The organism is Bacillus sp. FSL R12-0074 (genome assembly GCF_038005725.1).
GTDB lineage: Bacteria > Bacillota > Bacilli > Bacillales > Bacillaceae_G > Bacillus_A > Bacillus_A mycoides.
The window spans coordinates 1-57,671 of sequence record NZ_JBBOTR010000004.1; the positions used below are offsets into that span (position 1 = coordinate 1).

A 57,671-nucleotide genomic window follows, 5' to 3' on the forward strand; every position below is an offset into this window, starting at 1 on the left:
CACACGTGGCTTTGAAACATGAAAAGACCGCAAATCTTTCTTGAAAAAGCGCTTTGCAGCCTGATATGATCCCCCTATAGTAGACAGAAAAAAGAAAGCGCATTAATCTGTTTACTATGGAGGTGATTTTTCTATAGGAAAAATTAGAGTAACTTACAATGTAGAATTTAAGAAAAAGCTGTAGATTTACACTTAAAAGAAGGAATGAGCTATAAAACCGTTGCGAAAGAATTAGGTATTCATCACTCGGTTGTAAGCCGTTGGGTGAAGCACTTTGAAGCTGAAGGTATCAAGGGTCTAGAAGAAAAACGTGGGAAAGCGAAAGGGCCAGGTCTAGGTAGACCAAGAACAACACCAGAAGATCCAGAAGCTAAGATTAGACGATTAGAAGCCGAGAATGAAATGTTAAAAAAGCTCTTAGGGATGTAAAAGGAGGCATGCAAGCTATATCCAAAACGAGAAAGTTTGAAGTTATACTTGAGATGTTAGAAAAAGGGTATACGGTTCCCCTATTATGTGCCATTGCTGGTGTAACTAGAAGTGGGTATTACAAGTGGATAAAGCGGCACTTAGTGTCTTCTGAAAAACAACTGGAGGACGCCAAAATCAAGAAAAAGATATTGGAGTGTCATAAAAAACTAAGAGGAATTTATGAATATAGGAGAGTGCAAGTGTGGCTGAAAGTCACATATAACCTTCATTTTAATCATAAGCGCATACAAAGATTGATGAATGAACTAGGCATCAAAGCCGTAATTAGGAAAAAATGACCTTATTACGGAAAAAAAGAGGCATATGTGATTTCAGATAACGATCTAAATAGGGACTTTCAAGCTTCAAAACCGAATGAGAAATGGGTAACGGATATAACCTATTTGATTTTCAATGGACAACGCTTGTACTTATCAGCTATTAAGGATTTGTACAACAATGAAATTGTTGCCTATGAAACCAGTCGTAGAAACGACTTAAAACTTGTGTTAGATACCCTTAAAAAGGCAAAGAAAAAACGAAATGTGAAAGGAATCCTTTTACATAGTGATCAAGGGTCCCAGTATACATCTCGTCAATATAATCAATTACTAAAAAAATATCAGATGAAGGCAAGTATGTCTCGAAAGGGAAACTGTTGGGATAATGCTTGTATGGAAAACTTCTTCAGCCATTTTAAAGCGGAGTGTTTTCATTTAACCTCTTTCCGTAAAGCGAATGAGGTTAAACTTGCCGTACGCAAATATATATTTTTTTATAATCATCAAAGATTTCAAAAGAAATTAAATAACCTGAGTCCATATAAATATAGAACTCAGGTTGCTTAGTTGCGCTTTTTAAATACTGTCTACTCGACAGGGGTCACTGCATTCTAGCTTAAATATAGGCTTTATATTCTGTCATGATATTGTTGATGATCGTTTTGACTGGCAGGATTTCTTTGATTTCATGCACTCTTGCACCGGCAAAAACAAGACCATTCTCACAATCACCTTCCATTGATGTTATCAAAGAATCTAGCGTACAAAAACGATAAGAGCAATTTTTTAGGCAATTAATGCACTTCTTTATTTTCACCTTTTTATCATCAGCTATCAGTTCAGTGAAGTTAGTCCTAATCGCACGACCGTGGAGACCTACAGTTGTTTTGACCAGCATAGTATCTTCCAGCCGAGCATGTACATATTTTTCTTTAAATGATAAAGGTGCGTCACACTCATCACTTGCAACGAACCTCGTCCCCATCTGTACTCCAGAAGCCCCCATACTTAAGGCACGAGCGAGATCTTCTCCGGTCATAATTCCTCCAGCAGCAATTACGGGAATCTTAACCGCTGCAACTACTTCAGGCAATATATCGAATAAAGGTCTTTCGGTACCAAGGTGTCCCCCGGCTTCATGACCTTCTACAACAACTGCAGCTGCACCAAGACGTTCAGATAATTTAGCAAGCTTCGCTGAAGACACAATCGAAATAACGGGTATGTCGGACCCTTTGCCCCAAGTATACATATCTCTTGAAATTCCAGCACCTGATATGATGAAATCAACCTTCTCTTCAATGGCTGCCTTCATTTCTTCAGCAAAATCATTCATGGCGAAAAGAAGGTTCTGGTGCAAACCTCGAATGCTGTCAAAATATACACAAAAATATGAGAGTAATTACGAACATTCAATCTTTACAAAGTATAAAAATACGGATTTTTATATTGATTTCCGAACAACTCATTCTCATGAGAATATAACATTCATGTTGGATTATCTACGTAATCATTTTTGCACCAGAACCGCTTGTACAATATTCCATAAAACTAAACCTTTGTTCATAAATATGGAATTATGTTTTAAAACAAGGCATAGAATAATATAGAGAAAATCAAAAAATATGGAATAATTTTGAGGAATCTAGCATTCATAGTAATAGCTACAAGATGCGGATACGCTGAAATATAATTGCATCTTGTTGCAAAGGATATGATTAAAAAATTAAAAGCTGAAACCTCTTCTGTGAGAAGGGATTCAGCTTTTTTATTTTTATTTGAATAAACGTCGAGAAAATTAGAAAGATGAGCAGGAGAAGGATAAGAGTCGAAATATGAAATGTTATATATCAAGCAGTAGGTATCTCAAATAGGTTTCAATTCACGCACCAACAAGAGGTGCGATCTCTAGTGTTCAAAAAACGTATGGAGCGTTATCTATTTCAATCCCCGCACCTATAAGAGGTGCGACTACTACATTACCAACTAGTTGTGCCTTGCTGTGCATTTCAATCCACGCACCAACAAGAGGTGCGACAGGAATATCAAGAACAATTAGCGCATAAGTATTATATTTCAATCCACGCACCTACAAGAGGTGCGACGTATTGCCGGTGTCTTTTGCGTCCTCTGTTGTTATATTTCAATCCACGTACCTACAAGAGGTGCGACTTGTTTTGGCCCAAGATGTTGAGTTGGTACTAACAATTTCAATCCACGCACCTATAAGAGGTGCGACAAAAGTACAGCAGTACAATTTCAAAAGTGATGTTATTTCAATCCACGCACCTATAAGAGGTGCGACTCGCATCCCAAGAAACAGCAGAATCAGCTTTAGCATTTCAATCCCCGCACCAATAAGAGGTGCGACGAGAGCGGTAATCCTGTACAGCCTTTACCTACATGATTTCAATCCCCGCACCTATAAGAGGTACGACTTACGTTAATGAAAAATGGTATTGGAACACAAATATTTCAATCCCCGCACCCACAAGAGGTGCGACTAAATGTTGGGGCTTCATCGACAACGATCGGATATTTCAATCCCCGCACCAATAAGAGGTGCGACGCCCATTGAGGCGTGCAAAATTGAAAGTGTTGAATACCAGATAACATTAGATAACTATTTTCTTCATTATAGCCCATCAATAATCGCAACTTTTAAGCCATCTAATTCATGTACTAAGATGGTATAGTCATCAATTGTTTTTGGTTCGTCAATGTTCCGCTTAATATCCAGTAAACGGTGTACTTTTGCAGAAGAGTACTGACCAAGTTTTGAATTATGCTCCCACCAACAAACTTTATGTACTTCTATACTTCCTTCAGGACGTGCTGCTGACGCATCATTTTCAAACAATGTAACCAGTGCATTTTTAATTTTTTCCGCATCCTCGTTAGTAAAACCTGTCTTTTCTGCTAATTGTGTATTAATACTGCCATAAAAAACATAGACTCCAAAATCAACACGATGCTTCATCCCCATCGTATCTGAACCTTTATCTTTCCCAGGCTCAGAATTTACACTTTTCGTAATCTGCATACTAGTAATGTCAATCCGATCAACACTAGTTGCCGTATGAATTGAAACAGGTCCTCTTACTCCAACAGAGACACCTTTTCCAGCTCCCCCTTTAAATGCAAAAACTTGTCCAAAGCTCCTTACATCAATCCACTCCTGACATGCGATTGCAGCAAATTGTTCATGAGGATTTTCTTTTGATTTTAACGCTTTGACTAAATCTACATTTGTTTCTGCTCTTTCCCTTAAACTATTAAAATGGTCTACCTTCTTATCATTCGATTGAACAAAAATTGATTCTTCCATATCCTGAAGACGATTTCTAATCTTTCTTTTAATGGCTACATCAGAGATTTCACCATGTCCATCATAATTTTGCCTTGGGCGATTCCCGTTCAAAGGATCTCCATTTGGATTAGCCTTTGTAACTGATAGAACAACTGCAAAATCGACTTTGTGATCTAAAGTTTTCATTTTCAATTCTCCTCTCCATTATTTACTGCATCATTTAGTGAAACATTCTTTTCTTTTTTTTGATACAATTCATGCCGTTGACTATAAAAGCCTAACAAGTATTTTCCAGACAGTGGTTTATTATTGAAATCTTCGATTTTTATTTTTGAGCCAACCTCATCAATTAATTTGTTATAATACCAAACTTTCTCCCCTAAACGTGCTTGATATGGTTGTAGAGCCCCTTGAATTGTCCTCCATGTTCTTTCCGGATGTTGAGAAAAGGAATTCATATATCTTCTAGCATTTGTAGCACGTTGATCACCTGTATTTAAAGAATTTCTTTCCAAAACATCCGCAATTGCAAGAAGACGACCGAATAGATAATCACGATCATTATTTTCCTTATCTAGTACCAATTGATATCCCTCCATTGTATTGATTAATGCACATGTAATGCTTAGTGTTTTTTCCCATTCCCATTTTTCCATTGATAGAGGGTTTGATGCACGCTGCAAGGCACTTCTGACGATGTCGAATGGAATTTTTTTCTCGTCTATAATACAAGGTAGTATACGCTCCATCAAACCTTTAACTACTTTCTCGTTTACTTTTGGCCCATAAGCAGCAAATGCAATATCTTTCGTTGATGGTGCGCCATAAAATGTTACAAATTCATTATCTGTATTTTTACGATAGCGATGTTCCCATACACAAGTAGAATGCCAGTTCTTTAATCTGTCTAAATAAAGATTTTTATCTATATTACGGTAGTAGAGAACTGCTAATCTACCTGTCGTCGCTGAATCAAGCAAGAGAATATTTACATTGCCACTGGACGATAAATTATTTTTATAGCCATCAATCGCCTTAGCAACTTCATTGGCAAATTGCTCATGTGTATAAGACATAATTTCTCGCTTTTTCGTTACTCTTACATCCATTGAAAAAATGTTGTAACTGTCTTCTACAAGATCTGGAATATCTTCCGCATCATTGCCCCAGACAAGAAATACACGTTGATCAACGATTTTTCCTTGCTTGTTAATAAGCCATTTCAATGCATTATGCGCTTTTTGAGATACATGGTAACTGATATTAGCGACATCATTAGCCTTGTGAAATCTACCTCTAAATGTAAATCCACTTGTATCATTTGCAGAAATCAATTTTGCCTTGTCCCCTGCATTTCTGATTTTATTGGCATGTTTGTCTGTACTTGGCATTATTTTTCCTGTCACATAGCAATAATCATCTTTACCCAAAAAATCATTATAAAATTTGATAAAAGAATCGTACATTAAGGGATCTTTCCAGACGTTTGTCAGCATCTCATTCGGAGAATACACATTAAACCTAATAAAAGCACTTTCTTGCTTACCTGTAACCGTTGAAAAAATGGGGGGTTTTTCACCCAAGAATGCCTCAGCCTCTTCATCCCATGCTTCAATCAATTGTCCATTTGCATCAACATACAAAACTTTTTGTTCGACTAAATCTTTTATTAACTGTCTCTTGCTTAAATAATTATAGATACTTTTTACTTTATCTGTAGCGTAGGGAGATTCTGCCCATTTTTTTAATTGTCTTATGTAGGCTGAGAAAGGTTCTTCTTTTTTGATTTTCCCCCCATAGGTAACAAAGTCACCTGCCACATAACTCAATTTATCATGTAATGGATAAGGAGCTACTTTTGAACCGGCTCTGTTTGCGGAGTCTTCAGTACATGGAATTAATGTATTGGCATCAATTTTATCAATAATTTCTGCGGTGTGAAATTCACCATCTTCTGTAATTGAAACTTCGATATGAGCTGTTTGAGTGGTATGAGAAATAGGTAGTAATGTATATTCTTGCCCATTATATTTTTTTTCAATTTTACCGACTCGATCTATGTTAGATTGATACGTCTCGTACAAATTTAATAGCCAACTCATTTATTCACCGCCTACTTCTAATTGTTTTATAAGCTCCTCAACTGATTCAACGTTTGAACGGTCAAAAACCTTTGGCTCCATCTTTGATATTTTACGAACTTGTGTACATTCTTCCGGTCGAATGAATTGAATGATTCCATCTTTTATTACAGGATTCCATAATCGAACTTCCAGTTCATTTCTACCTGTTTCATCTGGATAATTGAGCCCATGAACCATTGTGCCTAAATGAATATCTCCACCATAATTATCATAAAAGCCTTTTCCTTCACCAAAAACACAAGGCTCCACATATCCTTGACATTCTCTCGTTCCTAAAAAAATGTCTCTCCGTCCTCCAACTTTAAGTGAACGCTTTAGGATGTTATGATGCTTAAATTCGTTACGGTCAAAAGCTAAATCTGGTCGATGAGGATTAAAGATAAAATGAGCCTGGACTTGATATCGTACATTCTTTAAATATGTGTAATTTGCGAGTGTATTTCCACCACCATACTCAATTGGACGAATACCTTTTGATTCCATTTTAATCGCATTCATAATTCTTATTTTGTCTACAATCATTAGGAGAGTTGGCTTCCAGTAGATTGATTCCACAATCCCTTTAATAGCTTGATAAGTCGGTACTTGATAAGTTAACTTTTCCCCGCCCAATTTCATTAAGGGATCTGTGAAAAGAGCGTAATCACCAAATACTTCAAATTCAATAGAATTTCTCAAAGATTCTCTCTCCCCTTTGTATTTTCTATATTTTTCTAATAAATTAATGATACCTTTCCTATGTAACGATATCAATAATTTTAAATAATATATTATACTAAAATTATGAATTCTATTAGAGATATTATAATAAATCTTCGCTATTATTAGTGTGGACTGAAAGATATAGTATATGATTTAAAAACCTATCTCAAACAAAGATAGGTTTTTAAAATATTGCTGTCTTAAAATCGCTCTCATTATGAACATTCAAACCATATTCATTATTATAAGCACTTTCCTTCAAAGCTAAAATCTTTCCATCAAGATAGTATACAAGTCCATCGTTTTTAATTAATTGTTCTTTTTCATAGTTGAATAAATTAACTGTATACTGCTGTGCCTTTCGTAATAATCGACTTAGATCCTCAATGGAATTACTGCCATTTAATTCGGCGATAATATCCTTTCCTTCTTCATATGGAACAATAACTGAAGTGGTTAGATTATCAATGACGTTGAAATGTTCGGCTGCTGTTCGGTAGCTATTTACAATAAATAATGGAATTTCCTTTTTGGCGTGTTTATGAAGATATGCTTGACGATAGCTATTTTCTATTCTTGGCGCAGATAATAGCTCTGTCATGTTCCTTTTAAGTTTCGGAATAAAGTATTTTAGATCAGATTCAAATTCTGTATAATATTCTTTAAAATATCTTTTCATAGCCTCTCTTGATAAAATATGACCACCGTGACTTTTGTTGTTACGCTTCAAATCCGTAAGAATTTTTTTCGTAATTTTCTTTCCTATTTTAATCTCCTTTAAACGACTTAGGTTTTCCTCTTCATAATCAATCACGTAAACATCCTGTATGCCCTTTTCTCCATGACGATTACACCTTCCCGCAGCTTGTGCTATAGAGTCTAACCCAGATAAGGATCGAATAACACACTCAAAACTCACATCTACACCAGCTTCGATTAACTGTGTGCTGATGCAAATGATTTTTTTTCCATCATTGAGGCGCTTCCTAATCTCTTCTAAAATTTTATGCCGATGGGCTGCACACATTGTTGTGCTTAAGTGGTAAATCGGAATATTTAATTCTTGACTATGTAATCGTGTATATAAATCTCTCACAACTGATTTTGTATTTAAGATAATTAGGATACTTTGTACTTCCTCAATTTTGGTCTGTATAAATGCTGAGAGTTTATTATTATTAAACGTTTCATTAGTTGCTTTATCAATGATTTCGACTCTTTTAAATGATTCAATTACATAATCGAGATTATTAATCATTTCAGAATCTGTATTTATATCTAACTTCTGTTCTACAAAGTCCAAAGCGGGTTGAGTGGCAGTACAGAGAACCAGACTGGAACAACTATATATTTTTAAAAAATTCAATGCTTGATTAAATAATGAAACGCATGAAATGGGAACTTTTTGTACTTCATCAAAAATAATAATTGCATCACTTAGATTATGAAGCCTTCTAGTGTTTCGACTGCCTTTTGCGTAAAACACATTTAGAAACTGGACCATGGTTGTAAAAATAATGGGCGAATCCCAATTATCTTTAGCTAGTTTTAATTTTTGTTGTACGTTAATAATACCGTCTTCACTTTCATCATTATCATTCACTTCTTCAACTATATTGGAATGATGTTCTAAAATATTTGCTTCATCTTCTAAGATTTTTCGAACTTCTTCCGCATTTTGCTCAATAATTGTTGTGTAAGGTACAACATAAATAATTCGTTTTTTATTATGGATTTTGGCGTGTTTTAGTGCATATCTTAAACTTGCTAATGTTTTACCACCACCAGTTGGAATAGATAATGTATATATTCCTGAGGGCCTCTCAGCAAATTGATCACACTGATCTGACATCTCTGCTCTTAGAATATTAATGGGGTTATTTGCATTCTGCTGTTTCTTAAATGAATTGATTTTTATCATGAGCCTTTCGTAGTATTTATTGAATAATTCGTCAGAATTTATTACGGATTCTATACTTTTTTCTTCTTCAAATAGTCGGGTGTTTGTTCTATCGGCATCTATTAATGTACTAAAGATAAATTTAGTTAAAAACATTAATTGTTTTTCAGCATTTTCGGGGGATTCTTTAAGTAAAAAACTGTCTAGTTCTACAGTGGCTTTGTCAACATACTCATGAAAATCTATTTCGCTCATAACATATTTAAAAAAGAATTGCTTTGTCATATCAAATTCACTCAATTCTTTATCTCGCACTCGATTTAAATAGGCAGATTCTAAATCAGGGTTTAAAAAATCTTGAAGGTACCCATGGTGAGAAATAATGGCATTTCCTACGATTTCAGCTATTATCCCTTTATAAGGAATAATATTTTCCGTATGGAAGAATTGATATAAAAGTTTTCCACCTGCAGTTGAATGATCAACACTTCCTCTTTTGGATGGAGATTCAGGGTTATTTACTGCTTCTAATATGTATGTTCTAAATCCATTGGTGTATTTACCCAAATCATGGAGCATACCTGCTAAACCAGCTAAGTGTTTTATCCCGATTTTTTCTCCATAGGTTTCAGCTAGTTCTTTTACACCTAACAAATGCTCTTCGACAGTTTGTACCTGCTTGTCACTTTCGCGGATGTGAGCAATGTAGTTCATTCTTTTCCCTCCAATATATAGCTTTAAAAAGTCGCCCATTTTACCATTTTATCATGTAAAGAGATAAACAGGACTTAAGCATGAGATGTTGATCTTCGTTATTAAGCCACGCCTTAATAATTTCACGTACCAAAATTTTTAATTAAAAAATGTTTGTATAAACCAAAACAAAAGGCTTATAATAAGAACAAACGTTCTGTTTTTGGGGGTAAAATGATGTTTGATTACTCAAAATGCATGAATCGAATGATTTTTTGCATAGACCTTTGTTCATTTTTTGCGAGTTGTGCATGTGTTATGAGAGGTTTAGATCCACTGAAAGTAAAATTAGCTGTCGTTGGGGATGTGAATAGAAATGGATCTATTGTGTTGGCTGCGACTCCTGAACTTAAAAAATTAGGTATTTCTACAGCAACCAGATTATACGAAATACCAAGAGATCCAAATATAATTGTCGTAAATGCAACAATGAGAAGATATGTTGAAATTTCAAATCAAATTACGGAAATTTATACAAAATATGTAGCGCTTGAAGATCTACACGTTTATTCAATAGATGAGTGCTTTCTAGACATTCAACAAACAGCGCATCTTTTCGGGCGTGATCCAATTGTAATTGCTAAAAGAATTCAAAAAGAGATATATGATACAACGGGTATAACTGCATCTATCGGAATTGCACCTAACCTATTTCTCTCCAAAGTTGCTTTAGATGTGGAAAGTAAACATTCAGACTCTAGGATTGCTATATGGACATACGAAGATGTTTCAAAGAAATTATGGGAAATCAAACCCCTTCAAAAAGTATGGGGAATTGGTACGGCGACTCAGGAAGCTTTACACAGTATGGGACTATATTCCTTAAAGAATGTTGCAAAAACGCCTAAAGAACATCTAATAAAGCGATTTGGTAAAGTAAAAGGTGAAGAGTTAAATCGCTTCTCATATGGTATTGATGAGAGCCGGATCGCTAATAAATACATTCCGAAAAGTACTTCTATTACAAAAGGACAAATCTTGTTAGAGGACTGTTTCAGCCCAACTAAATTAAAGTTACTCCTTCTAGAACAAATTGAGGAGACTTGTTTTCGATTACGATCTATAGATAAATGTTGTCGTACGGTTGAGCTTTCTATAGGCTATAGCAAATACATTGGTGGAGGATTTAAACGAGCAATTACCTTGGATCAACCAACTTGCTTAACGGAAGATGTCTATGCCGCTTGTTTAGACTTACTGAAAAAATTTCATTCGGGTCATCCAGTGCGCCAAATACACATTACACTAAAGAATTTGACCAGGGATGATGCAATTCAAATGTCATTGTTCGAAGATACTTCCCAAAAAGATACTAAAAGGAAATTAGCAAAAACAATGGATAGTATACGGCATAAACATGGTAAGAATTCAATCATGAGAGGTATTAGCTACATTAAAGGGGCTACACAAAGGGATAGAAACGGAAAAATAGGTGGACATAAATCATAAGGAGGAATAAAGATCATGGTTGATAGAGGTATGATGCGATGGGTCCCGTTTTCAGCAATAAAAGAACAGTTTGAAGGATTAAATGAATTGTATGAAAAACAAAATGAAGTACCGATGCCTATTTTAGATGAACAAAAATTAGAACTTATAAATGAAATTGTTTGTTGTGCACTTGCTGAAAATAAGCAAGTAAGTATTTCATACCAAAAACAGAACAAGATATATTCCGAAGTGGGTTATATTCATTACTACGACATGATTTGTAATGAATTAAGAATTAGGAACCAATATGATAATGTACGATATATAAAAGTTAATCATGTAACAGATATAAAATATACATAATACTGAAAAATATTAAAAAAGCCCTATCAGGACAGAGCTTTTCCTTTTTAAATTACATTATGTAAAAACTTTCGACTCTTTTAACTGGTTGTATGCTGTTATAAACCTTTGCAAAGCTAATTCGGGCTTGTGTTCACGATAATTTACCACGATGTAACTGCAACCCATTTCTTTAGCAAATACCTCTTTGCGTAAATCATTACGTTTCTCATCTTCAAATGTTTTATGGCTACGATGATGGAATATTTTTACTTCTTCGTAATGTTGTTGTCCATGTACCTCTACAATAGTTTTTTCAACTGGTAAATAGAAATCATACGCTTTGTTGTTGTTTGGAAACTTATATTGATGTATATACTCTATTCCGTTAGCATCTAGATATTCCCGTATTGCTCTCTCACCTTTGGATTCCCTACATATTGGACAGCGTTGTCCTTGTTTATACGAAGAAGGTTGCATCCAATGTGGATCATGCCCACATTTAAAGTCTATTAGAGCTTTTGTATCCGTATTTATATACTCGCTTAACAGTTCGTGCCCATTTTCTTTCATCAATTTTCTTAATTCTTCTTCTGCTTGTTTTTTGTCTTTCCCTGAGCATGTCATACACCTTGTTTTGGCGGAAGTAAAAGCATTAGGTTTTGTATAAAAAATATGCCCTTTATCACATTCCAGTTTAACCTTAATAAGCGCATTTTTATAGCTATCTAACAATGTATAGCCTGCTTCTTCAACTTCTTTATAAAAATTCTCTCTAGCTTGGTCAGAAGAGTTACCACTACATTTAGGACAGCGAAACCCCGTTTTATAGTTAAAAGGCTTTATCCAATGCGGTTCATGCTCACAATTAAAGTCAATTAATACATGAATTTGGGCTGTTTTATATTCGCTTAAAAGTGTGTGACCATTACCTTCTAATAGTCGTTTTAACTCTTCCTCTGCTTGTACTGAAGATGTCCCACCGCACCTTGCACCTCCGTACCCATTCTTGTAGTCGTTCGGTGTTATCCAATGGGGGACATGACCGCAATCAAAGTCAATTAAAATTTTGGTCGAATTATTCACATACTCACTTAAAAGCTTATGCCCATCTTCTTTTAATTTGGTAACCAAACTATCTAAAGCGCTTTGAATTTGTAAATTGTAACTACCATCTTTTTTGTATAGCCAAACCGAATCAGCTACCTTAATCTCTTTATAGGGGTCACCATATCATTTTAAGAAAATTGTACGCTAAGGAATTTATAAAGGTTGTTGAGGATTAATAAACGTTTACAAATGTTTTATGACATGTTTATAAACGTTACAAACCTTGATTTTATAAGGTTCAAGGTTATGTCCGTAAAGGTATACCTTTATAAACGATCGTTTACTTTCTCTATTTTTGAATGGGGATCTTCTTTTTTGATAGGGTTAGGCTCTCTACATTGGGAACACATCAATTTCTTTGGGTAATATAGTTTTGAGGGATTACATTTAACCAATTTACAATCCTTACGTCCTTTGTATATAAAAGAGGTGACTTATTCTTAACAGAGTAAAATCTGGCTGTTTCTTGTCTACATTTGCTTAGCTTGTTTTTTTCGAAATGCTGGGGTACTCCTAGTATGGCAAAAGTTTAATTTATTAAACATTAAGAATAATTAGTATAAAATCTATCAATTTACTATATATGTAATTTATGTAAGTATTGTTATAAAGACATTTTTTAAAACTTTCCCCTAATAAAGTTTTGAAAGAGTTGTCTCATGTAAATATTCTCCATGTTGTAAATATGCAAAGAAAAGAGAATCCAAATGGATTCTCTTTTCTTTGTAACAAATATAATTAAAATCAATATTAATATAATTGAATTTTAAAATACCAGTAATCTTTCCTCCCTATTATTAGAGTAGGGGGTGAAGAGTATGTTCAATTGGACAACACCGGGTGAAGTAATAGTTGGCATATTACTTTTAGGAGAAATAGCAATTGCAACTAGATACACAATTAATCAGATACAATAAAGTATCTATAAAATTAGGTGCTTTTTTCTTTGTTGTATAAAAATTACACATTAAACGTGAATTTGAACTAAATGGACATTCGGTTAGACAACACTCCTTAAAATAACCTTAATTTAACTATAGATTTAATAATATCTGAAAACTGAATGGTATAATTTTCTAAAAAGATTTAAATAAAGTTTATATTAGAAAAAGGGGGAGAGAGAAAATTTTTCAGAAACTCAAGTTTTATTCAATGAGCGTTTTAATTAGTTCAATATTAGGATTCAAGTCTTATGAAACGGCCACTTTTATATTGAGTGGCGTTGAAGCCATGCATATGATGAAAAAAGGACAACTTCACCCGCAGGTGAAGTCTGCTCAAAATGAAGTTGGATTCATACATAAGTTGTTTGGAATTGCTGCTTAAGACTAGATTCCACTAGGAAACTTTTCGCCTCTTTATATCTTTCCTAAGTATTTGCACCAGAACCATTCAACTTATATCCATATTAGATCTTCTGGGGAAAGCTTTTTAACAATTAAGCCCCTTCTTCCCTTATTTATAATTTTTAAATTAAACCGTCCTCTATAGTATACTGAAGGTGTGGTGTTTTCTGATGGGGTATGCCGTAAAATCAAAAGGGATTTAACCTCTTCTATCTTCTTTTCAGAATAACTTTCACCATTAGGGAATTCTATTATTCCTAATCTAATCTTTATTTCGCTTGCATCAAACAGCCACTCCTTATGGAGTTCCCTTATCTTTTGTATAAAGTGTCCTTGGGCTTTTCCTATATAGAGAAATGTTTCTTTTCCAGCACATACTCTAAAGATTGCAAATATTCCTTTCTTAAAAGCTTCTTCTCTATTATAAAAATCATTAAAACTATACGATCCATACCATTTAATATGTACTGTTTCTATTAATTCCACCTCATTTTTCGGCAACTATATTACTTCGGAATATTTTATTTATTCGAAATTCATAGTCCTATTTACATGCATTAGAAGTTGCGCTTTTTTATAATACATTTTAATATTAAGAACTTCAATAATGAATATGTACATATCTTCAAGCATGTAAAGATTTATAGCCTGCACTAAGTTGTCAGAACTGTACAGAACGAAATCATCTATATGGGGTCACCATACATGCCCATCAACTTATAAAAAATTAATAGAAGTTGCATCTATATTGAGAAATTTATTACAAAATTAGCTATAAATGATTCAAAACCCGAAAGTAAACTTTTATCTAAAAGTTTACTTTCATATTTATAATAAATAAAAAGCACTTTTTAATGTTTTAAAAGTGCTTTAACTTGATGTTGTTGTGACGGAACCTCAAGTATGTAGAAATTAAAAAAAGTCCCTTCATAATGCTAAAGGAACTTTGCTCACACAAATGATAATTTTTATAAATAATTGCGGGATAATGAACTTACATTACTGCTTTTAAAAGTTCTTGTACAAATGGAATGATTCCACCTACAAATTTTAAAACTGCCATTGCGATTGCCATAGTATTTCCTCCTCTTTTGTTGTTGCTAAGATGTTATTTATCTTTATGCTTTTATTATAGTAAGCACTTATAATTATATCAATATATTTTCATATGCAATATTGCATATAGGGCAATGTTATACATTTAGACAAAAATTAGACCTCTATTAGTCATTCTTTAATGGTACCATAGCGAGGTGAGAGTCTTTAAGGGTTCTCCTTAATAGGAGGAAACGAATATGGAAAGAGTGCAAGCGATTATTGACAGTAATCTGAAATTCAAGAGCTGGGTTAAACAGGTACTAGCTATAGGCGGAATATTAGGTTTCTTCTACTTGGTGTTATATGTTTTATGTTTCTTATTTGTTATGTAAATATATACAACTATACTAGTGAAGCCTTACCTACAGAGGTAAGGCTCTTTTGTTGTATCTAAGGTGAATTTTTTGGAGGTACTCCAAAATATTAGGTTGATGGGCATGTTGTGCTATTCCTATCACTGAAAGTAAACTTCTATTCAAAAGTTTGTATTCGAGAAAAGTAAAAAAAGAGTCCTATTAATTTAGGACTCTTTTTGGTTTTAGGGTAGTTTTTAAGTCGATGGGGATGTGGTGCTACCTCTAATATACAATTTTATTTCAATTAAGCCTCCCATCCCCAAACAATGTGCAGAGGAGCTAAGAACAACACATTATAGCCTTGTTAAAGGCATCTTCAGGGATATATACTTTGTTGTTTTTAACTTTATATGGAATATTATTTCTTTCAAGTATATTTGTATCAACAGACTTTACTGTATCACCCCATTGTATGTATTTGTCGCTGTATCCTTTTGAATACCAAAATACAACAAAAAGAATTAAAAAGCCTAAAAATAAAAATACTATTCTCTTCTTTCCCATTTTTACACCTCTTTATTAATAATACATATATACATGATTTATAAAAGTAAAATTAACTTGATGAACATTGGTGCTATTCCTTTAAGTGAATACAAACAAATATTAGTTCTGGTGCAAAAACTTTGAAGTATATGAAAAAGGTCTATCAAACTTGGACATACTGATACTAGTACTTTAAAAAAGGATGTGATTGGTATGGAAAAGCAAAATCTATTCAAGTGGAAACATTATCAGCCTGAACTGATCTTATTAACAGTAAGATGGTACCTGCGGTACAATTTGAGCTTTCGTAACCTGGTGGAAATGATGGAAGAACGAGGAGTATCAATCGCTCACACAACCATTATGCGTTGGGTTCATCAATATGGGCCCCAATTAGAAGAGAAAGTACGATATCATCTTAAATCAACAAATGACTCATGGAGAGTTGATGAAACCTATATCAAAGTAAAGGGTCAATGGATGTATTTATATCGTGCTGTAGATTCCGAAGGGAACACCATTGATTTTTATCTAAGTAAATCAAGAGATAAACAAGCAGCCAAGCGCTTTTTCAAGAAAGCTTTGGCTTTTTCGTACGTGTCTAACCCCCGTGTGATAACAGTAGATAAGAACCCTGCCTACCCTGTAGCGATTCAAGAGTTAAAAGAAGAGAAACATATGCCTGAAGGCATACAACTAAGGCAAGTTAGATATCTCAATAATATAGTGGAACAAGATCATCGTTTTATTAAGAAACGCGTGCGTTCTATGTTGGGATTCAAGTCATTTAAAACGGCAACTTCTATATTGAGAGGTGTTGAAGCCATACATATGATGAAAAAAGGACAAACCTTTCAAGGGGGGAAGTCTGTCCAAAATCAGGTGAACCTCATTCATCAACTATTCGGTATTCCAGTATAAAAGCGGATTCCGTTAGGAATCCCTTCACTTCTTTATATCTTCAAAAAATGTTTGCACCAGAACCCCTTTAGGTACATGTTTGCTTCTTTCTTAAAGTTGTTCTTTAGGTTTATAGACTTTCTTATAATTAAGCGACTTCTACAAACCTTTTTAACTAGTACCATAAAATATACACTAAAACTCTAAAAACATATTATTGATAGCAGGAGTAAATTCAAATGAACCCGAAACAATACAAGAATATGAAGTCCAAAAGGAGAGAATAATCCATATGCCAAAAATTAATTATGAAAATAAAATAAACAAAGCTGGGAGTCCTGTTTTTACTAATCCGCAAAACAAGATTAGTTTGAAAGAACAATTGAAGAGGATGTCTTACGAAAATATTTTTAAAATTTCAGATCCAAAGGAAGATAAAGAAAAATAAATAAGAGCTTTGTGAATCTTTTTATCTATATTTTTGGTAATACGTCATCAACACTATAAAAAAGGAGGATCCTTTAATGGGTTCCTTTTTTGGGTTTATAACATATAACGGTTCTGGATTCTTTAACACTAATTAATTGTAATTTTATATTGTTTTCTAATTAAGTTTAAATGAGTATTTATAGAAAATAGATAATAAGCATAGAAAAACGCCCAGTTTCTGTTAAAGTATCCTTATCATAAAGAATTTTTGAATTTATCAAAAACGATGGTTTTTGATAAATGTAAAATGAACAAAATTTAATCTTTATAAATCGCTTAACTGTGTTATCAAAACTATTGTCAAAATCAAATTAACTTTAACTACCCTTTATGATAAAATTATCTTGTAAAGGTTAGGTGATTTCATGAATTCATACATTTATGGCTACGCAAGGGTAAGTACTCAACAACAAGATTTGATTCGTCAACTAGACATGCTTCAAAATTATAACTGTACTGAAATTTTAACTGAAAAAGTAACAGGTACGAAAAGTGATCGTCCAGAGCTTGCTCGATTAAAAGATAAAATTAGACCAGGTGATACATTAGTTGTTGAAAGCTTTTCTAGATTAGGAAGAAGTACCAAAGATTTAATTGAACTTGTTGATTTTTTTGAGAATAAGGGAGTTAAGCTAATTAGTATCAAAGAGCAATTTGATACTAATACACCTCAAGGAAAATTGATGTTAACAGTATTTCAAGCATTCAGCCAGTTTGAAAGAGACTTAATTTCTCAACGTACTCAAGAGGGACTTGAAAGTGCAAGAGCAAGGGGGAGAGTCGGTGGACGTCCTCGTGTTAAGGATAGCTTCATTCAAAGGGCATTAAAGTTATATGATTCTAAAGAATATAGCATACAAGAAATTGTAAACATGACAGGTATTAGTCAGGCTACGCTTTACCGATACATACGAAAAAATAAATAAACTGAAAAAGATGAATTTGCTTATATAAAGAATTACATTATAAAATAGTAAGAAGAATAGAAAGACAGGGAGAGGAAACCCATGTCCACAAAATTAGTAAATTTACGTATTGATTTCGCTTTTAAACAGTTATTCGGAACGAAGAGATTTTAACTGGATTTCTAAACGCTATCCTAGAAGAATCTTTAGATGTACCTATTGTATCTCTACAACTAGAAGATCCACATCTTCATAAATCTTATGAAGATGATAAGTTATCCATATTAGACTTATTAGCAACATTAGACAATGGCACGCAAGTGAATATAGAGATACAGGCGCGACAAGAAGTCGCTTCATAATAGTGCGTATCCATAGGGATACGCTATTCTAGTTGTCAAGAATATTTCCACCCGAAACAGCGTTGCTAGTAATGGCAGGGTTGGTTGCATGAGGGGATGCATAAGGAAGCGATGAACGTACATTCAATCCGTGCTAGGGAAAGATGAGAAAGGTAAACGACAGTGAATTTTCTTAAGCTTCGTTACTATGAACCTAATGAAAGACGTTGATACATTGGGATTGCGGATGAGAAAAGTGGACTTTGTATGCCGCTGAGGGACAACCTACATATCCGCCGGAGTAGTAGAAGATACCTTCCCTCATCGTATCTATTAGAAGTGGAACTTGGTAAGCCCTATATAATCTGTACGTTGTATAGTAAGGATGTCGTAAGGCAGAATGACGTTATAGAGGGTATGGGATGTTGGAAAAAGCGAAAGTCGCAAAGTCGAAAGATAACAGGAACTCATAACTGTGCGAATAGCATTCAAGGAAAAAAAAAACTTAATGATGCAACCCGAAAGGGTGCAGACTTCCAACAGGTCTTCAACACGAAAAAAAGCGGAAAGAAACTTTTGCGGAAAGGAAGGAATCTAGTTATGGATACAGCTCACAAGGCGTCGGCTATTCCTTCACTTACAGATTGGTTTACAATCCAGTGGAAAGAAATCGAAAGGTATGTAAGGAAGTTACGACAACGAATTTTTCGTGCCAAACACCAAAATCAAAGTAGAAGAGTGAGAAAATTACAACGCCTTATACTTCGAAGCAAAGCGAATCTATTGTTATCAATTAAAAGAGTTACACAAATAAACCGTGGGAAGCGCACAGCGGGTATCGATGGAGAACGTATATTGACACCTAGGTCTAGGATGGCATTGTTTCAGAAAATGAGCCACCAAAATATTTCATCACATCGTCCAAGAGCAGTAAAGCGCATACACATTCCAAAGAAAAATGGGAAATTACGCCCGTTGGGCATTCCAACAGTTAAGGATAGAATTTGGCAAAATATCGCCAAAAACGCTCTGGAACCAGAGTGGGAGGCAGAATTCGAATCCATTTCGTACGGATTCCGTCCGAAGCGTAGTGCACATGATGCCATAGCGAATATCTTTAACAAACTAAACTCCAAAAGTAAAAAAGTTTGGGTATTTGAAGGAGATTTTGCCGGATGTTTCGATAATTTAAACCATGACCATATCTTAGAGAAAATTCAAAACTTCCCAGCAAAAGAGGTTGTTAGAAGATGGTTAACATCCGGGTATGTAGATAATGAAGTGTTTCATCCTACAACATCGGGTTCTCCTCAAGGAGGAGTGATTTCACCTCTCTTGGCTAATATCGCTTTACATGGTATGGAGAAAGAGCTCGGTATTAAATACAGTAAGAGTAACACAAAAAGACAAGGTACTACCTATAATATTCATGTCAAATGCACAAAGGCAATGGTTCGTTACGCAGATGATTTTATCATCACTTGTCAAACAAAAGAAGAAGCGGAAGCTTTGTATCGGCATTACAAAAGCTTTGCGGAAAATCTCGCAAAGCTTTTTATATATAATCATCTTGTTTGATATCCTTGTGAAATTTACGATACAGTCCACGTTTCTTTAGCTCTTTTCCTAACATGGTTGAATCGCAACCTAACTGTAATGATATCTTCCAGTAGGGGTCACCATACATGCTCATCAAGCTAAGAAAAGCAAATACCCCCAAAACGAGAAATTTGACATCTCCAGGTAAAAATGTACATTTTTTGTTTTGGGGGCGTTATAAAATTCTTAAGTTGATGGATATGGGGTACCGCCACATCGCTATCAAGCTAAGAAATACAAATACCCCCAAAACGAGAAAATTGACATCTTCATGTGAAAATGTACAATTTTTTTGTTTTGAGGTGTTATAAAATTCTTAAGTTGATGGGCCTGTGGCGCTACCCCTAATAAATGTTACAAAAATTTTTCAAATAGCTCTAACTTGCACAATGCTTCCCGTTAATATAATACGCTGATTCTGTGAAAATCGTAAATACAACCTCTACTTCTGGAAGTCCAAAATCCATTATATATGTAGTAATGGCCTTGGCAAATCGATCACGAATTTCCTGTCCACGCTCGAACCATTTCACTTCAATAAGAGGAAACACTTCTATTTCTTCTCCATTGAATACAAACGTAGAACTTGGTAGTTCCAACGTAAAATTATCCGTACCACACTCGCAAATTCCTGCGAGTTCTTCTACTAATGGCTTGCTTATGCGTTTTAATTGTTCAGTAGTAATTCCACGAAATACAACATGCGGCATGTGAATCCCTCCGTTAGATAGCTTTATATTTGCTCACATCATAGCACAATTTATTTTGCTGCACTAGAATCTATTGGTACATTTCAATGACATTCTTAAGTTGATAGGCATGTATGGTGACCCCTAACAATATGTTTTTAAATTTATTTAGACAAAAGGAATGGAACTACAAGGGGCACTTAATTTTGATATAAAAACAAATATGAAGAGCATGTTTTGAGTAATCTTTTTTCAAAACATGCTCTCATTTTTATTGTTTTAAAGGAGCTTGGGGGAAACTCGTTTTGATTAATTTTATTTTTCTAATACATCTGAGCGAACTAATTTTAAATCATCTGTTTTAATTGCACCTGTTGAAGTAGATGACGGTTTAACTGTCGTAGCTGTATCCCAATAATGACCACCTTGCCAGAACTGTGCAAAAGGTGAATTGATTGTTTTATTTGCAACTCCAGCAACTGCAGAACCTGGTTTTAAGCTATATTCAGCTGTAACTTGGTATAATGCAGCTGTAATTGTTCGATCCGAATCGTTAGTAAGGCTAAATTTACGTGATACCGTTTGTTCTTCACTTAATGAGATGCTTGTACCAAATGTACTTTGGAACTCATAACTTGCTCCAACTTCAAAAATATCTTCAATACCAAAACCGGCGTTTACACCTACAGTGTGAGCAAATGATTGTGATTGTTCATTCGTCATCCCTGTTTTGATGTCAAACGTTACTTCATATCCTGTATTTTTAGCTGGAATGGATGCTGATCCACCAGGAACTTTCTTCAGATATTTCTTTTCAGTTAATACAGCATCTTTTAATGGGTTAAATGGTGTCTTCGCTGAATAACCAATTGTTACAGCCTTTTCAGCGCCCCAATTATTGTCACCCCAAATGACTTGGATTCCAAGCTCATCTAAACTTTTCTTTCCGAATTCCTCTAGAATGGCTCTTTTTAAGCCACCTTCACCTTCAAAAAATTCTGGCGACCAAAATGAGTCTTCAGCTTCACTTTTTTCGTAGTATTTAGATTGTAATATTTTTTGCACATCGGGATCATATGGATCTTGCGCATAACGAGTGTTAAAAAGGTTTTCTAATGTTTCCAGAACAAGTCCTTTTACAAAAGCTTCTCCATAAGTACTTCCAAAATATTCTTCGATCTGAGATTGGCTATACCCCATGAATTGTAAGTCGTAATAAAATCTAGGTGGTGGATCCATATGTTTTAGCTCTTTATTTCTCCAATTTCCAATGATTTTATTGTCATTTTTATAAAAATAATCTAAATACACATATTGAAGTGGTTTTGCTTCCTTGATGTGTGGTGGTGTAACAGATGGAAAATTCGCTTTGATAATATTATTATTGATATAATTTGCATCAAATTCTTGATTTACAATGGAATTTTCTTTGGATACCTGTCCCTCTTCAAGATTTAATGATGGATTTTCTTTTTCAACAGAAGTAACTGCGCTAGAAGCTGAAGATACTGTACTTGCTTCTGCCTTTAAAGAAAAGGCTGGACTTGCTAGAACAGCAAATGCTAATGCTGCTGGAATTAATTTTTTCTTATGATTCATAGATTTCTTCCTTTCTTTCATCACTTCTATAAAATTATAAAAAGCGAAATTATACTGTACATTGCTTATACTTTTTACTTCGCATTAAAATAGAAACACTTTCGATATATTCATCTTATTGTATAAATCTTTCAATTTACTTTCTTAAATGTTACAAAAGTCTTTCATTGATTTGAAAAACTTGGAAATTTCTAAAATACACTTATCGAACTCAAATTATAGTATTTACTCTCAGGGTGACCCTTGAACCCAATAGTCGTTTCCGTTTTACTTTATCCCGCTATTTACGGTCAGTAAGACTTCCACATCAAGTTTCAGAGAGAAATAAAGAAGATAGGTGGGGAATGCTCCCCCACCGTTGGAAGTTTCACTTTATAGCATAAATAACTTTTGTCATGTGTAAATATATTTGTTATTTGTTATTCACGTACGTATCAAACCATAAATGGATATATCCTGCTGTAATACGCTGTGCTTCCATTAAACGTTTTCCTGTTACCGGTGTTACTTCAGCACGCCATTTTTCAGCAGAGTCTTGTGATACCGCTGCTTTTAGGAACCAACTTTTCGTATTATCATTAACAATTGATGGGAAATCAGCTTTTGCTGCTGATGCTGATGCATGAACCCAATCTTCTGGATTTGTACTTTGCCAATTCCAATAGCCATTTCCATCTGTTACTCTATAATTGTCTTTCACTGTATCAACGAAGTTTTCATATTTTGAGTGGAAGCCAAATGGATGCGAAATGTTAGTAAAGTTTGCTGCATGCATTGGTTGGTTGACATCCCCTAAATAATGAAGTGATAATCCTAAATAAAAGAATGCATTTTTCATATCTTTATTTTGATAAGCTTCTCCAGCTAATTTAAAGTATTTCGCTCCTGTTTGCTTTGCTTGTTTAGCAAATGGAATGTACGTTTTTCCTGAATCAGGATCATAGAAGTGTGAAGCGAATGTGGAATTATCATAGTATGGGTTTTGATAATCCGCAGAGTAAATGCCTTTCTCTAGATCTGTACGCCATTCATTTAATAGAGCTGTCTCATTTTGCTTCACCACAGTCGTATTTTGGGACATAATATCAATAGCTTTGTTTACAATCCATAAATGAGAACTTACGCCTTCATTATGTATAGATTCTGCTGACCACTTTAGAGCAATTGGTGAATCTTGGTGGCAATTTTCATGTGCAAACGCCACACTTTGGATAGGAGCTGTTAAAGCAATTACAGAAGCTATAGCTAAAATTTTTCTTTTCATAAATATTCCTCCATTTGATGTATAATCTAAATTTTCTTCATATGCTTTTATTGCAACTTTTTAGCATAATATATTGAACAATGCGTAAGTTAGATAGACTTAATAGATGCTTTATTGTAAAGGTACTAATTCATAGCCAGCGTAGTCTTCAGGCGCAGATATTCCCCACAATTTATCTTGATTTGCAAATGGTTGCTCTGAAGTCTCTAGCTGGAAAGTTGTTATAACTCCATAACTAGATTGCTGTTTATCCGCATTATACCAATCAGTAGGTCTACCAAATTTATCTCTGAGATAATCCGTTTTACCTGTTACTAAATCTATTTCCTTCGAATTTTTTTTCTTAACCGTTAAAATGCTTCTTGATTGGTCACTAAAATAGATCCAGCTTCTATTGCCTGCATTTACATATTTTTTTGTTCCTCCTGCATCAGCATTTGGTCCCCCGATCCACATTAACATTGTAATTGGAGTATTATTTCTTATATATCCATCACTCTCTACTCCAGCCGGTACTTCAAAATTGATAGGTGTACCATAATACTCATTACCTTTTGTATCCTTATGCTTTTCAGAAGCACCGTAATAAGACGAGTTTTTATATTGGATTGCATAATGCCAACCCGCAAACTTCTCATAAGTTATTCCAAGTCTATTCTGACCTACAGGTGCTACGCGTTTTTCAAAAGGAATACCTGTCACCCACAAATATTTGTCTACTAGAATGTAATCTTTATTTGTGGTAATTGGATCACCATAAATATCAAGTATACGATCATCCTCAACTGCATAAGCAGAATTAGTAGGAAAAACAGTAACGATTAAACTAAACATTAATGCTAAGAATGTAAGTATAGGTAGTTTTTTTTTCATAAACATGTCTGCATCCCTTCTTATTTTTACTATTGGTTTTATCATCTGCGCGCATCATCTACTAGTAGACCAACCTCATCCTAGCTAATAAATCTTTCATTTTTCTTTCATAAATGTTACAAAAGTCTTTCAAAGGTCTGACTTCCTTTCTGATGAAACGAATAAACAAAAAGGAAAACCTGCATGCTCATTGGCTTCATAGATCTTTTATTCAATAATACGGATATAAATATGTAATTTTGCATATCGGGATTTTTAAATATTTCTACGAATGCTTACTATAATGAAAGCATAAAGATGTACCACATCTAAACACCAAGAAAGAGGCGGGAATATTATGGCAATCACAGTGGCAGTTTTAAAATTTGTAGATGGATTAATTCTATTCGTTCAAGAACTTTTAAAAGCATTTATGTAAGTTCATTATTCAGCAATTATTTATAAAAATTATCATACAAATGATCTGTATCTCAAAGATGAATTGATGTGCAGATCATTTGTGTGAGCAAGCTTTAACAAAAAAGAATCCCAAAAAATAAGGGATTCTTTTTCTCTATCTGCGTGATTAACATCTTAGCCGTTTATGTTAATAAAAATCCTTTAGATTGTCTGAAAGGTTTTTCATTTTAGATACAATGATTAGTGATAATTAAGTCTTTCAACTGTATTATTTCTTTTCTGACATAACAGGAAGAGTAAACCAAAATTCACATCCCTGTTTACCATCTGGACGGTTCCGAACACCAATTTCTCCTTTATGCATTTCCACTAATGATTTTGCAATGGCGAGTCCAAGTCCAGATCCTCCAGATTGTGAACTTCTTGATGGATCTGTTCTGAAAAAGCGTTCAAATATACGTAGTTGTTCATCGTAGGAAATCCCATTCCCCTCATCACGCAAAGTGAATATAATTTGCTGTTTCTGTTTATTTTCCTCTACAATTAACTCAATTGTGCCATATGTAGGAGAATGTCCAATCGCATTATGTAACAAATTATTGATAACTCGTGCTATTTTACATGGCATAATCCAAAGTTTTGGTAATGTATCTGAAACACGTAATTGCAAATCAATCTCTTTATCTTTCAATAGGATAGCATGTGAATCTATTACTTTTAATAGAATACTATCTACATGTTTTAAACTTGGATGAAATGCTTCTTGTCCAAGTTCTAACTTAGAAAGCTCAAATAAGTCATTAATTAATCCACTTAATCGTTGTATTTCGTTTAGAATTGTCGTTAGATACTGATTTTTCATATCAGCATCTTCAATTAAACCATCTTGTAACGCTTCTATCATCAATTGTATGCTAGCAAGAGGAGTTCGTAAGTCATGTGAAATATTCGCAATCAGCTCAGTACGTTCTTTTTCTCCTTTTTCTAACTTAGTAAAGCTTTCTTCTAATTTTTTTGCCATTTCTTGAAAAGCTGTGGCCAATTCTTTAAACTCTTCCGGTTCTTTCCCTATTATGTACATCGTTTCAAAATGTCTATCACTAAATTGTTTGGTTAATGCAATTAAATTCTGAATCGATTTCATAATCGGACGTGTCATTAACCAGTATATAATCGTTGAAATAATTAGTGCTACAATCACGATTACTGTAAATAACCGTGTCTGTTCTGGTCTAAGTAACATTTGTCTTTCGCTATACCAGATAGAGATTAACATGATACCCGTACTTAATAAATTCATCAATAACAATTGAATCCTTAACTTCATATTTCATTTGCTCCATCTGTCTCAAAGCAATAACCTATGCCCCAAACTGTATGAATCCAACGATTCTTTGTTGTATGTTTCTCTAATTTCTCACGTAGGCGACTTACTAAAACTGTTACTGTATTTGTGCACCCTTCATACTCAAAACCCCAAATTTTTTCAAGAAGTTGAGATCTTGAAAATACTTGTCTTGGATGTTTTGCCATAGTATGAAGTACCTCAAATTCTTTCGCTGTTAACTCAATTTCATGCCCACAAACAAATACCCGTCTTTTGGTTGAATGAATCTCTAAATCTAGGAATCTTATTATTTCTGATACTGGTTCTTGTATTTGTATTATTGCTTGATTGCCTCTTCGTAATACAATTTGTACCCTTAATACTAATTCACGAGGTGAAAACGGCTTTGTTACATAATCATCCGCGCCTATTGTTAAGCCCAAAATTCGATCTCTTTCTTCGCCCCTAGCAGTCAACATAATAATAGGAACATTAGAGTGTAGGCGAATTTCCTCACATAGTTCCCATCCATCTTTTTTCGGCATCATCAAATCTAAAACAATTAGATCTGGTTGATATTGCTGAAATAAATTCCAACCTTCTTCTCCGTCTACAGCGGTGTATACTTCATATCCTTCTCTTTCTAAGTACCGTTTGCATATTTCACGGATATTATCTTCATCTTCTATAATTGCAATTCTTGTTTTCATACTTAAAATCTCCTCTGTTCCTTTATCAATAATAAACGAAATCTTTTTCTGATTCACATATAATATTGTAAAATGTTTTTTCTAATTGTTAGTATTTTTATTTTACTAACGATTAATATAAAATTTATATTCATTTGCGTTCTTGCTTAAAAACTTTATCACAACAAAAGGAGCTAAACCATAGATCTTAGCTCCTCTTATTTAAAAATTATTTAATTATAAAGGATACAATTACTAAAATGACAAGCAGAATTCCACCTAATAATTGTCCTAGTCCAGAAGCCTCTCCAAAAATAAACAGATTGAAAATATTTTTTCTTGTTTGGGTTTTTCCTACGAATGCATCATCTTTTTTCATTCTATATGTACCCCATACTATTAAGACTAATCCCAAAAGTATTATAAATAGTTTTAACATCATAACATATATACCTCTATTCATTATTTATATTTTGCTTTATTATTTTTTAAATATTACTAGTAGTCATCTTCTTCAAATATAAAAACTTCTTCAATCGATAGATTAAAAACCACAGATATTCTATATGCCAGTAAAACAGATGGATTATACTTTTGTTTTTCTAACGAAATAATAGTTCTTGAAGAAACAAATACTTTATCAGCTAATTCTTGTTGTGTTATTTCATGTTTTAAACGCAACTCTTTTATTCTATTTTTCATAGAAATCTCCTACTCAAAGAAAACTATTATAATATTTTTCAGCTAATTTTTTCGTAATTAGACAACATATTATAATGAGAATTAGCCCAATATCAATTGAAATTGTAATCCATTTCGTAAGAAACATCATAAGAATGATCATAACCATTAGAATACTCATGGTAAGTTGAGAAGCTTTTCCTTCTATTAGATCATCTCGCTCATCATATTCCATTGATTGCTCTCTTTCTAACTGTTTACGATTAGCCTTATATTTACTTTGAGAAACTAAAGCAAAAATTAAAAAAATTATTCCTGTAAGTATCTTTAAATTACCTGAGTAAAATCCCTCACTAAAATCAGCTCTAGTATGATTAAAAAATATTTCAAAAAAACCCATTGCAATAATTAGAAACGAACATAAATAAAGCTCTTTAAATCTATTTTTCAAATAAATCACCTCGCAATATGAAGTTAACTTCACGTGAAGTCAATTTCATATTACATTGCCGATTAAATAATGTCCAGAATTAATTTCGATCATCTTCTTGGTTTTCGGTGTGGATACATATGTGAATCCCAATAACAAATACATTTATACATGGGGTACCGCCAGCATTTCGGAAAAACCCCACGCTATGAGTATGTAAGATTTTATACAATTTTTTGGCTAATCCAGTAACAAATGAGAACCCTAAAACCGCGCCAGGATAGGAATGTATAAAAAAATGCATAGATCCATAAAACAAAAAAAGGAGGTTCCCTTGTGAGAGTAGTGTTCCTCCTTGTCCTTGCTACCGATAATGAGGCGTTATGTTAACCTGACATGAATACGACATGCAGAAAAGAAATTCATATTAAGTTACTTTCTTTTTGGTATAATATGGATACCTAAGGTGATGAAATGGAGTGAAAAATATTGATGAAATTGATTGCCAAGAATGGTCATTGGGTATTGCTTATTGTAGCTTGTATTAGTTTTCTTAAAGATCTAGTACTTGTTTCACATACATCAATCAAAGTTCTCTCAGGTCTTATTTTCTTAACTGTTTTATTCGTTGTATTTGTTTTGGAGAAAAAGAAAAGGAATATAGCTAAATCATAGTTCTCCCAGTAGCACGACGTAGGGGTTTGCTGCTTTCTACATGGAATAATGAAGATAAGGGGTATCTTTATTGGTGAAGGTGCTTGAATACATAACACACAATATTGGGACCACCTGTAAAAAATGGACTTAACAACTTCTGATAACGATAATTATGTAAATGAGCTGTCCATATGGGCAGCTTATTTTATTTTTTGCTTAACGTGGTTTTTTTCCGAAATGCTGGCGGTATCGCTTCTATGATAAAACAACACTTGTTTCAAGAAAAAAATAAAATAAACAAAACCCACAGAGAACAAGAATGTTTTCTGCGGGTTTTGTTTATTTCAAAGAAGCTTTGGGGAAGCTTGGTTTGATCAATTTTATTTTTCTAACACATCTTGCATTATAAAAATAAAATATGGAGTGTTTTGCATATACATTAGCGATAAGCTTATCTTACTTTAAATATCTTTCAAAAGTCTTTCAAAAATGTTACAAAAGTCTTTCATTGGTTTTAAAGACGCTCGGCCAAGATGAATAACAGAATCAGTTCATTCTCTACCTCACGCTAACAATAATATGTGTACTTTTTCTTTACTTGGATCTCTTTATTTTAAAGGATTCTTTTTTTGTTACAAATCCACAAATAAAAAAGATAAGATCGAAGAGTATGATCTTATCTCTAGCATAAGGGAAAAACAAAGGCAAAAACCATCTTAATTTTATAATAGTATATTTTTGTTAATTTTCAATAATAAAACGATACTTAACAGTCATATCTATATTGAGAAATTTATTACAAATTTAGTTGTAAATGTTTAAAATATCGAAAGTAAACTTTTAGCCAACAGTTTACTTTCGTTTCCCCTTAAACAATGACTTTCATCTAATTTCATTGATATTATAAAAACAGACAAAAAAGTATACATTCAAATCACTGAAAGTAAAGGGATTGAAAAGTAGATAAATAAAAAGCAACATTTAATTGATGTACAACCAATTCGGAGCATAGAACAGCTCGAAGATATGAAATGGTCTCTTAAACGTCATTGTTCAGATCGTGATTACATTTTATTCCTACTTGGGATTAATACTGGATTACGTGTAAGTGACTTACTTAAAATGGAAACGAATGAGATTTTAAAATTAAAGCGAAAAAAGCGGAAAGAATTTAAAGTTAAAGAGGTTCTGGTGCAAACACTCCAAAACGCTTGTAAGTAACCTCCTAAACTTGGACATACTGATACTAGTACTCTAAAAAGGATGTGATTGGTATGGAAAAGCAAAATCTATTCAAGTGGAAACATTATCAACCGGATATTATTTTATTAACAGTGAGATGGTACCTACGGTACAACCTCAGTTTTCGTGATTTAGTCGAAATGATGGAAGAACGCGGGCTATCCCTTGCTCATACAACTATCATGCGATGGGTTCATCAATATGGTCCCGAATTAGATAAGCGCGTACGACGTCATCTTAAGTCAACCAATGATTCTTGGCGAGTCGATGAGACGTATGTGAAAGTCAAAGGTCAATGGATGTACCTATATCGTGCTGTTGATTCAAAAGGAAATACAATTGATTTTCATTTAAGCAAAACAAGAGATCATAGGGCTGCAAAGCGTTTTTTCAAGAAAGCTTTGCAGTCTTTTCATGTTTCAAAGCCCCGTGTGATTACAGTAGATAAAAACCCGGCCTATCCTATAGCGATTGAAGAGTTGAAGAAAGAGAAAAAGATGCCTGTAGGCATCCAAATAAGGCAGGTAAAATACCTTAATAACATTGTAGAGCAAGATCATCGTTTTATTAAAAAGAGAGTTCGTTCAATGTTAGGATTGAAATCTTTTCGTACAGCTAAATCTATTCTTTCAGGAATAGAAGCGATGCATATCATTAAAAAAGGCCAACTTATTTTACGGGACAAGTCTGTCCAAAATGAAATGAAGTTTATTCATCAACTATTCGGAATGGCTGCATAAGAATAGATTCCATTAGAAATCTATATACCTCTTTCAAATAAATGCAATCTTTGCACCAGAACCGTTAAAGAAGGAAAAACAAAAAAGGAGCGTATCATAAATATTACATCGATTTTTGAGGAAGTATTTCCATACGCTGAAAGTCTAAAAAGTACCTGGTTATTTCCTTCTCGAAAAGGTGATAAACCCATTAGTAAAATTCAAGCCTATCGACAGTTACAAAAAGCCGGAGATTTTGCCGGAGTAGAATCATTAGGTACTCATACTATGCGTAAAACATTTGGATATTGGTTTTACAAGCAAACAAAAGATATTGCTATGTTACAAGAAATATTGAATCATAGTACACCACAAATTACACTAAGATACATCGGGATTAATAAAGAAGAAAAAGATAATGTACTTGATACATTCCGCATCTAATTTGAATTAGGGGTACGGAAACGATTCTGGGTATGAGGGGCCACTCTGGGATTTAATTACAAATCAAAAAAGAACTTTATTCAAGTTCTTTTAATCTACGATACAGGGCGGCCTGACTCACACCTGTAATTTGGCATATTTCTTTCACTGTTTTAGTGGTGTGCTCCCGTAATTCAATCGCATGCTTCACGTACCTTGAAAGGAATCGAAACCATTCATGCTATATATAAATGAAACCGCAGTTTACAGTCAAACTGCGGTTTTTCAACGTACAAGGAATTACACAAATTATTAGTCACTGCCTAAATAGTTTTCCTTATTTATCAATATCTGTTTCTACTTTTTTAAACTTTGCAACGGAACCTTTTAGCTCCTTTTACTTGCAAATTATTTATTATTTTCTCCAATATTTAACAACATGCCCCTCGTTGTTAATGTAAACATAGTATTCAGCTTCTGTTTTCTCGTCCCATACATACTCATCTTTGTTTAGCAAAGCCGCCCCCCAAGAGCCCGCAAAATACAATTTTCCATCATACTTAAAAAAGGTATTACTCTGCATTTGTCCGAGGGTTTCAGTATTTTCCGAGAAGTAAAACGTAAAACCATTTATTTTTTGTCCACCTGTTTGCATGACGCCTTTATCATTGTAATAATATTTTTTTCCATCTTTTTCTATAAAATCTGTCGGTAGAACTTCTCCCTCATTATTAAAGTAATATTTTTTTTCGTCAATAGTTATATTATAGTCAAAATTATAGTTCTTTCCAGAATTGAAATAATATTTTTTACCATCAATTTCCTTCCAACCACTATAGAAAGGCCCTTCTTCTAAGCTGTAATATACAAGTACAGGTTTTTTCCTTGTAGTATCAAATAAGTCATCAAAAAAGATTTTAGAGACCCCACTTTTTCTAATAGAACCATCTTTTTCAAACACTAGCTTTTTCTCATCAAGACTAATATAAGTTCCAGTATTACTTAGCGCTCCTCCATCCAGACTAGAAGCCTTCTCAAGTGCGCCTTTATCACCAGAAAAGTGAAGCACGATATTTTGATCTTCTAAACGCACCTCCTTTTTCGTTGATCCCGCCCGACTTTGGAAGTAATAAATCTTACCATCGATTTCTCGTAGACCTTCTTCAACAAACGCTCCGGAAGCATCAGAATATGCGGAATATCCTTCGCTGTGACTTGTCCATGCTGATCGCTGTAAAGCACCGTTATCATCAAAATTGTAGAACTTATTGTTAATAGGTGTGTCCCATGAATTTTCCTTTAACATGCTAGAATCATCTTTAAAATAATACGTCTTACCTTCGATATCCTGCCAACCCTTCAACAAGACTCCATCGGAACCTGCATAATAATGAACGCCAGCAACGGTTACCCAATTGTTCTTTATCACGTTTCCAGAAGAATCTTTTGCAAGCAATTTATGACGATCATATTCATCAGATACTATCTGTATTCCGTCATACTTCGGTTTCTCATTTTCTTTACCAGGATACCACTCTCTTAGCCAATTATGAATTTCATTGTTGGTTTTTGCAGTGAAACGAATTTCAGATTTGAAGCTCGAATCCGTACCAAATTGGTAAGTATACAAATTACCAGCCAAACTTACTCCATTTTTGTTATTCAAACGGAATTGAAATTCTCCCTGATGAGAATTTCCAATCTGAACAAGTTCAAACAATTCATCATCACCAATTGAATCAGAGTATTGAAGATTCTTACCTTCTTTTCCTGAAAGGTATTGTGAACCTTTTCTTACAAACACTTTATTCGACCCTTTTTTATAAGGAATAATTTTATAATTCTCACCACCATTTAATGTAATAAATGGTAATGAAATAGGTGTATCTAGACCCAATTTCGTCTCTGCAAATACATTTACTACACGGTTATTAAAATCTGCAAGAGCTTCAGAATCACTTGTGAGATAATTCCGAAGAACATCTTTACTTACCGGCTCTGAAGTAGCTGTTCCTAATTTTCGTTTACCTTCTGGTAGTTGGTTAAAAAGATCCTTAAAATTCTGACCAATAGCAAGCACACCACCTGTAGTATAAGCACCTGGGAATGCTTGTCTTACAAATTTATCTGCTAAATTCGTATAATGACCTTCATTGCTACTTTCTAGATAAAAGGTTTGCCAGTTTGTAAGAGCAACACCTGTTTTTCCTTCATCTAATTGTTTTTGTGTAATATACAAAAGAATATGTTTAGATAATTCTGGTTCATCAGGAGTTAAGTCTACTATTGTACCAGCTTGCTTAATACGCATTTGTTCCCCATGCTTGATTGTTTTATATTCAACCTTTCCATCAGCGTAAGCAATTTTAACCTTCTTGCTAAATTTTTTATCTTTATAATAATCAAACGCACTAATACCAAACTCTCCTTTTTGGAAAGTAGGTGCTATGTAAGCACTGTTTTCAACCCCACGATTATAAGTGAATTTTGCATCGGTTTCTTCTAAAAACTTAACAAACGGCTCTTTTAAAAACGCATCATAAATATTCCCAAATGTTGTAACAATCGTTCCGAACGTATCAACATCTGCCTTCACTTTATATTCTGTTACGGGGCTGGCGCTGAATAAAATCCCCATTGCAATCCCTACAGGAAGGACTTTTCGCATACTTTTTTTTGCTTTTCCATTCATAATTGTGCTCCTCACTTTGTGCTACCCTATTTTTTCTATTTATTAAACTGCATTTAACGTTCCGAAGTTTATCTTAGTTTAAATACCTTTCAAAAGTCTTTCATAAATGTTACAAAAGTCTTTCATTAATATCGTATAAAATTCTGATTTTTTACGATATTCTATATTTTTTCAGCTTGGCCCCATGCTCATTAAGCGAAGATTTTTAAGTATCCCAAAACAAAATATTTATCTGTAAAATGAATGAAGTAGTAAACAAGAAAGGCTGGCAAAATGCCAACCTTTCTTGTTTTTTTTGTCTCAATTTTTATTTTAATAAATCAATAATAACTAAAAGGAATCGTTTGTCTCATTCTTGTTATACAAAGGCCTTTTCTTTTCTTAAGATATGTCATAATTACACCAATAAATAATAATAAAGGTGTAGTAACGAAAATTCCAAGTAAACCGAAACTATCTTCAACAAACCAAGGTAAGAACAGCCTCCTTGAGGAAGATATAAATAGGTCCAGTACTAGAGAAAATAACTGTACGAGTAATAATCTCACACTTATGTTTTTGAGATTCATGGTGTTAAGATCTTCGCAAAAGTGTATTTTTGGTTCTGGTGCAAAGATAAAATAAAAGAGACTATAGCTGGTTCTGGTGCAAAGATTGCATTTATTTGAAAGAGGTATATAGATTTCTAATGGAATCTATTCTTATGCAGCCATTCCGAATAGTTGATGAATAAACTTCATTTCATTTTGGACAGACTTGTCCCGTAAAATAAGTTGGCCTTTTTTAATGATATGCATCGCTTCTATTCCTGAAAGAATAGATTTAGCTGTACGAAAAGATTTCAATCCTAACATTGAACGAACTCTCTTTTTAATAAAACGATGATCTTGCTCTACAATGTTATTAAGGTATTTTACCTGCCTTATTTGGATGCCTACAGGCATCTTTTTCTCTTTCTTCAACTCTTCAATCGCTATAGGATAGGCCGGGTTTTTATCTACTGTAATCACACGGGGCTTTGAAACATGAAAAGACTGCAAAGCTTTCTTGAAAAAACGCTTTGCAGCCCTATGATCTCTTGTTTTGCTTAAATGAAAATCAATTGTATTTCCTTTTGAATCAACAGCACGATATAGGTACATCCATTGACCTTTGACTTTCACATACGTCTCATCGACTCGCCAAGAATCATTGGTTGACTTAAGATGACGTCGTACGCGCTTATCTAATTCGGGACCATATTGATGAACCCATCGCATGATAGTTGTATGAGCAAGGGATAGCCCGCGTTCTTCCATCATTTCGACTAAATCACGAAAACTGAGGTTGTACCGTAGGTACCATCTCACTGTTAATAAAATAATATCCGGTTGATAATGTTTCCACTTGAATAGATTTTGCTTTTCCATACCAATCACATCCTTTTTAGAGTACTAGTATCAGTATGTCCAAGTTTAGGAGGTTACTTACAAGCGTTTTGGAGTGTTTGCACCAGAACCTGATTTTCTATTCTTTTATCAAAGTAACCGTTGATATTTAAAATATAAGATTTTTGATTTGAACGATATAAAAGATAGATACCAAGTATGAGCAAAATACTCCCTGTAGCTAATTGAGGAATGTTTAGGTCACTTACTTTATCTATATTTTTTAAAACTTCTTCTTTAGATGCATTTACAGATACTGCTGTATAATAAGAAAGCACTTTATCAATTAATTTCCCACCAAATGAAGCAATTATAAGATTAATTCCTACTGTTATAATCAGGTAAGAAATACTTTGATCCTTTTTTTGATCAAAAAAGGCTCTAATAGATTTCCATGCTCCAAATATAAAAATAATCCCTAACATCCCATAAACTATATATAAAACCAATAATACCCTCTCCTTTATTTTACTTATTTTAATATTATATCTCATTTTTTCAATATACTAGAATAAAAGTATAACTTAAAAAAATTAATCTTGAATGGAATGATTATTAGATTGAACCGTCATATCTTTTGTTTGTTTATAAAATAAGTAACCGAGTGGTTGCCGCATCGTATGTATGTCGATGGACTTGAATTTCACTAATGGAACTCTAAAGCACTTTGTTTATTGTATTTTGAATGTATACTTTTCTTCATGATTTTGAGTATATTAATGGAATGGGAATAAAGTCAATGTTGTGAGGGATTTGAAAATATTCACAACTAAATTTGTATTAAAATTCTCAATATAGATATACTTGTAAATTATGGTTTTAATATTCAAAATTAACAAAAATTAAAGTATAATAAAAATGTGATGGTTATCACTTATGTTTACTCCTTGTGCTGAAGATAAGATCGTATTCTCCGATCTTATCTTTTTTTGTTTGTAGAAATTTAATGCAAAAAAATAGAATCCTTATTATAAGGATTCTGGGTTCTGGTGCAAAAACTTTGAAGTATATGAAAAATGTCTATCAAACTTGGAAATACTGATACTAGTACTTTAAAAAAGGATGTGATTGGTATGGAAAAGAAAAATCTATTCAAGTGGAAACATTATCAGCCTGAACTGATCTTATTAACAGTAAGATGGTACCTGCGGTACAATTTGAGCTTTCGTAACCTGGTGGAAATGATGGAAGAACGAGGAGTATCAATCGCTCACACAACCATTATGCGCTGGGTTCATCAATATGGACCTCAATTAGAAGAGAAAGTACGATATCATCTTAAATCAACAAATGACTCATGGAGGGTCGATGAAACCTATATCAAAGTAAAGGGTCAATGGATATATTTATATCGTGCTTTAGATTCCGAAGGGAACACCATTGATTTTTATCTAAGTAAATCAAGAGATAAACAAGCAGCCAAGCGCTTTTTCAAGAAAGCCTTGGCTTTTTCGTACGTGTCTAAACCCCTTGTGATAACAGTAGATAAGAACCCTGCCTACCTTGTAGCGATTCAAGAGTTAAAAGAAGAGAAACATATGCCTGAAGGCATACAACTAAGGCAAGTTAGATATCTCAATAATATAGTGGAACAAGATCATCGTTTTATTAAGAAACGCGTGCGTTCTATGTTGGGATTCAAGTCATTTAAAACGGCAACTTCTATATTGAGAGGTGTTGAAGCCATGCATATGATGAAAAAAGGACAAACCTCTCGTCTGTCCAAAATCAAGTGAACCTCATTCATCAACTATTCGGTATTCCAGTATAAAAGCGGATTCCGTTAGGAATCTCTTCACTTCTTTATAACTTCAAAAAATGTTTGCACCAGAACCTAAATCAGCCCCGATTTATGATTTTATCCATTTATTTGTTGTTTAGAGATTAATTTTTCAGCATGGCTTGCGGATTCTAGGTAATTCACCTGTTCGACAATAGATTTAATTTCTTGTAACTGTACAGTATTCAATTTAGGTGATTTGACCAATTCTTGCCTAAAAAAATTTTGCAATTGATCGGCGGTATTGAACCTATTTACTTTATTTTCATTGGCTAATTCAATTAACCCATTGTTACCTTGGTTAGGATAACCAAAATATACCACAGGTGTTATATAGGGAACTTTCCAAGATAATTGGGTATTCAAATACTCATTTAATGTGACAGCGGTTTTAGAAGCTTGGTCAGTCGGTTCTCCATAAGAACGAACTTGAATTGTATTTACTAATTTACCTGTTTCATCAGTCGACTGAGAAGGAATAAATACTAGAGTTTGGGCATCTTTTTTGCTATTTGGAATCATATCAAGTAAAAATGAAAAATCTTTTGCACTTTTTTTTGTTAACCCATGGATAATTTTACCTCGCCAGTACTTTGTTTCTACAACATAAATTCCTACTGGTAATAAAATGAGGTGGTCAATTTGTCGTGTTCTCACTTTGCCATTATACGTAAAAGGAATAAATACATTAGGAATAATATACATATCCGTTTCGGATAATGCCCCGTTCGAAACCCATGTTCTTTTTAATTCACTTAAAATTTGATGAGTAATGATCTCACCTGAATTCCGAGAATATTTTTGAATATCCTCAATATAATTATTTAGTTCATTTATGCTTTCTTGTATTTCTGCCACTTCAATTTCGTATTTCTCTTTTTCTTGTATTAGAATATTTTTATACGCTACTTCTAGGTTTTGATTTTCTTGTTTGAGATCATGTTCTATATCGTTTTTTTGTTGTTCAAGATGATGAATGATATCGTTTTTTTCCAGTTGATGTTCTTGCAACATCATTTGTTTTTCTGTGTGTAATGCAGTTGTTTTTTTATAAAAAAAGTACGCCATACTGCCTGATATTAAAATAAAAACAATACAAATTATATATCCCATACATTTTCCTCCCTTATGTATATAAAGTGAATATCTATATTCCTATAAAAAAGACATAATCAATTACTTACAAATTCACAATATTATGTAATTATTCAAATTACAAACATTAAATTTAATTTTTTGCATTTTCTGTATAAATTCACATGTTTCACTTTGGGGGACTATGCTAGTATGAAGATATAATTTAGAAAGGGAGGAAATCACAATGAATTACATACTTTTTGGAAGTGCAGATGGGAATACAGGGTATATGAGTCAACATGGAAATGGTGGAGGTTCTAAATCTGCTCATGGAAATACAGGTCATCATATTGACGTGCCCGCTGAATTGTATGCACATGGAAATGGTGGCGGACATCATCGTGAGCCAGGGGGGCATTCAAGGGGTTAGTGTAAAACGTATGTATTTTCACCACAAGTTAAGGTATACTGCGAAATGAAGAGCAATCTGTAAGGGATAGTTGCTACATATAGTGAGTTTACGCAGAGAAAAGATACAGTCACAGATTATACATATAGGCTTTTCTTTTGTATGGTAGAAGCTATTTTGATATGATATATACGTACAAACACTTGCAAAATCACATACACAACAAAGACAGTCTGGCATAGCTGTCTTTGTTGTGTTTTTTCGTAAAAAGAGACAGTCCAAAGACCGCCTCTTTTATGCTTGCTCTATGATTTTCTTTACTTCTTCAATCGTTAGTTCACTTGCTTGTGCAATGGTTTCTATTGGGATTTGTAATCGATGCATACCGAGAATCATTTGACGTTTTCCCTGTTGAATCCCTTTATTTAATGCATGTGCAATACCGGCCGCTTCATCCATCAAAGCTTTTTCCCTTGCTTCATACTCTTTACGAAAAGAAGCATCTTGACTCATATGTTCCCATTTATCCATCGCCTTTTGTAAAATTGGATCCTGATTCATCGCAATCGCCTCCAATGTATGTGTTAAATGCTCATCTTCATTGGCTGGTAACAATAATAACCAACGAACAAACGAATCCTCCCATGGGTTTACTTTTTCCTCACGCCACTGCTGTAGCAATTTTGGAATTTCAACGATATGAATTTCGATATCGTCACTTAGGAGTTGCTGCTGTTGTATATTCCACAGTTTCCCCGTCGTATGAAAATCTTCATATTCTTTAAACATGGAGAAGTTCAATAAATTAATGGTAATGGTTTTATGAAGGGAACTATATGGCTTCCCTTTTTTTAATTGAGATGCATACAATCTACTCCAATAATAAAGGGAACGTTTCAGAATGTCGTGATGATTATTCATTTGAATTTCAATGTTAATCCTAGTTCCCGTGTCTAATGTTGCGGAGACATCTAAAATTGATAATTTATCTTCTTCATGTTCCCTATGCAAATGAGGGTCTTCAAATTGAAGCGATTGAATCGGTGATTCTAACGAATTCTTTAACATTGCGTTCAAAAATGTAATGAGAATTTCTTCGCTTCCCGATGTACCAAATAATTGTTTAAATGCAAAATCAATACGTAAATTAACTAATGATTGATTGGACATGGATTTCCTCTCCCTGCCTGATAAAATCTCTTTTTTTCATTGTACCTAAAAGCAGACTGAACATGCAAATAAGCTCTTATGATGAACATAAGAGCCCGACTGCAGATACATACAATAGATTAGATAACGACCATAAATTGACTTGAAAAACACCTAAAAATTTTACAAAAGAAACCATATTTAGTATACATCTAATTAGAAATATATACAAGAAATGGTGAAATACATCACTTTTTCATCATTGATTTGTGATATAATATACTTGCGGATTCTGTTTGCGCAACAAGCTATGTAGGGATAATATACGTTTCTCAATCAGCACATTTTCTGAAAGTGGCATGTCTTACTACTCATACGACATGCTATATTTATAATGTTCAAATAAAAAACGTCTTTTATGTACTGATAAAAGACGTTTTTTTATGCCTAAAACCGCATAATATAGTTCTTGCTTGAGCTTCTTTAGTATACAACAAATTAGCCATGAGTGCTCTATTTTCTATAGTATGTATAAAGTTTTTCTAACACGTACTTTCATTGAACTACTCACCACTCATCAATCCTTACAATTTAATCAAACCTTTTAATTGTGCTTCTGCTGATCTCCGATCCATGATTGTGGTACAAAGTTCAGTAATAAGTTTTCCATGATCAAAGATAATTTGATTCTTGGTATATAGATCAATGTATTCTCCTAAACCTTTACTGAGTGTAACCTCCGCTTCCCCATTATCGTGAATGACACCTGAAAAGATGGTTTTCTCTTTGTTATAGACTTTATAGTATTCAAGTATTGAGCATAAAGATTTCACTAAATCACGGAGCATTTCTTCCAAATCAGGATACATATCTTTTGCTATTTCTTCATTTAGAATAAAATCCATTCCCTTGTCTGTCACATCAAATCGAAATAAAAAAATCATTACTTTCACCTCGCTGATTCATTGCTTTTTCTATCATAACAGAAAATCTACTCCCTTCCCAAGACACTTTCAATCACTTGAAAATTATCCACTTCATCATATAATCTAGCCATTTCAATCAGCAGAAGCACTCTTTTCTGGTTCTGGTGCAAAAAACGAAGCCGCTTGCAAGTAATCTCCTAAACTTGGACATACTGATACTAGTACTCTAAAAAAGGACGTGATCAGTATGGAAATGCAAAATTTATGGTTCTGGTGCAAACACTCCAAAACGCTTGTAAGTAACCTCCTAAACTTGGACATACTGATACTAGTACTCTAAAAAGGATGTGATTGGTATGGAAAAACAAAATCTATTCAAGTGGAAACATTATCAACCGGATATTATTTTATTAACCGTGAGATGGTACCTACGGTACAACCTCAGTTTTCGTGATTTAGTCGAAATGATGGAAGAACGCGGGCTATCCCTTGCTCATACAACTATCATGCGATGGGTTCATCAATATGGTCCCGAATTAGATAAGCGCGTACGACGTCATCTTAAGTCAACCAATGATTCTTGGCGAGTCGATGAGACGTATGTGAAAGTCAAAGGTCAATGGATGTACCTATATCGTGCTGTTGATTCAAAAGGAAATACAATTGATTTTCATTTAAGCAAAACAAGAGATCATAGGGCTGCAAAGCGTTTTTTCAAGAAAGCTTTGCAGTCTTTTCATGTTTCAAAGCCCCGTGTGATTACAGTAGATAAAAACCCGGCCTATCCTATAGCGATTGAAGAGTTGAAGAAAGAGAAAAAGATGCCTGTAGGCATCCAAATAAGGCAGGTAAAATACCTTAATAACATTGTAGAGCAAGATCATCGTTTTATTAAAAAGAGAGTTCGTTCAATGTTAGGATTGAAATCTTTTCGTACAGCTAAATCTATTCTTTCAGGAATAGAAGCGATGCATATCATTAAAAAAGGCCAACTTATTTTACGGGACAAGTCTGTCCAAAATGAAATGAAGTTTATTCATCAACTATTCGGAATGGCTGCATAAGAATAGATTCCATTAGAAATCTATATACCTCTTTCAAATAAATGCAATCTTTGCACCAGAACCAGCTATAGTCTCTTTTATTTTATCTTTGCACCAGAACCCTTTTTGTTTATAGAACATGCTCGGTCAGTCATATTCCTATAAAGATAGTAAAAAACATAAAATCAGACATTTTTTGAAAAATATTAAAGACTATTTCAATAATCACCAAAAAACGGTATAGTTCCTATATAAATACATTTTAAGAGGTGATTATATTGAAAAGTTCCTTTGGCTTATTATCGGCTGTTGTGGTGGCATGAACAATGGCATTCGGTGTAGGTGGCTCGAACTTACATGCGGATTCTCCTCCCAAAGAAAAATTTCCGTAACAAATAGTATCAAAAAATTTTGGAAAGCAAACAACAGTAAATTTTGAGAGCTATATAAAATCACCTCCCATTTTATCTAAAATTTTGACTCAATTGTATCTGCTAAGACACATAAATATGGTGATTTTACTTTCTTATATAAACTACTAAATCAAGAGTAATTGTATCCGCTCTGTTCGAAAACTACCTAGAAATACAACTTATATATATCATTTGTAAAATGGAATTGAGCAAAGATGAAAAGTACATCAAAGTTGATGCAGTAGTAAAGTAAATTTCATAGAATCATAGGATTGTTTCTGTACTTTACGAAAATTAATTTTTTAAAGGAGCCGAAAAATGAGCCGAAAAAGAAAGATATTCACTTTTATATCCGCATTTGGTATAGGTTTAGCAAGTTATACTAATTGTACTGCTGCAGAGGTTTTAGACAACACTTCATTAAGAAATACTGGAGACATAATAAATCCTTCTACTACATCAAACACTTCTCAAGTAGCAGCTGTTGCTAAAGAGATGAAACCCTTTCCACAGCAAGTAAACTACTCTGGTATTATTAAACCGAATCATGTTTCACAAGAAAGTTTGAATACTTCAGTTAAAAATTATTATAATAATTGGAAAAAGAAGTATCTAAAGAATGATCTTTCTTCACTTCCAGGTGGTTACTACGTCAAAGGAGAGATTACAGGAAATGCAGATGGCTTTAAACCGTTAGGAACTTCAGAAGGACAGGGTTATGGTATGATAATCACGGTTTTAATGGCAGGTTATGATTCAAACGCCCAAACTATTTATAATGGCTTATTTAAAACAGCGAGAGCTTTTAAAAGTTCCGAAAACCCCAATTTAATGGGTTGGGTTGTAGCCGATAGTAAAAAAGCTCAAGGGCATTTTGATTCTGCGACAGATGGGGATTTAGACATTGCTTATTCACTTCTTCTTGCTCATAAACAATGGGGGTCAAATGGCACAATCAACTATTTGAAAGAAGCTCAAAATATGATTACAAAAGGTATTAAGGCTAGTAATGTGACCAAAAATAATAGTTTGAATTTAGGTGATTGGGGTTCAAAGAGTACATTTGATACTAGACCTTCCGATTGGATGATGTCTCATTTAAGAGCTTTCTACGAATTTACAGGGGATAAAACTTGGCTTAATGTTATTGATAATCTCTACAATACTTATACACAGTTTACAAATAAATACTCGCCAACTACAGGATTGATTTCTGATTTTGTTGTGAAAAATCCACCACAGCCTGCGCCTAAAAACTTTTTAGATGAATCAAAACATACCGATGCATATTACTATAATGCGAGTCGTGTACCACTCCGAATTGTTATGGATTATGCAATGTATGGAGAAAAGAGAAGTAAGGTGATTTCTGATAAGGTCGCTACGTGGATTAAAAATAAAACAAAAGGTAACCCATCTAAAATTGTGGACGGTTATGAACTAAATGGAACAAACATTGGTGATTATCCAACAGCTGTGTTCGTTTCACCATTTATTGCTGCTGGTACAACTAACAGTAATAATCAAGCGTGGGTTAATAACGGCTGGGATTGGATGAAGAATAAAAAAGAAAGCTATTTTAGTGACAGTTATAATTTATTGACCATGTTATTCATAACTGGTAATTGGTGGAAACCGACACCCGATGAAAAAAACATACAAAATCCAACAAAGTCAGAAATTCAGTCTGAATATAAGGAATAGAATCCATATGCAGTATTTGAACTACTCCCACTTCTATAATTGGGAGTAGTTCTATGAATACTGAAAACCTGCTTTTGGTACAAAAGCTCCAAGATTCTCGCAAGTAATCTCCTAAACTTGGACACACTGATAGTATGACTCTAAAAAAGGGGTTCTGGTGCAAAGATTGCATTTATTTGAAAGAGGTATATAGATTTCTAATGGAATCTATTCTTATGCAGCCATTCCGAATAGTTGATGAATAAACTTCATTTCATTTTGGACAGACTTGTCCCGTAAAATAAGTTGGCCTTTTTTAATGATATGCATCGCTTCTATTCCTGAAAGAATAGATTTAGCTGTACGAAAAGATTTCAATCCTAACATTGAACGAACTCTCTTTTTAATAAAACGATGATCTTGCTCTACAATGTTATTAAGGTATTTTACCTGCCTTATTTGGATGCCTACAGGCATCTTTTTCTCTTTCTTCAACTCTTCAATCGCTATAGGATAGGCCGGGTTTTTATCTACTGTAATCACACGGGGCTTTGAAACATGAAAAGACTGCAAAGCTTTCTTGAAAAAACGCTTTGCAGCCCTATGATCTCTTGTTTTGCTTAAATGAAAATCAATTGTATTTCCTTTTGAATCAACAGCACGATATAGGTACATCCATTGACCTTTGACTTTCACATACGTCTCATCGACTCGCCAAGAATCATTGGTTGACTTAAGATGACGTCGTACGCGCTTATCTAATTCGGGACCATATTGATGAACCCATCGCATGATAGTTGTATGAGCAAGGGATAGCCCGCGTTCTTCCATCATTTCGACTAAATCACGAAAACTGAGGTTGTACCGTAGGTACCATCTCACTGTTAATAAAATAATATCCGGTTGATAATGTTTCCACTTGAATAGATTTTGCTTTTCCATACCAATCACATCCTTTTTAGAGTACTAGTATCAGTATGTCCAAGTTTAGGAGGTTACTTACAAGCGTTTTGGAGTGTTTGCACCAGAACCCGAATAACTCATGGAGAGTAGACGAAACATATATCAAAGTAAAAGGACAATGGATGTATTTATATCGTGCCGTTGATTCTGAAGGAAACACGATTGACTTTTATTTGAGTAAATCTAGAAATCATAAGGCTGCAAAGCGATTCTTCAAGAAAGCCTTGCGGTCTTTTCATGTCTCAAAACCTCGTATCATCACGGTTGATAAGAACCCTGCTTATCCAATCGCTATCGAACTGTTGAAGAAAGAAAAAAGGATAACAATAGGCACCAAAATCCGAAGGATAAAATATTTAAATAACATAGTAGAACAAGATCATCGTTTTATTAAAAATCGTTTACGCTCTATGTTGGGATTTAAATCATACAAAACAGCAGCCTCTATATTGAGTGGTGTTGAGGCCATGCATATGGTCAAAAAAGAACAAATTGATTTGCAGGACCAGTCTGTCCAAAATCATAATGTTTTTATCAACCAGCTGTTTGGATTAACTGCTTAATAGGTGATTCCGTTAGGAATCCTTGATTCTTTTTTATTTATCATCTTTTTGCACCAGAACCTATATATTTAACAACACGGCAAACTTATGGTTCTTATCACAGATATACTTGCAACCAAGTAAAAAAGCGCCCTGTTTACAGGACGCTTCACTTCAACCTAATGACTAATATTGGCACTTGGATATAATGTTGTTCCTCCAATTGAAACTTTAATTTCATTTGTTAATGGAACATTTTGTTCATTAATAATTGTTCTCCACCATTCCCATGCAAGACCTGTACATTCTCTTGCTACGACTTTTACATTTTTTGCATTCGATGGAAGTGGTATGACTGTATTGAAATGAGCAGTTCTGTCTCTGCCGTTTCCTTCCCAAGTTTTATGGGTTAGTACTTCTTTGCCATTTTGATCATATGAGAATTCATCCCAAGATACATCAAATTGAGCAACATATCCACCAGTATGATCAAGCGTCATTTTAGCACTAGAATATTCTGTAGTTGTAGTCTCAATATAATCTGTATTGTTATGAACAGCCGCAGTTGCGTTATCTTTTAAGAAAGTGCTTGTATATGAAATTGGGTATGCTGGATTTTTAGAACTTAATTCTGCATTATCTTTAATGATATTTCGGATTTCATTAAAATCTTTTGAAACAACCTTGTTATGCTCTTTTGCATCTCCGCCTAATACTACAGCGGTAAAGGTACTGTCTTCAAAAATATCTTTGTACTGTCCACTCGCTTCAACACCTTGCCCCTTAATTAAGGCTTTAAAGGCAGCTTGTACATCTTTGCTCTTAGATGATGTTTCTAATTTTACATAAACTGTTCTACCATAAGCTACATTTGACACCATAACAGGCGGAGCCGCATTACTTACCCCTTTACGAGTTAACTCATCAAAAGTAACACTATTATCAAAAAGATCTGATGGATTGTTAGGTAGTTCTGCACTTACGGTATAAAAGATTTGCTTATATGCCGCAACCATCACTTTTTTCTCTCCATCTGCAATCGCTTTAAAATCAATGTTCAGTGAATTGTCAAGATATTTAGCGTTAACATTAAGAGCACTTGCTATTTGAGATTTACTATACACCATAGATTCTGTATACTGCATTCTTGCAGGTAACGTATGTGTTTTTGAATACTTTTCATTCCAAGTAGATACTAATTCATCTACTGCTCCAGACACATTACCATATGTAGGATTTTGAACAGTCATTGTATTGTCTTTTCTCATGCCAGGTAAGTCTATACTAATATTCAAAGGTTTTCTCTTAGCTACTAACAAACTAGGTTGATTATCTGCAAAAGCTTTATTTGCAAGTTGTACTGCTCCTGGATATGTACGATTAGCCACAGAATCAATAATTGAAATATCGACCGGTGAAGTTGTAAGTGATTTTTTCTCACGTTCCACTACTACAAATTTACCATTTGAATTTTTACTTTCTTTCGGAACAAAACTCTCCACTTTATCACCATTTACTGCTAAAACCTCTTGATTATTATACTTAAGATTTCCTATGCCAGTATCAATGTTAATAGCTTTTTTTGTTGCATCAGCTGAATTACTTGTTTTTGTTTCAGCGAAGGAAATAGAAGAATAATTAATAGTGCATAAGCCAATTGATAAACATGCTAGTAATTTTATTGCCTTAGTATTTTTCTTGATTTTCAAAAAACCAACCTCGTGCTTTTTTTTCGTATGATTCATGTTATCTCTCCCTTTCTTTCATCATTTCTATAAAATCACTAAGAATAGAATTACACTGTACATGGCTTATACTTTTACTTTGGAATAAAATCACTTTTGTTATATATATCTTAGTTTAAGTATCTTTCAATACACTTTCATAAATGTTACAAAAGTCTTTCATTAATTTTATTTATAAATGCAATAATTTTGTGATTATAGACTGTTAATTTAATAAATTATCATATTATTAAAATAAAATGATAATAATAATGTTACTTATAACTTTACTGAACTTATATTAGCGTAATCTATTCCTTTCTTAGTGGTCATACCAGTTATGGGTTTATTAAATCATTAAAATACCAATTCGTAAATAGCAGAATTTTATCGATTATATCAAAAAAATTCAATGTTGAGCATTAACGAAAATTAAAATATTATATTAAAATAATAACTGTTTAATTTTATTTAGGTATTTACAATTGTTATAACTTGATATATCAGGTGAAAAAATAACTATTTTAATCTTAGAAAATTTTTAATGGAAATTAAATAATATTAATATAATTTAACCACAATTCTCGTATTAATTACCTTTATTTGGATATGCATAATTACATCAAGATATAGGTTTAAATAAGACACGGTCTTATAAATAACTAGCTGTAGAGAAAGAAAAAGTTTCTGTTGCAAAGTTTGAAAAAAGCATAAACAGGTTGGTAAATGAGGAACAAGGTTTAGGAAGTAGCTAGTAATTGTTGAAGTTCATTGTATGTTGAAAAGGTGGAGCCTCTTTGCAGACTTCGCCTTTATTTATATAGGGTCACCTTACATGCCCATCAACTAAAGAAATTAGGTATTCCCAAAACAAAAAACAGGCTGAGCGTTTCTCTATTTTGTTATATATTTATATATATGTGAAATAAAAAAAGACTTAATCCTTATGAGAGATTAAGTCTTTTTATCATTTATGTGATAATTTTTATAAATAATTGCTAAATAATGAACTTACATAAATGTTTTTAAAAGTTCTTGTACAAATGGAAGGATTCCACCTACAAATTTTAAAACTGCCATTGCGATTTCCATATTATTTCCTCCTCTTTTTTCGTAGTAAGATGTGTTAAATCTTTATACTCGTATTATAGTGAGCACATATCATTAATATCAATATATTTTTATATGCAATATTGCATGTCCGATTAAGGTCAACGAAATATCACAGTTTCTCATTTCGTAATGGAATCGTCAAAGTTTCTCTTATTCTCAAAAATGTAAAGTGATAATAAAGTTATTTAATTCTGATCTAAAAATATAAGAGCCTCGCTACAAATCATATTGTAGTAAGGCTCTTTAAAGTTGTTTAATTTCTAACCATTTAAATGTGTTTGTAGGCAAAAATCAATAATAAAGTTGTTTAAATCTTGTTCAACTAAAGCACCCGTTAGTTCAATAAGAAAAAATTATCTATGATTATTAAAGTGGCCCACCTTCAAAACCAATAGGCCATCCATCCTCTTTAAATTTTACTTTATACTGAAACTCAAAGTGACTATCAAAAATAAAAGCTAAACTAAACCCTGAAAATATATAATCGTCAAAATTAACCATCTTTCCAAAATATATTGTGGATAGATAGTAGTTCTTCATTTCTTGATTAGGGAAGAATTTCTGTAAATATTTTAATGCACGGCTTATATGTAGATGGAGTTCATCGAATATTTTTTCTGCCATTTCGATAATCTCCACATCGGGATTTTCATTATTCCCTTGAATAAAAATCTCCACATCTTCCCATTCTCCGATATTAATACTATAAAACCACCGTTCTTGAATGAGATACTTCTCATTTTCGTATACAGTGGGATTAACTAGGTTTAATTTTTTCACCTCATCTTTAGTTAACGGTTTATCAAGTATAAGCTTTTTATGCAAAATGTTTTTGATATTAGAGACAATATATTTAGATTTGTTTAATTCTAAAGAGTCCATTTTCCACCTCATAAATTATAAAATAAAGTAAATTCCCCCTTAATTATATCATCATCCTTATTCAACTATCCTGCACCGTTAGTTCAATAAGAATTAAACAACTTTATTATTTTTCAAAGGACTTTATTGTAAATTAAACAACTTTATTACCTCTTAACAAAAAAGCTTGCGGCCTATCCGCAACAGAATAGCTTATCTGTAACCTTACGTGAAATAGGAAGGAGTGAAAGAACCTTATATACATTAGAATGGTTGCAGAGTCCTGAATTTAGAAGACGTGTATAGGTTTGTTTAAATACAGGTGAAGCAAAACATTCTCTTGCTCGAGCTGTATTTTTCAATCGATTAGGAGAAATTCGTGATCGTTCTTATGAAGATCAATTGCATAGAGCAAGTGGTTTACAACTTCTTATTTTAGCTATTGTATTATGGAATACTGTATATATATCACGTGCAGTAGATGCTCTACGTAGAAAAGGAGTGGATATTTCAGAGGACTATTTACAACATATATCTCCACTTGGTTGGGAACATATTACTTTGACAGGTGATTATGTTTGGAACTTAAATCAAAAAACAAATTTCGATAATTTAAGACCAGTACGAGACAAAAAATTTATCAAAAATCAGTAAAATAAATAACCGGTTCCTTAACGTACAGGGAATCGGTTAATTTGTTTCTAAAATGTGTCTAAACGTAAAATTTTCTTTTTTTGATATGGTGAGGCCAATAAAAACGGTGAAAAAAAACAAATGGACATTCGAAAATTCACAAAAAATCCTTCAGAATATGAAGAGGAAAAGCCAGATAAAGATACGTCTAGCCAACTGGCATACACCATTTTTACCGACCAAAGAAAAACAAAAGAAAATGATGAATTATTGGCAAAAGATAAGCAATCGTATGAGAAAGATTTTATTGAAAGGAATAAAAAAGATTGGAAAGAAAAGATCACAAATTAAGGAAAAGCAATCAAGTTAGAAGAAGAAAATGCGAAACAAGTAGATCAAAAAGTGAAAGAACTACAAGAAGAACTGAAGTATCAAACGGAAGCTGAAAAAATGGAAACACAATCTAAAATTTCAGCTTTAGAATCGAAAATAAAAGAGTCTGAGGAGAACATAAAACTGTTTAAAACGAAACAAAAAAATGCACAAGTTAAGATTGAAAAATTGGAGAAAAAGGAACAAGAAATTCATAAAAAATGAAAAAAGTCTTAGGGACATGATGGAGACATTGAGGAAAACAAGGGGACACGATAGGGACATTTAGAAAAAATGACGGGACGTGATGGTGACATGAATAAGAAATGAGGGGACATTAACGGGACATTCAACGAGTTTTTTTGCCCCCATCGTTTTGCTAGGCTCCGCCTAGCTTCACACCCTTGGTGGGTACAAAAACCCCTTATGCTCTTCTCACTATTTTTCGTTCTCTAACCAGATTTGCAAAAAGGAGCTGAAATTATGCATCTGAAAATAAGAGATATAGATCCAGTTGCAATTAAAAAGTTTGATGAAATGGTGGTAGGATCATTTTATATTGACATAAGGGACAATTTATCAGGTATATATATGGTCAAAGATCAGCTATTCCAGTCGGTAATTAAATGGAGTAGAGTAAGTAGTTATTATAAAATTGAACTTGCCATCCTTTTGGGTGGTTTTTTTGCATAAAAATAGCCCCGTTTGTTACGAAGCTACATCCAAAAATCATTTTCATTTATGTTTTCACCTAACTTCTTCAAGCCTCTTATTATTTGAGATATGGTTGAAAATTTAGGTGTGTATTCTTTATCATTACATACTTTAGAAATAGTACCTCTACTCAACTTAGCTGCTTTCTCTAAGTCCCCTTGTGTTATCCCTTGCTTATCTAACCATCTACCAAATTTACTCCGTTTTTTACCTAATCCGAACACCTTTACCACCTCATGAATAGCTTGCCCTTTCCGTCATTTTTTTAAACAAGAGAAAAAAACTGACATAAAGACCAAACAGTACACAATACCTTTTACCATACCAAACTGATTACGATACACCGTTCCAAATGGATAACCTTTTAAAACTTCGTTTCACTTATTCGAAATAGAATTCGCTCACAGAATAAAACTCCAGACATCGAAAGATTACTATTTTCAACGATTCATAACTGATTTTATCTCTTCTAATCTTCAGGGACTATTCTTGCAGAATACGAAAAGAAGGGTGGTGTTCGGCTTTGATATTTGAGTTAGTTAGTTCAGCTGCAGTCGGTGGCGCTATGTTTCTAGTTAAAATGCATCAAAAAGGAGCGACAAACGATGCATCAAAGATTCAAAGGATTTGTGCGAATTGCGGATTGAAAGTAAAAGAAGGAAGGGAGACACGGACGATACAACTGCTTCGCAAAACGAGAAATGAGTGGGGAACTGAATACGCTTATAGGATTCCACTTGGACTTAGTTTCTCCGATTTTGTACAAAAGATACCACATTTAGAGGACGGATTAAATCATAAGAGTAAGGTTTACAACTTTAAGCTATCAGACTTCAAATCTCTCCAATTACGAAAAGATATCTTAAAACAGATACGAAACATCATAAGCAAGAGAAAATGCGTTAGAAAGGAAATTGAGCTGTCTTACGATGGGTTACTAAAAATGCGAGTTTATGAGAAGGGGATTCCTGACTTTGTGAAGTTTGAAGAAGACATGATGAAACAATGTAGAGGATGGGAGGTTCCTATTGGTTATACGAGGGATGGATTAGTAAAACATGACTTTGATCAGATATCACATGTTATATCTGCCGGTATGACGGATATGGGGAAATCGAATGCGCTAAAGCTTATGATTACATCCCTTGTTCGGAATCAACCTGATAATACAAGGCTATTCCTTATAGATTTGAAGGGTGGTCTATCTTTTAACCGATACAGATTCTTGAATCAAGTCGAATCCATTGCGAAGAATCCAGAGGAAGCTCTTGAGACTTTAAGGGAATTGCAAGATAAGCTGAACGCTAGAAACGAATACTTACTAGAAAAAGGATACGAAGATATAAAAGAAGCCGGGGATCCAACAAGGTACTTTGTAATAGTTGATGAAGCTGCCGATATAGCGCCATATCAGGAGTGCAAGGACATTATTGTAGATATAGGTCGTCGTGGCAGGGCAGCAGGATTCCGCTTGGTATACGCGACGCAGTACCCAACCAATGAAGCACTGCCATCGCAGTTGCGCCAAAACATTGGTGCTCGTGTTTGCTTTAGATTACAGACAGAATCAGGGAGCCGCGCGGTATTAGATGAGGGCGGCGCAGAGAGTCTCCCGAACATAAAGGGAAGGGCTATATACCAAACTAATGAAAAGAAGGTCTTACAGACTGTTTACATCGATAATAAGCAGATTGATAACATCATAAAGCCACATATCAACATAAGAGCAAGGAAGGAGCATGAAGATGCAAAAACTAGCCATAAAGGAAGCGAGAACCGAGTCCATACTCTTGAGCTTGAAGAAGTTGGGATTCTTAAGTAGGAAACAAATACAGGTGCTGCACAATCTTGGCGGAGACAGGAATGCTTCTCGTGTAATGAAAACTCTTGAAGAGTATGTGTCTAGCTTTAGAGATGGAGAAAAGGTTTATTATCTCAATAAGGAAGGACGTGAACGTATTGGGAGCAAGAAAATACTCAAGCGCTCGAATCAATTTCGCCACTACATTATGAGGAATGACATTTACATTGCTTATGAATGTCCGAAATCGTGGAAACAAGAAGTGAAGATGAATGTAAAAGGAGTTGTATCCATAATTGCGGATGCGCTTTTCACGGATAATGGCCGATATCACATTGTAGAGGTGGATCATGAACAGAAAATGAGTGCAAACCGCGTGAAGATGCAGAAGTATCGAAAGTTGATGGAATGCAATGTATTTGAAAAGACACCTAAGTTTATTTGGTACACAACGACAGAATATAGAAGAAAACAACTCCAGAAGCTTTGCGAGGGATTAGATTGCAACATATTTACAGTTACTGATTTCCATTAAAACTAAGGAGATGGTCCATATGGCAGCTGAGACAATGAGCATCAAAGATTTTATGGATGGTAACTATGGAGCGAAGAAAAAGTGGAGCTTGTTCAAAAAGAAAGCAAAAAAATACGCACCTGTGGCGGCACGCATTAGCATTGTGATCGGTAGTGCTATTATATTCGGTAACATTATAGATATTCCGCATGCTTTTGCTGATGGATATAATCCAGATGTGAACGAAGTATTTAAAGATACACAATCAAGCGATGGAGCCATTAAAAACTATATAGATGGTCAATTATATAACCGTATTGTAAACGCATTTGAACCAGTTATATTCCTCATCAAAGCAGTATCATATCCAATCGCATCCGTTGTAGCGTTATGCGGAGGGCTGTTCATTATGGTTGGCAGCCAGGAAAGAGGATTCTCGCTAATAAGTCGTGCAGGAATTGGTTATATTGTGGTCCAAATGATTCCTCTATTTATGAGATTACTTGTTGAGATTGCAAAGGCTATTTAGTCCTACACATGTAGGGCTTTTTCTTTGCAGGAATTTCCTAACCATCATTGAATACTCTCACTATGGAGGTGTTGTGACGCTATGACGGACGAAATTGTTTATTCCGCTAGTGAAGTATACAAAAGGCTAGGAATATCCGATAGTACTTTACATCCTTATATTAAATCTACAAGTTGTCAATAGGATATGTAAATATGCATATTGTATTTATTTGGGTTTTTTGTATGTTAAAATTAAATATAGGGATTTTTATATATATAATGAATCACAAGTAGGAATATCCAATGAATTTTGAGAGGTGTTACATGTTTAAAAATAAGAAATTAATTCGATTTTGTCTAACATTATTTGTATGTTTATCTGTAATCGATTTTACAATCGGTTATTTTCAAACATATCTTGAATCAGCAGCAGATATTAAATGGGTAATACCAGAGATTTGGAAAACTATTTTGATAGATGTTCCTCAAGGTATACTTGTTATTTTAGGTGCAATTGCTTTATATGATTTCACAAAAGAAATATCGCAAAAAGACGCAGCAATCTAAATGCGTCTTTTTGCGATTTTCTTCAATTAGCAATTTCGTGGAGAGTCTTGCTGTAAAAGCAGAATAAGAGAATTTTTATTTTAGGAAATGACTTAAGCATCAGTGCAATTGCATCCGTTGTAGCGTTATGTGGTGGATTGTTCATTATGGTTGGTAGCCAGGAACGGGGATTTTCACTTATTTCAAGGGCTGGAATTGGCTATATTGTAGTTCAAATGATTCTGTTGTTTATGCGATTGCTAAAGTAATATAAAATAATATTAGAATAAATGTAAAAACCGTATAATAAGAGGATAAAAAAAGGAGGTGTGACGAGTGATTCGCGCTTTTAAAAAAGTATTTTCTGAGAATTATATAGCCCTGATAACTATTCTGGCACCTGCATTCCTACTTGTTGATTATAATAACCTAAAATTTATGGACTATTTCTATATTGCGACAGTAATAATGGTTTTATTATCATTTTTATATTATGTAACAATGAATTATCGCCATGAAGAACTTAAGAAAGTACTTATGGAACGAAAAAAAGAAAGAATACTTCTCGAGGAAAGATAAAATATAAGCTCAATATTTTAATGGGGTGTATAAATTGAGTAATGAACGTGAAGCGATTATGGTCATTGATGTAAGCGACATCTATACTGTAAAAGAATTACATTTACTTCTTAAAGAGAAGCTTGAGTTTCCTGACTTTTACGGGGAAAATTGGGATGCCTTTTGGGATTGTATTACAGGATTTGTGTTCCCTTTGCCAAACAAAATGATTTTTAACGGATGGTCAAAGTTAGAAAAAAGGTTACCGAGAGATACAAAAATAATGAAAGAGTGCCTTTTTGATTGTAATGAAGCGCATAGAAAGAAGCCTGAATGGAAAAGTGAATTCTTATTTAATTAAATAACAGGAAATATATATGATGTGACTAAGAATCTTAATACAGAATAAGAAGCCCTAATAGGGGCTTTTTTATTTGCAGGAATTTCTTAACCATCATGGAATATTGTCACTAGGAGGTGTTGTGACGCTATGACGGACGAAGTTGTTTATTCCGCTAGTGAAGTATACAAAAGGCTAGGAATAAGTGATAGCACCCTAAGAAAGTACATGGAAGTCTTGCAGCGAGAGGGATTTGCAGTAAAGAAAGATAAGCGCGGCAGGCGGGAATACTCAGAAGGCGACATTATGGTGATTGAGAGATTGATTGACCTTAGTAAGCATGACGGTATGACGCTAGAGAAAGCAGCGAAGATGATTGCGCAGCAAATAGAAAAAGTTAATCCGAATATGATTAAAGAAGAACCTGAGGAAACGAGTTTAATACCATTCCACATTCAAGAACAGCTCCAGCAACAGTACAGCGTTATGGCGCAAGAAATGAATCAGGGTATGTTAATGATGGAGAAGCGATTAAGTGAGCAGGCAAAGCAAAGTAACGAGGAAATTAAAGCGAGTATAGAACAGCATAATGAACGAGTGGAAAAACGATTAGAAGCACGAGACGAGACACTTATGAAAACGCTACGTGAGATGCAGGAAGCAAAGAAATTAATGAAGGAATTTCGGGATGAAGTTGCCGCTGCGAAAGAGAAGAAGAAACCGTGGTGGCGATTTTGGTGAGGTTAAGAAGAGGTATCTCCAGCCAGAATAGGAGTGTGTAAAAATAGAGTTGTAGAAAAGCAAAGAGTGGATTCCTTGTGAGAGTAGGGATTCACTTTTTTCTTGCTACCGATAATGAGACACTATACCTGACTTACATAAATATCCTATTTGTTCAAATTAATTCTTACTGATGGTACAATTAAATCCATGGAGGGGGATTATGGGAATTTTTTATGTAATAACACTTTTTCTTATATTTGGCACTGCAACATTTTTATTTATCAAGTCTGGTTCACCAAAAATTAAAGATAAAAACCTATCATTGATAATGGTCTTTCTAAGGATAAATCTAATCACAATTCCAATGGCTTATTTGGTAGGTTCGTTTGTTTCTTATACAAATGAGGCGGCAACAGAATTTACATATAATAATCCACTTTATTTTTGGAAAGGATTTTTCTTCATTCAGACAATACCGCTTTTCATACTATTTGTAGCTTTGATATGGTGGTTTATCCGTAAGGGCAAAGAAAAAATCGGCACATAGAATTTTAAAATGACTTCCGCTAACGAAAATTATGTAAATGAGCTAGTGGTGGTTCTAGAAAGGGTTTGTACAGCACATAAAGAGAAGCAGGAGTATTTGTTTTTTCTGCTTGAAATAAAAAGATACATTTATCTAAAGATACAAAGATAAAAGGATAAAAAGATACATTTATCTTTAGATACATAACAACAAATAAAAAAGAAGCATCCTAAAAAATGCAGTGACCCCTGTCAAGTAGACAGTATTTAAAAAGCGCAACTAAGCAACCTGAGTTCTATATTTATATGGACTCAGGTTATTTAATTTCTTTTGAAATCTTTGATGATTATAAAAGTGCATATATTTACGCACGGCAAGTTTGACCTCATTCGCTTTATGGAAGGAGTGTAAATGAAAACACTCTGCCTTAAAGTGACTGAAGAAGTTTTCCATACAAGCATTATCCCAACAGTTGCCTCTTCGAGACATACTTGCCTTCATCTGATATTTTTTAAGTAATTGATTATATTGACGAGATGTATACTGGGACCCTTGATCACTATGTAAGAGAATTCCCTTCACATTTCGTTTTTTCTTTGCCTTTTTCAGTGTATCTAACACAAGTTTCAAGTCGTTTCTACGACTGGTTTCATAGGCAACAATTTCATTATTGTATAAATCCTTAATAGCGGATAAGTACAAGCGCTGTCCATTGAAAATCAAATAGGTAATATCGGTTACCCATTTCTCATTCGGTTTTGAAGCTTGAAACTCCCTATTTAGATGGTTCTCTGAAATCACATAAGCTTCTTTTTTTCCGTAATAAGGTCGTTTTTTCCTAATTACGGCTTTGATACCTAGTTCACTCATCAATCTTTGGATGCGCTTATGATTCAAATAAAGGTTATATGTGGCTTTCAGCCACACTTGTATTCTTCTATATCCATAAATTCCTCTTAATTTTTTATGACACGCCAATATCTTTTTCTTAATTTCGATATCCTCTGATTGTTTTTTTGAAGGCGTCGTATGCCGTTTTATCCATTTGTAGTACCCACTTCTGGTTACACCAGCAATATCGCATAGAATAGTCACTGTATAACCTGTTTTTGTCATTTCATGGATGACTTCGAATTTTTTCGTTTTGGATACGACTTTCATTCCTCCTTTTACATCCCTAAGAGCTTTTTTAACATTTCATTTTCCGCTTCTAATCGTCTGATCTTAGCTTCTGGATCTTCGGGTCTAACCCTTGGTCTACCTAAACCTGGTCCTTTCGCTTTACCGCGTTTTTCTTCTAGTCCTTTGATTCCTTCAGCTTCAAAGTGTTTCACCCAACGACTTACAACCGAGTGATGAATACCTAATTCTTTCGCAATGGTTTTATAACTCATGCCTTCTTTTAAGTATAAATCTATAGCTTGTTTCTTAAATTCTACATCGTAAGTAACTCTAATTTTTCCCATAAAAAAATCCCCTCCATAGTAAACAGGTTAATGTGCTTTCTTTTTCCTGTCTACTATAAGGGGATCATATCAAACAAGGACACTTCTGTCTTTTATTTATTTTCTAACGTCTCGTAAAGACGCTTGTACATATCTTTATATGCTTTAGAATGTCGATTTACCAGCTGAGTATCTACATAACTTTCAACAAGTATATCAATGATGTTGTTA

Annotated in this window: 52 protein-coding genes and 14 pseudogenes (1 of these 66 running past the window's edge); 33 read left to right on the plus strand and 33 right to left on the minus strand. The window is 33.8% G+C overall.

The annotated features are described in order from the left end of the window. Positions 1–133 precede the first annotated feature (133 nt). From NSS97_RS29315 to NSS97_RS29320, 3 genes and pseudogenes are all read left to right on the plus strand, one after another. Positions 134–429, plus strand: a pseudogene (locus tag NSS97_RS29315) (transposase). Between the two features lie 53 nt (positions 430–482). After that, complete coding sequence (locus NSS97_RS30565; protein ID WP_445285999.1) at positions 483–770, plus strand: IS3 family transposase; 288 nt, start codon at positions 483–485, stop codon at positions 768–770. Between the two features lie 27 nt (positions 771–797). Continuing rightward, positions 798–1,319: an IS3 family transposase gene (locus tag NSS97_RS29320; RefSeq protein WP_341115109.1), complete on the plus strand. Its 522-nt coding sequence runs from the start codon at positions 798–800 to the stop codon at positions 1,317–1,319. Between the two features lie 49 nt (positions 1,320–1,368). Here NSS97_RS29320 and NSS97_RS29325 read toward each other — a convergent pair. The 7 genes and pseudogenes from NSS97_RS29325 to cas3 all read right to left on the minus strand — a co-directional run. Beyond that, positions 1,369–2,103: pseudogene (locus tag NSS97_RS29325) on the minus strand (NAD(P)H-dependent flavin oxidoreductase); the annotation flags it as partial. Between the two features lie 564 nt (positions 2,104–2,667). Then, positions 2,668–2,832, minus strand: coding sequence for a hypothetical protein (locus NSS97_RS29330; RefSeq protein ID WP_341115111.1), 165 nt, complete (start codon positions 2,830–2,832; stop codon positions 2,668–2,670). 488 nt (positions 2,833–3,320) lie between these two features. Then, a pseudogene (locus NSS97_RS30570) lies at positions 3,321–3,398 on the minus strand (CRISPR-associated protein Cas4); the annotation flags it as partial. Further along, a complete protein-coding gene (cas7c, locus tag NSS97_RS29335; protein ID WP_341115112.1) occupies positions 3,388–4,248 on the minus strand; it encodes a type I-C CRISPR-associated protein Cas7/Csd2 in 861 nt (286 codons plus the stop codon). The gene cas7c and the pseudogene NSS97_RS30570, both read right to left, overlap by 11 nt. Before the next feature lie 2 nt (positions 4,249–4,250). Further along, positions 4,251–6,164, minus strand: a complete 1,914-nt coding sequence (gene cas8c / locus NSS97_RS29340) for a type I-C CRISPR-associated protein Cas8c/Csd1 (RefSeq protein ID WP_341115114.1) — start codon at positions 6,162–6,164, stop codon at positions 4,251–4,253. Next, positions 6,165–6,884, minus strand: coding sequence for a type I-C CRISPR-associated protein Cas5c (gene cas5c / locus NSS97_RS29345; RefSeq protein WP_341115115.1), 720 nt, complete (start codon positions 6,882–6,884; stop codon positions 6,165–6,167). A gap of 208 nt (positions 6,885–7,092) precedes the next feature. Further along, positions 7,093–9,522 carry a CRISPR-associated helicase Cas3' gene (gene cas3, locus NSS97_RS29350; RefSeq protein ID WP_341115117.1) on the minus strand — a complete coding sequence of 810 codons (2,430 nt, stop codon included), beginning with the start codon at positions 9,520–9,522 and terminating at the stop codon, positions 7,093–7,095. A 216-nt stretch (positions 9,523–9,738) separates the two neighbouring features. Here cas3 and NSS97_RS29355 point away from each other — a divergent pair, with 216 nt between their 5' ends. Together NSS97_RS29355 and NSS97_RS29360 are read left to right on the plus strand one after the other, a co-directional pair. After that, a complete protein-coding gene (locus tag NSS97_RS29355; RefSeq protein WP_341115120.1) occupies positions 9,739–11,010 on the plus strand; it encodes a Y-family DNA polymerase in 1,272 nt (423 codons plus the stop codon). A gap of 15 nt (positions 11,011–11,025) precedes the next feature. Continuing rightward, a complete protein-coding gene (locus NSS97_RS29360; protein WP_341115122.1) occupies positions 11,026–11,355 on the plus strand; it encodes a YolD-like family protein in 330 nt (109 codons plus the stop codon). Between the two features lie 57 nt (positions 11,356–11,412). Here the strand turns inward: NSS97_RS29360 and NSS97_RS29365 are convergent, their stop codons facing one another. After that, entirely contained in the window at positions 11,413–12,468 is a 1,056-nt protein-coding gene (locus tag NSS97_RS29365) for a hypothetical protein (protein WP_341115124.1), read from the minus strand. A 1,140-nt stretch (positions 12,469–13,608) separates the two neighbouring features. Between NSS97_RS29365 and NSS97_RS29370 the strand changes: the two are divergent. After that, positions 13,609–13,770, plus strand: a pseudogene (locus NSS97_RS29370) (IS6 family transposase); the annotation flags it as partial. A gap of 71 nt (positions 13,771–13,841) precedes the next feature. On the opposite strand, the gene NSS97_RS29375 reads toward NSS97_RS29370, so the two are convergent. Then, entirely contained in the window at positions 13,842–14,276 is a 435-nt protein-coding gene (locus tag NSS97_RS29375) for a sodium:proton symporter (protein ID WP_199675895.1), read from the minus strand. An 809-nt stretch (positions 14,277–15,085) separates the two neighbouring features. On the opposite strand from NSS97_RS29375, the gene NSS97_RS29380 reads away from it, so the two are divergent. Beyond that, positions 15,086–15,220 carry a hypothetical protein gene (locus NSS97_RS29380; protein ID WP_002192042.1) on the plus strand — a complete coding sequence of 45 codons (135 nt, stop codon included), beginning with the start codon at positions 15,086–15,088 and terminating at the stop codon, positions 15,218–15,220. 303 nt (positions 15,221–15,523) lie between these two features. Here NSS97_RS29380 and NSS97_RS29385 read toward each other — a convergent pair whose 3' ends face one another. Beyond that, on the minus strand, positions 15,524–15,748 hold the full coding sequence (locus NSS97_RS29385; RefSeq protein WP_078177553.1) for a hypothetical protein: 225 nt from the start codon (positions 15,746–15,748) through the stop codon (positions 15,524–15,526). 195 nt (positions 15,749–15,943) lie between these two features. On the opposite strand from NSS97_RS29385, the gene NSS97_RS29390 reads away from it, so the two are divergent. The 5 genes and pseudogenes from NSS97_RS29390 (at position 15,944) to NSS97_RS29410 (ending at position 19,943) form a co-directional block, all read left to right on the plus strand. Next, positions 15,944–16,651, plus strand: coding sequence for an IS6 family transposase (locus tag NSS97_RS29390; protein ID WP_341115127.1), 708 nt, complete (start codon positions 15,944–15,946; stop codon positions 16,649–16,651). A 271-nt stretch (positions 16,652–16,922) separates the two neighbouring features. Next, positions 16,923–17,078, plus strand: a complete 156-nt coding sequence (locus NSS97_RS29395) for a hypothetical protein (protein WP_175491571.1) — start codon at positions 16,923–16,925, stop codon at positions 17,076–17,078. Between the two features lie 406 nt (positions 17,079–17,484). Beyond that, positions 17,485–18,042, plus strand: a pseudogene (locus NSS97_RS29400) (recombinase family protein); the annotation flags it as partial. An 84-nt stretch (positions 18,043–18,126) separates the two neighbouring features. Beyond that, positions 18,127–18,368 (plus strand): annotated as a pseudogene (locus NSS97_RS29405) (Rpn family recombination-promoting nuclease/putative transposase); the annotation flags it as partial. 597 nt (positions 18,369–18,965) lie between these two features. Then, positions 18,966–19,943, plus strand: coding sequence for a reverse transcriptase domain-containing protein (locus tag NSS97_RS29410; RefSeq protein WP_341115130.1), 978 nt, complete (start codon positions 18,966–18,968; stop codon positions 19,941–19,943). A 398-nt stretch (positions 19,944–20,341) separates the two neighbouring features. Here the strand turns inward: NSS97_RS29410 and NSS97_RS29415 are convergent, their stop codons facing one another. From NSS97_RS29415 to NSS97_RS29455, 9 genes are all read right to left on the minus strand, one after another. After that, positions 20,342–20,674: a DUF1904 family protein gene (locus NSS97_RS29415; RefSeq protein ID WP_341115132.1), complete on the minus strand. Its 333-nt coding sequence runs from the start codon at positions 20,672–20,674 to the stop codon at positions 20,342–20,344. Positions 20,675–20,968: 294 nt separating this feature from the next. Continuing rightward, positions 20,969–22,252 (minus strand): hypothetical protein, encoded by a 1,284-nt coding sequence (locus NSS97_RS29420; protein WP_175491570.1) that lies wholly within the window; start codon positions 22,250–22,252, stop codon positions 20,969–20,971. Between the two features lie 412 nt (positions 22,253–22,664). After that, a complete protein-coding gene (locus NSS97_RS29425) occupies positions 22,665–23,516 on the minus strand; it encodes a phospholipase C (protein ID WP_341115134.1) in 852 nt (283 codons plus the stop codon). 111 nt (positions 23,517–23,627) lie between these two features. Continuing rightward, on the minus strand, positions 23,628–24,395 hold the full coding sequence (locus NSS97_RS29430) for a hypothetical protein (RefSeq protein ID WP_090835552.1): 768 nt from the start codon (positions 24,393–24,395) through the stop codon (positions 23,628–23,630). Positions 24,396–25,056: 661 nt separating this feature from the next. Next, the gene (locus NSS97_RS29435; protein WP_090835550.1) at positions 25,057–26,115 is read right to left on the minus strand and encodes a sensor histidine kinase; all 1,059 of its coding nucleotides are present in this window, start codon (positions 26,113–26,115) and stop codon (positions 25,057–25,059) included. Continuing rightward, positions 26,112–26,825, minus strand: a complete 714-nt coding sequence (locus tag NSS97_RS29440) for a response regulator transcription factor (RefSeq protein ID WP_090835548.1) — start codon at positions 26,823–26,825, stop codon at positions 26,112–26,114. Before NSS97_RS29440 ends, NSS97_RS29435 begins: the two co-directional genes overlap by 4 nt. A gap of 208 nt (positions 26,826–27,033) precedes the next feature. Beyond that, complete coding sequence (locus NSS97_RS29445; protein WP_090835546.1) at positions 27,034–27,246, minus strand: hypothetical protein; 213 nt, start codon at positions 27,244–27,246, stop codon at positions 27,034–27,036. A 56-nt stretch (positions 27,247–27,302) separates the two neighbouring features. After that, positions 27,303–27,506: a helix-turn-helix transcriptional regulator gene (locus NSS97_RS29450; RefSeq protein ID WP_090835545.1), complete on the minus strand. Its 204-nt coding sequence runs from the start codon at positions 27,504–27,506 to the stop codon at positions 27,303–27,305. A 13-nt stretch (positions 27,507–27,519) separates the two neighbouring features. Further along, positions 27,520–27,936 carry a DUF2178 domain-containing protein gene (locus tag NSS97_RS29455; protein ID WP_090835544.1) on the minus strand — a complete coding sequence of 139 codons (417 nt, stop codon included), beginning with the start codon at positions 27,934–27,936 and terminating at the stop codon, positions 27,520–27,522. A 1,599-nt stretch (positions 27,937–29,535) separates the two neighbouring features. Between NSS97_RS29455 and NSS97_RS29460 the strand changes: the two are divergent. The 4 genes and pseudogenes from NSS97_RS29460 to NSS97_RS29475 all read left to right on the plus strand — a co-directional run. Further along, a pseudogene (locus tag NSS97_RS29460) lies at positions 29,536–29,757 on the plus strand (tyrosine-type recombinase/integrase); the annotation flags it as partial. Between the two features lie 89 nt (positions 29,758–29,846). Further along, complete coding sequence (locus tag NSS97_RS29465) at positions 29,847–30,554, plus strand: IS6 family transposase (protein WP_341115144.1); 708 nt, start codon at positions 29,847–29,849, stop codon at positions 30,552–30,554. Positions 30,555–30,617: 63 nt separating this feature from the next. Continuing rightward, positions 30,618–30,977 (plus strand): annotated as a pseudogene (locus tag NSS97_RS29470) (tyrosine-type recombinase/integrase); the annotation flags it as partial. 180 nt (positions 30,978–31,157) lie between these two features. Then, positions 31,158–31,283: pseudogene (locus NSS97_RS29475) on the plus strand (IS6 family transposase); the annotation flags it as partial. A gap of 88 nt (positions 31,284–31,371) precedes the next feature. On the opposite strand, the gene NSS97_RS29480 reads toward NSS97_RS29475, so the two are convergent. The 3 genes from NSS97_RS29480 to NSS97_RS29490 form a co-directional block, all read right to left on the minus strand. Beyond that, a complete protein-coding gene (locus NSS97_RS29480; RefSeq protein ID WP_341115146.1) occupies positions 31,372–33,648 on the minus strand; it encodes an N-acetylmuramoyl-L-alanine amidase family protein in 2,277 nt (758 codons plus the stop codon). Between the two features lie 701 nt (positions 33,649–34,349). After that, positions 34,350–35,057: an IS6 family transposase gene (locus tag NSS97_RS29485; RefSeq protein ID WP_341115144.1), complete on the minus strand. Its 708-nt coding sequence runs from the start codon at positions 35,055–35,057 to the stop codon at positions 34,350–34,352. 53 nt (positions 35,058–35,110) lie between these two features. Further along, positions 35,111–35,524, minus strand: a complete 414-nt coding sequence (locus NSS97_RS29490) for a hypothetical protein (protein ID WP_341115148.1) — start codon at positions 35,522–35,524, stop codon at positions 35,111–35,113. A 624-nt stretch (positions 35,525–36,148) separates the two neighbouring features. Here NSS97_RS29490 and NSS97_RS29495 point away from each other — a divergent pair. Beyond that, positions 36,149–36,846: pseudogene (locus NSS97_RS29495) on the plus strand (IS6 family transposase). Positions 36,847–36,933: 87 nt separating this feature from the next. Here NSS97_RS29495 and NSS97_RS29500 read toward each other — a convergent pair. Then, positions 36,934–37,968 (minus strand): nuclease-related domain-containing protein, encoded by a 1,035-nt coding sequence (locus tag NSS97_RS29500; RefSeq protein WP_341115151.1) that lies wholly within the window; start codon positions 37,966–37,968, stop codon positions 36,934–36,936. 208 nt (positions 37,969–38,176) lie between these two features. Here NSS97_RS29500 and NSS97_RS29505 point away from each other — a divergent pair, with 208 nt between their 5' ends. Continuing rightward, positions 38,177–38,362, plus strand: coding sequence for a hypothetical protein (locus NSS97_RS29505; protein ID WP_341115153.1), 186 nt, complete (start codon positions 38,177–38,179; stop codon positions 38,360–38,362). 273 nt (positions 38,363–38,635) lie between these two features. On the opposite strand, the gene NSS97_RS29510 is transcribed toward NSS97_RS29505, so the two are convergent. Together NSS97_RS29510 and NSS97_RS29515 are read right to left on the minus strand one after the other, a co-directional pair. Further along, positions 38,636–39,511: an Rpn family recombination-promoting nuclease/putative transposase gene (locus NSS97_RS29510; RefSeq protein WP_341115156.1), complete on the minus strand. Its 876-nt coding sequence runs from the start codon at positions 39,509–39,511 to the stop codon at positions 38,636–38,638. Between the two features lie 563 nt (positions 39,512–40,074). After that, positions 40,075–40,434 carry a hypothetical protein gene (locus NSS97_RS29515; RefSeq protein WP_326038262.1) on the minus strand — a complete coding sequence of 120 codons (360 nt, stop codon included), beginning with the start codon at positions 40,432–40,434 and terminating at the stop codon, positions 40,075–40,077. A 338-nt stretch (positions 40,435–40,772) separates the two neighbouring features. Here NSS97_RS29515 and NSS97_RS29520 point away from each other — a divergent pair, with 338 nt between their 5' ends. Together NSS97_RS29520 and NSS97_RS29525 are read left to right on the plus strand one after the other, a co-directional pair. Further along, positions 40,773–41,480 carry an IS6 family transposase gene (locus NSS97_RS29520; RefSeq protein ID WP_341115144.1) on the plus strand — a complete coding sequence of 236 codons (708 nt, stop codon included), beginning with the start codon at positions 40,773–40,775 and terminating at the stop codon, positions 41,478–41,480. Between the two features lie 710 nt (positions 41,481–42,190). Then, the gene (locus NSS97_RS29525) at positions 42,191–43,576 is read left to right on the plus strand and encodes a glycosyl hydrolase family 8 (protein WP_341115162.1); all 1,386 of its coding nucleotides are present in this window, start codon (positions 42,191–42,193) and stop codon (positions 43,574–43,576) included. A gap of 213 nt (positions 43,577–43,789) precedes the next feature. Here the strand turns inward: NSS97_RS29525 and NSS97_RS29530 are convergent, their stop codons facing one another. Continuing rightward, entirely contained in the window at positions 43,790–44,497 is a 708-nt protein-coding gene (locus NSS97_RS29530; RefSeq protein WP_341115144.1) for an IS6 family transposase, read from the minus strand. 35 nt (positions 44,498–44,532) lie between these two features. Between NSS97_RS29530 and NSS97_RS29535 the strand changes: the two genes are divergently transcribed. Beyond that, a complete protein-coding gene (locus NSS97_RS29535) occupies positions 44,533–45,081 on the plus strand; it encodes an IS6 family transposase (protein ID WP_445285998.1) in 549 nt (182 codons plus the stop codon). Between the two features lie 158 nt (positions 45,082–45,239). Here the strand turns inward: NSS97_RS29535 and NSS97_RS29540 are convergent, their stop codons facing one another. From NSS97_RS29540 to NSS97_RS29545, 3 genes and pseudogenes are all read right to left on the minus strand, one after another. Continuing rightward, a complete protein-coding gene (locus tag NSS97_RS29540; protein ID WP_341115164.1) occupies positions 45,240–46,805 on the minus strand; it encodes a thiol-activated cytolysin family protein in 1,566 nt (521 codons plus the stop codon). A gap of 719 nt (positions 46,806–47,524) precedes the next feature. Then, positions 47,525–47,596, minus strand: a pseudogene (locus NSS97_RS30575) (IS6 family transposase); the annotation flags it as partial. Between the two features lie 667 nt (positions 47,597–48,263). Then, positions 48,264–48,779, minus strand: a complete 516-nt coding sequence (locus NSS97_RS29545) for a hypothetical protein (protein ID WP_341115167.1) — start codon at positions 48,777–48,779, stop codon at positions 48,264–48,266. Between the two features lie 150 nt (positions 48,780–48,929). On the opposite strand from NSS97_RS29545, the pseudogene NSS97_RS29550 reads away from it, so the two are divergent. The 3 genes and pseudogenes from NSS97_RS29550 to NSS97_RS29560 form a co-directional block, all read left to right on the plus strand. After that, positions 48,930–49,412: pseudogene (locus NSS97_RS29550) on the plus strand (Tn3 family transposase); the annotation flags it as partial. Positions 49,413–49,508: 96 nt separating this feature from the next. Then, positions 49,509–49,988: pseudogene (locus tag NSS97_RS29555) on the plus strand (hypothetical protein); the annotation flags it as partial. Positions 49,989–50,246: 258 nt separating this feature from the next. Next, complete coding sequence (locus NSS97_RS29560) at positions 50,247–50,456, plus strand: hypothetical protein (protein ID WP_341115168.1); 210 nt, start codon at positions 50,247–50,249, stop codon at positions 50,454–50,456. Positions 50,457–50,479: 23 nt separating this feature from the next. On the opposite strand, the gene NSS97_RS29565 is transcribed toward NSS97_RS29560, so the two are convergent. Then, entirely contained in the window at positions 50,480–50,701 is a 222-nt protein-coding gene (locus tag NSS97_RS29565) for a helix-turn-helix domain-containing protein (RefSeq protein ID WP_341115169.1), read from the minus strand. 299 nt (positions 50,702–51,000) lie between these two features. Here NSS97_RS29565 and NSS97_RS29570 point away from each other — a divergent pair, with 299 nt between their 5' ends. The 9 genes and pseudogenes from NSS97_RS29570 to NSS97_RS29605 all read left to right on the plus strand — a co-directional run bounded on the left by NSS97_RS29570 (position 51,001) and on the right by NSS97_RS29605 (position 56,016). Then, entirely contained in the window at positions 51,001–52,299 is a 1,299-nt protein-coding gene (locus tag NSS97_RS29570; RefSeq protein WP_341115170.1) for an FtsK/SpoIIIE domain-containing protein, read from the plus strand. Further along, a complete protein-coding gene (locus tag NSS97_RS29575) occupies positions 52,268–52,813 on the plus strand; it encodes a replication-relaxation family protein (RefSeq protein WP_341115172.1) in 546 nt (181 codons plus the stop codon). The genes NSS97_RS29570 and NSS97_RS29575 overlap by 32 nt, the downstream gene beginning before the upstream one ends. A gap of 19 nt (positions 52,814–52,832) precedes the next feature. Next, the gene (locus NSS97_RS29580; protein ID WP_341115174.1) at positions 52,833–53,321 is read left to right on the plus strand and encodes a hypothetical protein; all 489 of its coding nucleotides are present in this window, start codon (positions 52,833–52,835) and stop codon (positions 53,319–53,321) included. Between the two features lie 81 nt (positions 53,322–53,402). Further along, positions 53,403–53,495: pseudogene (locus tag NSS97_RS30580) on the plus strand (DUF3967 domain-containing protein); the annotation flags it as partial. A gap of 110 nt (positions 53,496–53,605) precedes the next feature. Beyond that, positions 53,606–53,869, plus strand: a complete 264-nt coding sequence (locus NSS97_RS29585) for a DUF3937 family protein (protein WP_341115175.1) — start codon at positions 53,606–53,608, stop codon at positions 53,867–53,869. A gap of 315 nt (positions 53,870–54,184) precedes the next feature. After that, a complete protein-coding gene (locus NSS97_RS29590; RefSeq protein WP_341115177.1) occupies positions 54,185–54,427 on the plus strand; it encodes a hypothetical protein in 243 nt (80 codons plus the stop codon). 34 nt (positions 54,428–54,461) lie between these two features. Continuing rightward, positions 54,462–54,767 (plus strand): barstar family protein, encoded by a 306-nt coding sequence (locus tag NSS97_RS29595; RefSeq protein ID WP_341115179.1) that lies wholly within the window; start codon positions 54,462–54,464, stop codon positions 54,765–54,767. A 129-nt stretch (positions 54,768–54,896) separates the two neighbouring features. Beyond that, the gene (locus tag NSS97_RS29600; protein ID WP_341115181.1) at positions 54,897–55,487 is read left to right on the plus strand and encodes a DUF3967 domain-containing protein; all 591 of its coding nucleotides are present in this window, start codon (positions 54,897–54,899) and stop codon (positions 55,485–55,487) included. Positions 55,488–55,689: 202 nt separating this feature from the next. Further along, a complete protein-coding gene (locus NSS97_RS29605; RefSeq protein ID WP_341115182.1) occupies positions 55,690–56,016 on the plus strand; it encodes a hypothetical protein in 327 nt (108 codons plus the stop codon). Between the two features lie 258 nt (positions 56,017–56,274). Here the strand turns inward: NSS97_RS29605 and NSS97_RS29610 are convergent, their stop codons facing one another. From NSS97_RS29610 to NSS97_RS29620, 3 genes are all read right to left on the minus strand, one after another. Then, positions 56,275–57,156, minus strand: coding sequence for an IS3 family transposase (locus NSS97_RS29610; protein WP_341111275.1), 882 nt, complete (start codon positions 57,154–57,156; stop codon positions 56,275–56,277). Positions 57,157–57,164: 8 nt separating this feature from the next. Further along, positions 57,165–57,461: a transposase gene (locus tag NSS97_RS29615; RefSeq protein WP_002135468.1), complete on the minus strand. Its 297-nt coding sequence runs from the start codon at positions 57,459–57,461 to the stop codon at positions 57,165–57,167. 92 nt (positions 57,462–57,553) lie between these two features. Next, a protein-coding gene (locus NSS97_RS29620; protein ID WP_341115184.1) for a hypothetical protein crosses the window boundary here: on the minus strand, positions 57,554–57,671 show its end. 233 nt of this gene lie beyond the right edge of the window; only the last 118 of its 351 coding nucleotides appear in the window; the start codon falls outside the window, past its right edge; it ends in the stop codon at positions 57,554–57,556.

Coding starts and splice junctions, on each gene's coding strand:
- NSS97_RS29415 (WP_341115132.1), bottom strand. CDS start 20,674: ATGCCGCATGTTGTATTTCGTGGAATTACTACTGAACAATTAAAACGC.
- NSS97_RS29525 (WP_341115162.1), top strand. CDS start 42,191: ATGAGCCGAAAAAGAAAGATATTCACTTTTATATCCGCATTTGGTATA.
- NSS97_RS29380 (WP_002192042.1), top strand. CDS start 15,086: ATGGAAAGAGTGCAAGCGATTATTGACAGTAATCTGAAATTCAAGAGC.
- NSS97_RS29535 (WP_445285998.1), top strand. CDS start 44,533: ATGTCCAAGTTTAGGAGGTTACTTACAAGCGTTTTGGAGTGTTTGCAC.
- NSS97_RS29450 (WP_090835545.1), bottom strand. CDS start 27,506: ATGAAAAATAGAATAAAAGAGTTGCGTTTAAAACATGAAATAACACAA.
- NSS97_RS29505 (WP_341115153.1), top strand. CDS start 38,177: ATGAATTACATACTTTTTGGAAGTGCAGATGGGAATACAGGGTATATG.
- NSS97_RS29445 (WP_090835546.1), bottom strand. CDS start 27,246: ATGATGTTAAAACTATTTATAATACTTTTGGGATTAGTCTTAATAGTA.
- NSS97_RS29605 (WP_341115182.1), top strand. CDS start 55,690: ATGGGAATTTTTTATGTAATAACACTTTTTCTTATATTTGGCACTGCA.
- NSS97_RS29390 (WP_341115127.1), top strand. CDS start 15,944: ATGGAAAAGCAAAATCTATTCAAGTGGAAACATTATCAGCCTGAACTG.
- NSS97_RS29420 (WP_175491570.1), bottom strand. CDS start 22,252: ATGAATCATAAGAAAAAATTAATTCCAGCAGCATTAGCATTTGCTGTT.
- NSS97_RS29500 (WP_341115151.1), bottom strand. CDS start 37,968: ATGGGATATATAATTTGTATTGTTTTTATTTTAATATCAGGCAGTATG.
- NSS97_RS29510 (WP_341115156.1), bottom strand. CDS start 39,511: ATGTCCAATCAATCATTAGTTAATTTACGTATTGATTTTGCATTTAAA.
- NSS97_RS29435 (WP_090835550.1), bottom strand. CDS start 26,115: ATGAAGTTAAGGATTCAATTGTTATTGATGAATTTATTAAGTACGGGT.
- NSS97_RS29545 (WP_341115167.1), bottom strand. CDS start 48,779: ATGGACTCTTTAGAATTAAACAAATCTAAATATATTGTCTCTAATATC.
- NSS97_RS30565 (WP_445285999.1), top strand. CDS start 483: ATGTTAGAAAAAGGGTATACGGTTCCCCTATTATGTGCCATTGCTGGT.
- NSS97_RS29440 (WP_090835548.1), bottom strand. CDS start 26,825: ATGAAAACAAGAATTGCAATTATAGAAGATGAAGATAATATCCGTGAA.
- NSS97_RS29540 (WP_341115164.1), bottom strand. CDS start 46,805: ATGAATCATACGAAAAAAAAGCACGAGGTTGGTTTTTTGAAAATCAAG.
- NSS97_RS29410 (WP_341115130.1), top strand. CDS start 18,966: ATGGATACAGCTCACAAGGCGTCGGCTATTCCTTCACTTACAGATTGG.
- NSS97_RS29480 (WP_341115146.1), bottom strand. CDS start 33,648: ATGAATGGAAAAGCAAAAAAAAGTATGCGAAAAGTCCTTCCTGTAGGG.
- NSS97_RS29580 (WP_341115174.1), top strand. CDS start 52,833: ATGGCAGCTGAGACAATGAGCATCAAAGATTTTATGGATGGTAACTAT.
- NSS97_RS29360 (WP_341115122.1), top strand. CDS start 11,026: ATGGTTGATAGAGGTATGATGCGATGGGTCCCGTTTTCAGCAATAAAA.
- NSS97_RS29515 (WP_326038262.1), bottom strand. CDS start 40,434: ATGATTTTTTTATTTCGATTTGATGTGACAGACAAGGGAATGGATTTT.
- cas8c (WP_341115114.1), bottom strand. CDS start 6,164: ATGAGTTGGCTATTAAATTTGTACGAGACGTATCAATCTAACATAGAT.
- NSS97_RS29355 (WP_341115120.1), top strand. CDS start 9,739: ATGTTTGATTACTCAAAATGCATGAATCGAATGATTTTTTGCATAGAC.
- NSS97_RS29465 (WP_341115144.1), top strand. CDS start 29,847: ATGGAAAAGCAAAATCTATTCAAGTGGAAACATTATCAACCGGATATT.
- NSS97_RS29520 (WP_341115144.1), top strand. CDS start 40,773: ATGGAAAAACAAAATCTATTCAAGTGGAAACATTATCAACCGGATATT.
- NSS97_RS29425 (WP_341115134.1), bottom strand. CDS start 23,516: ATGAAAAGAAAAATTTTAGCTATAGCTTCTGTAATTGCTTTAACAGCT.
- NSS97_RS29430 (WP_090835552.1), bottom strand. CDS start 24,395: ATGTTTATGAAAAAAAAACTACCTATACTTACATTCTTAGCATTAATG.
- NSS97_RS29485 (WP_341115144.1), bottom strand. CDS start 35,057: ATGGAAAAGCAAAATCTATTCAAGTGGAAACATTATCAACCGGATATT.
- NSS97_RS29530 (WP_341115144.1), bottom strand. CDS start 44,497: ATGGAAAAGCAAAATCTATTCAAGTGGAAACATTATCAACCGGATATT.
- NSS97_RS29560 (WP_341115168.1), top strand. CDS start 50,247: ATGCATCTGAAAATAAGAGATATAGATCCAGTTGCAATTAAAAAGTTT.
- NSS97_RS29615 (WP_002135468.1), bottom strand. CDS start 57,461: ATGGGAAAAATTAGAGTTACTTACGATGTAGAATTTAAGAAACAAGCT.
- NSS97_RS29395 (WP_175491571.1), top strand. CDS start 16,923: ATGCCAAAAATTAATTATGAAAATAAAATAAACAAAGCTGGGAGTCCT.
- NSS97_RS29585 (WP_341115175.1), top strand. CDS start 53,606: ATGAATTTTGAGAGGTGTTACATGTTTAAAAATAAGAAATTAATTCGA.
- NSS97_RS29385 (WP_078177553.1), bottom strand. CDS start 15,748: ATGGGAAAGAAGAGAATAGTATTTTTATTTTTAGGCTTTTTAATTCTT.
- NSS97_RS29600 (WP_341115181.1), top strand. CDS start 54,897: ATGACGGACGAAGTTGTTTATTCCGCTAGTGAAGTATACAAAAGGCTA.
- cas3 (WP_341115117.1), bottom strand. CDS start 9,522: ATGAACTACATTGCTCACATCCGCGAAAGTGACAAGCAGGTACAAACT.
- NSS97_RS29610 (WP_341111275.1), bottom strand. CDS start 57,156: ATGAAAGTCGTATCCAAAACGAAAAAATTCGAAGTCATCCATGAAATG.
- cas7c (WP_341115112.1), bottom strand. CDS start 4,248: ATGAAAACTTTAGATCACAAAGTCGATTTTGCAGTTGTTCTATCAGTT.